Below are 42,474 nucleotides of genomic sequence, written 5' to 3'. Positions count from 1 at the left end.
GACGACCACTCCCCCCTCACCTGCGCCCGCCGCTATGCGGCGGGCGCAGGTGAGGGGGGAGTGGTCGTCGGAGTGGACCTGGAGGTTGTAGTGGACGCCGAGGTGGACCCGCTCGGCCTGGTGGGCGGCCATGCCGGGGGTTCGGTCGCGGCGGGTCGCCTCTCGGGCGGTCGCTACGTCGGCGCGGCAGCGCACGCCGACCCAGAACACGGTCAGTCCCTCCAGATGGCTGCGCAGCCGTGCTTGCGAGACGCTCGAATCCAGGAAGACGTCGTCAAGCACGATCTGGGTTCCGGAGCGGACCACGGCGACGAGACCGGCAAGCCACGCGGCCTCGAGCTGACGGAAGTCCTCGCCGAGCTCGACCTCTCCGTCCTCTGCGTAGGACACTCCGGCATCGTCCCGACCGTCGAGGTTCGGCGGAAGCGCGTCGATCAGATCGTCGATGGAGAAGCGGAGCCAGGGGTCGGGGAGGAGCGTCTGCAGGCAGCGGGCGATCGTGGTCTTGCCCGAGCTGGAGCCGCCATTGAGGACGATGAGATCGGGAACGATGAGGGAGTCCTTCCGTTCGTGAGCGTCTGGGAAGCAGAGGCGGCGGGAACGACGGAGCCGCCCGGACGTCGCGCAGGGCGACGGCCGGACGGCTCCGGGGTGGCGGCTAGCCGCGCTCGGCGCGCTGGCGGCGCAGCGCGGCGAGCAGGAGCCCGCCGATGCCGCCGGCGACCAGCAGGGCGCCGAGGCCCAGCGGCAGCCCGATGTCGGCTCCGGTCGAGGCCAGGGGCGGGCGTCCGCCGGGGTGCGGGGCGACCGGCGCCGGCGTGCTGCCCGGGGTTGGAGCGTTCGTCGGAGCGTTCGTCGGCGCGGTGGTGGGAGCGGTCGTCGGGGGGACGGTCGGCTCCGCGATCGGGGGGACGGGCGGCCCGGCGGTCGGAGTCGCGCTGGGCTCCGGAGTCGGCGTGGTCGGGTTCTTCTCGGCGTCGATCGCGGAGGTGTCCGCGGCGAACGAGGCGGTCACGAACGCGATGGCCTTGGACGTGATGCCCAGCGCCTCCTGATTGATGTTGTCGATGTCATCGGCGGCGGAGTGGTAGTTCGGGTCGTGCGTGATGCCGGCGGTACCGCCGAACAGCGCGACCTCCTCCTCCGTCTTGACGTCGTCGGCGCCGGTGAAGACTCCCGAGGACGGGATGCCCACCGAGATGAAGCCGTCGTAGTCGCTACGACCGTCGAAGGCGGTGTCGATCCAGGGCTGGTCGATCGAGTCGAAGTAGTCGGTGAATGCCTTCTCGGTCGCGATCGAGCCGGCCGGCACCTCCACGGGAGCCTCGTAGGTGGACTCATTCGCGTCGTACACGGAAATCACGTAGTTCGGCGAGGCGACCATGTCGAAGTTCATGTAGGTCGCGATCGTCGAGGCGTCCTCCTCCGACAGGGAGTCGACGTAGGTGTACGAGCCGACCAGGCCCACCTCCTCGGCGCCCCACCAGGCGAAGCGGACCGCGTTGGTGGTCTCGCCCGCGGCGGCCAGCTGCACGGCCGTCTCGAGCAGCGTCGCGGATCCGGAGCCGTTGTCGTTGATGCCGGGGCCGGCGGGCACGCTGTCGAGGTGCGCGCCGAGCATGACCACGTTGTCGTGGTCGCCACCCGGGGTCTCGGTGACGATGTTGAAGGTCGCCACCTCGGTGGTGGTCTGCTCGATCAGCACCGAGACGCTGGCGGGCAGGGCGGCCAGGAGCGCCTGGCCCTCGGCCTGGGTGAGTCCGACGCCGGGGACCGCGGCCTCGTCCTGTGCGCCGAAGGTGCCGTTGAGGGCATCGCTCGGGGCGTTGTCGTAGATCAGGATCGCCGAGGCGCCCGCGGCACCGGCGGCGATCGACTTCTCGAGGAAGCTGCAGGAGCCGCGACTGACAAGCGCGACCTTGCCGGTGGCGTCGAGTCCGGTCCAGGCATCGGCGCTGCAGCCCAGCGGATCGACGGGTGCGATCAGTTCGCCGGTCACGCCGCCCTCGGGTGTCGACGGAGTAAACTCCATCGGGGTGCCGACGGCGCCGGTGCCGGTGGTCAGCGTGAAGGCATCGATCGTCTGGGTCGAGGTGGTGAAGTCCTGGCGGGTCGTGGTGTAACCGGCGGATGCGAGGACCGCTTCGACGTACTCCCCGCTCAGCTCGTAGCCCGGAGTGCCGATCGCCCGGGTGCCGCCGTTGGCGTCCGCGATGGCCTGGAGCGCCTCCAGGTGGGTCATGATGCCGTCGACCGTCACGGTGTCGGCGAAGGCGACCGGCTCGACGGCGTTCGCCGCCGGGGCGAAGGCGAGACCGGCGACGAGGGCGCCCGCACCGATCATCGCGCTCGAGCCGATCAGTGAGCGGCGTCGACGGCCGCTCGGGGTGTTCGTGGTGGTTCGCGCCACTGGGGCTCCCTCTCCTCGAGAACGGGCCGCCGCGTCGGCGGTCCGGACGGGTTCCTCCCTGAAGACTGGGAGAAAATCGCGTCTTCTGCGAGGGTATTCACAGGAAGGAGATCCGCCCAGTCCCTCCCTGCCAGATTTCATCCGCTCGAAACACGGCGTCTGCGCTCACACCGTCGCCGGGCTCTCGGCCCACTCGCGGAGCATCGCGAGGGTCGCAGTGGGGTTGTCGCGCCAGGCGCCGCGCCCAGCCGCGGTCGCGGGCAGCGGCACGCACCGCGACCGCTCCGCCGAGCGAGTGGCCGACGACGAGGTCGAACGGCCCTCGCACGAGGGCGTCGTCGGCGTAGGCGTCACGTCGGTAGGAGCCGTGCCGCGGCGCTGCCCGCCGGCATCGTCTCTAGAGCCTCAATCGAACCGAGGGTCGCGGCCGGTGCGCTCGCCGGTCGCGAGTCCCGCGATCACCGCGAGATCCTCCTCGTCGAGAGTGAAGTCGAAGACGTCGAGGTTCTCGCGAATCCGCTCCGGAGTCACCGACTTCGGGATCACCACGACGCCGAGCTGCACGTGCCAGCGCAGGACCGCCTGCGCCGGCGAGACGCCGTGCTTCGCCGCCACGCGCGCGAGCGCGGGCTCGCCGAGCAGCCGCCCCCGGGCCAGAGGGGACCAGGATTCGGTGACGATGCCGTGGGCGGTGTCGAAGGCGCGCAGCTCCTCCTGCGGCAGCCTCGGGTGCAACTCCACCTGATTGATCGCGGGCACGACGCCGGTCTCCTCGAGCAGGCGCTGCACGTGCTCCTCGGCGAAGTTCGACACGCCGATCGAGCGGGCCCGCCCCTCGCTCTGCAGGCGCTCGAGCGCGCGGTAGGTGTCGACGTAGCGGTCTCGAGAGGGGATCGGCCAGTGCACGAGGTAGAGGTCGACGTAGTCGGTACCCAGCAGCTCGAGGCTGCGGTCGAAGGCGGCGAGAGTCTCGTCGAACCCGTGGTCATCGTTCCAGACCTTCGTGGTGACGAAGACCTGCTCGCGGGGGAGGCCGCTCGCCCGGATACCCGCGCCGACGCCGCGCTCGTTGCCGTAGAGCGTCGCGGTATCGACGTGGCGGTAGCCGGCCTCCAGGGCGAGGGCGACCGTGCGGGCCGCCTCCTCGTCGCCGATCTTGTAGACGCCGAGCCCGAGCTGAGGGATCGCGCGGCCGTCGTTGAGGGGGATCAGGGGGACGCTCATGCCCCCATGCTGACACGTGGGCTCACACGTTCCAGGCGAGCTCGCCGTGCGCTCCGACGCGCACACCGTCCTCGATCAGCGCCGCGAGACCGGCCACCCCGAAGAGGAGGCGCCGCTCGGCACGCGCCACGTCGCTCCGCTCGATGATGCCGCGCACGGCGAAGTGCACGTCGTGACCCGCCTGCAGACCCTCGACCCCGGCTCGGCCGCGACGTGCGCGCACCGGGCGGTGCCCGACGCCGAGACCGCGCCAGAGGGAGCCGGTCTCGAGGACGACGGCTGTCTCGGAGGCGAGCACACCGTGCTGCTCCCGGTGCGCGGTGAGTTGCCAGCCATAGCCGAGGTGGTGCAGACGCATCGAGTGCGGGCCGCGGAAGGCGTGCGCGGACTGCTCACGGCGGAAATAGACGGGACTGGGCCGGAACGAGCCCTGCCAGAGAGCGGCGGCGAGCTCGGTGCACCACTCAGGGCTCTCGGGGTCTGACCACGGGTCGAGCAGGTCGGTGCGGGCAGCGGAGCGACGGTGCTCGCGCACCAGTTCTTCCGCGTCCTCCCGCAGCCCCATGCCATCGTCCTCCCGAGCCGTGGGGCCCCACACTAGGGGGCCCACGGATGGCGGACAACGGGATGTCGCCCTACGAGGGGAGGGTGACGGGTTCCGTGTCGGGAAGGGGGCTGGCGTCACGTCCGCGCAGGTCCGGGTGGTAGCGGCGGCCGAGCAGCGGCACCAGGAAGCCGACCAGCGCGAACGCGGCGGCGACGAGGATCGCGGCGGTTGGACCGGCCTGGTCGATCTGCACCCCGGCGATGGCGGAGCCGAGCGCGGCCCCGATCAGCTGACCCGTGCCGACCCAGCCGTAGGCCTCCGCGGTGTCCGAGAAGCGCACGCTGGAGGCGGTGATCGCGAACAGGGCCGCGAGAGCGGGGGCGATGCCGATGCCGGCGAGGAAGAGGGTGACGCAGAGCCACCAGAAGTCGGTCGAGACGGCCGCCAGGCCCATGCCGACCGTGACGATCAGCATCCGCCGCGCCGTCGCCCACCGGCTGATCGGAATGTGGCCGAGGGCGAGTCCGCCGGCCAGGGAGCCCGCCGCGAACACCGCGAGCACGACGCCGGATTCGACTCCGCCCTCGCCGAAGACCGCGACGACGCCCGCCTCCACAGCCGAGCAGGCGCCGATCAGGAGGAAGCCGACGATCGTCGCCAGCAGCACCGGGGGCTTGGTCAGCACCACTCCGAGGCGGCGCTTGGAGCGCGGAATGCGCACGCGACCCACCTCGGGCGAGGCGATGAACCAGATGCCGCCGCCGATCAGGAACGCGGCGGCGGTCAGGATGCCCGCGACCGTCGACACCTGGATCGAGATGACGGTGGCCAACACCGGGCCGAGCACCCAGATGATCTCCTGGGCGGAGGCGTCGAGCGAGAAGAGCGGAGTGAGCTGCGAGCTGGTCACCATCTTGGGGTAGATGGTCCGCACGGCCGGCTGCACGGGTGGCATGCTGAGGCCCGCGATGAAGCCGATCACCACGAACTGCCACACCTCGAGCGGCAGCACGGCCATCGCGATGATCGCGCTCGCGCAGACCACGAGGGTGATCGTGAGCACGCGGCGCATCCCGAGCCGACCCATCAGGCGGCTGGTCAGCGGCCCCGCGATCGCCTGCCCGATCGACATCGAGCCGAGCACCAGGCCGGCGGCCGCATACGAGTGGTGCACCCGCTCCACGTGCAGGAGGAACGCGAGCGAGAGCATCCCGAACGGGAAGCGCGCGGTCAGCTGCGCGAGGATGATGCGCCCCACCCCGGGGGTCTTCACAAGATCGGTGTAGCTGCCCACCGGACGACCCTAGCGCCCCTCGAGGGAACCCCGGGCGGTCGAGGGAGCCTGCTTCAGGGGGCTCCCTCGACGGGTCGGGGTTCCCTCGGCGGAGGAGAGGGGGTCAGGGGGTCAGGACTTTGCGGATGCGTTGGAGAGAGGCGCTCTCGGCGGTGCCGAGCGACTGCGCGAAGAAACTCACCCGCAGCTCCTCCAGGAGCCAGCGGGCGCGCTCGATCCGCTCAGGGGCGTGCGCGGGCAGCGGTACGCCGCCGCCGGCGGAGCGGTAGAGCTCCTGCGCGGCCTGCACCTCGTTCAGCCAGATGCGGTCGCGGCCCACGTTCTCGGCGATCTTGCCGAAGCGCTCGGTGATCGCCGCGAGGTAGCGCGGGAGGTGCCGCAGCCGCTCCACTCCGGTCGCCGAGACGAAGCCGGGGTAGACCAGGCCCGAGAGCTGCTCGCGCGCGTCGGTGAGCGCAGGCAGGAGCGCCATGCTCGTCGAGGCCTTGAGCGCCTTCTCGACGCCGCGGGCGGTGGTCAGGATCGTAGTGACGGTCTTCACGGTCTCGAACATCGCATCCATCACGCTCGCCGAGACGCGGTCGCGCACGGCATCGAACTCGGCGCGCAGGAAGAGCATGCCGTCGGGCTTCATCCGCCAGAGCACCGCGTCGACGCAGGCGAGCAAGCAGTCGCTGAAGAGCGCTGTGGTGTTCTGGTACGGGCTCTGCGCGAGCACGAGCTTCTCGTTCGAGGTGAGGTGCTGCTGCACGTAGGCGACGGGGCTCGGCGTCGCGAGCAGGAGGAGGCGGCGGACGCCTCGAGGGTGCTCGCGCGCCTGGTCCTCGGCGGTGGCGAGCAGGCGGATGGACACCGAGTCGCCGTCGTCGATCAGGGCCGGGTAGGCGCGGATCGTGTTTCCGCCCTGCCGGGTGTCGGTGACGCGGGGCAGCTCCGGCATGTCCCACGTCTTCAGTCCCCGGCGCTCGAGCGCGTCGGGCACGCGGGCCTCGACGACGCGCGCGACCTCGTCGCGCACCCGGCCGCGCAGCCGTTCGGCCAGCGGGGCGAGCTCCTTGCCGGCGGCGATCGTGCGCCCCCGCTCGTCGGCGACCGCGAAGGTGACGCGCAGGTGCGAGGGGATCCGCTCGAGGTCGAAGTCCTCGGGCTGCACTACCACTCCGGCCTCGCGGCGGATCGCTCCGGCGAGGGTCGCGGCGAACGACTCCGTCGGCGGATTCGGCACGTCGTGCGGGAGGGCGGCGGTGAGCTTCCGCGCCCAGTCGTTCGCGGGCACAACATTCCGGCGCAGGTGCTTGGGCAGCGCCTTGATCATCGCGGTCACCAGCTCGGCGCGGAGCCCCGGCACCAGCCAGTCGAAGCCGAGCGGAGTGACGCGCGGCAGCAGCGCGAGCGGCACGTGCACCGTCACTCCGTCCTCCTCCGTCCCCGGCTCGAACCGGTACGAGAGCCGTAGGCGCTGGTCGGCCTGGCGCCACTGGGTCGGGAACGCGGTCTCATCGACCTGCTCCGCGTCCTCGGGCAGCAGAGTCTCCTGCGTCATCGTCAGCAGGTCGGGCTCGTCGTGCTGAGTAGTGCGCCACCAGGAGTCGAAGGAGCGCACGGAGGTGATGTCGCGCGGGAGGCGGCGGTCGTAGAAGTCGAAGACCGCCTCGTCGTCGACGAGCAGGTCGCGGCGGCGGGTGCGCTCCTCGAGGCGCTCGAGTTCGGCGCGCAGGGCCCGGTTCTTCTTGTCGAACGCGTGCCGTGACTCCCATTCGCCGTCGACGAGGGCGTGTCGGATGAACAGCTCCCGGGCGTAGGAGGCGTCGATTCGCGAGAACTGGACGCGGCGGCGCGCGATGATCGGCACTCCGTAGAGCGTGACCTTCTCGTAGGCGACGGCCGCGCCCTGCGACTTCTCCCAGTGCGGCTCGCTGAACTGCCGCTTCACCAGGTCACCGGCGATCGCCTCAGCCCAGGCCGGGTCGATCGCCGCGTTCGAGCGCGCGAAGAGGCGGCTCGTCTCGACCAGCTCGGCGCTCATCACCGCGTCGGGCAGCTTCTTGGCCAGGGCGCTCCCGGGGAAGATCGAGAACTTCGCGTTGCGGGCGCCGAGGTACTGCACGTTCTGGCGCTCGCGGTTCTTCGCCGCACGCTGCGCCTGCTGCGAAGTGGTGTCCTTGATGCCCAGGTGCGAGAGCAGGCCGGCCAACAGGCTCCGGTGGATCCCGTCGGGGTCGACCTTCGGCTCACCGAGCTCGAGCTTGAGCGGACGCGCGAGCTGGCGCAGCTGACGGAACACGTCCTGCCACTCGCGCACGCGCAGGTAGTTGAGGTACTCGGCCTTGCACAGGCGGCGGAAGGCGCTGGAGGAGAGCTCGTCCTGCTTCTCCTCAAGGTAGTTCCAGAGGTTCAGGAGGGTGAGGAAGTCGCTGGTCGGATCGACGAAGCGCGCGTGCTGCTGGTCGGCCTGCGCTCGGCGCTCGAGCGGGCGCTCGCGGACGTCCTGGATCGTGAGACCCGCGACGATCGCCATCACCTCGCGGCTGACGCCGTGCCGGCGCGACTCGATGACCATCCGCCCGAAGCGCGGATCGATCGGGAGCCGCGCGAGATCCCGCCCGATCCGCGTGAGCTGCGGCGCCGCCGCCTCGTCCCCCTTCCGCGAGATGCCACTTGGGTACGCCTTCTGCGGCGTGTCGCGTACCGAAGTGGCATCTCGCGGAAGGGAGGGGGAGGTGGGGGTGCGGAGGGCGCCGAGTTCCGTGAGCAGGTCGAGGCCGTCCTTGATACCGCGGGAGTCGGGAGGCGTGAGGAAGGGGAACGAGGCGATGTCGCCGAGGCCGAGCGAGATCATCTGCAGGATGACGGCGGCCAGGCCCGTGCGCAGGATCTCGGGGTCGGTGTACTCGGGGCGGCGGAGGTAGTCCTCCTCGGAGTAGAGGCGGATCGCGATGCCCGCGCTGGTGCGACCCGAGCGGCCCGAGCGCTGATTCGCCGACGCCTGCGAGACGGCCTCGATCGGTAGCCGCTGCACCTTCGATCGCGCGCTGTAACGGGAGATACGGGCCGTGCCGCCGTCGATCACGTAGCGGATCCCGGGGACCGTGAGGCTTGTCTCCGCCACGTTGGTCGCGAGGACGACGCGGCGCCGGACGCCAGGGGTGCGCCCCTTCTCGAAGACGCGGTGCTGATCGGCGGCGGAGAGCCGGCCGTAGAGGGGGAGCACCTCCGTGCCGGGCAGGTTCCGCCCGCGGATCGCGTCCTCGGCGTCGCGGATCTCGTTCTCGCCCGAGAGGAACACCAGCACGTCGCCCGGATCCTCGCGGGCCAGTTCGGCCAGGGCGTCAGTGATGCCGGTCATCAGGTCGCGGCTGCCGCTCGTCGCGTCCGGGACGTCGGTGTCGTCGTCCTCCTCCGGCTCCTCGGCGACCAGCGGCCGGTAGCGGACCTCGACCGGGTAGGTGCGGCCGGACACCTCGATGATCGGAGCCGGCTCGCCCGCGGCGTCGGCGAAGTGAGCCGCGAAGCTCTGCGGGTCGATCGTCGCGGAGGTGATGATCACCTTGAGGTCGGGTCGTTGCGGCAGCAGGCGGTGCAGGTAGCCCAGGAGGAAGTCGATGTTCAGGCTGCGCTCGTGCGCCTCATCGATGATGATCGTGTCGTACCGGCTGAGCATCCGGTCGTGGTTCATCTCATTGAGCAGGATGCCGTCCGTCATCAGCTTGATCCGGGTCGACGCGGACGCCTTATCGGTGAACCGGACCTGATAGCCGACCAGCCCGCCGACCTCGTCGTCGAGTTCCTCCGCGATACGCTCGGCGATGGTGCGGGCCGCGATGCGGCGCGGCTGGGTGTGCGCGATGCTCTCGCGCCCGAGCTCGAGGCAGATCTTGGGCAGCTGGGTCGTCTTGCCGGATCCGGTGGCTCCGGCGACGATGACCACCTGGTGGTCGCGGATTGCCGCGGCAATGTCCTCGCGCCGCGCCGACACGGGCAGTTCGGGCGGGTAGCGGATGCTGAGCACGTCTGACATGAGCCCTCCATCCTACGCCGCGTGCGACAATGCCCTGTCCCGCGAAACGTCGTGGGACGTCCTGCCCGGTCGGGCGCTTCGGCGCCGGTCGACCGCGGCGCACAATCCCGTGGAGCACCCGATGAATCCGCAGTCCCTGCTGGTCGTGCTGAACATCGTGCTGCTGCTGTTCGCGATTCAGGGAGTGGTGTCGAATCCGCGGCTCTCGAAGGTCGCGAAGGTCGCCTGGGTGGCGTTCATCGTGATCGCCCCGTTCGTCGGAAGCCTCGCCTACCTGGCCCTCGGCCGTCGCGGCGGGAGCGGCGGAGGCGGCGGAGGCGGCACCGTCGTCCGCGGCACGGAGCGGCCGACGGGCTGGTTCTTCGAGCGCTGAGCGACGAGAGCCCGCGGCGACCGTTGGTCCCGGCAAGCCCCTGACCTGTGGCATACCCCACGTCTAGCGTGGAACGCATGGCCGAACGTCTGCGCTCCAGTGTCAGCCCCTACCTCCGCTCGCACGCGGACAATCCGGTCGACTGGTTCCCCTGGGGCGAGGAGGCGTTCGCCGAGGCGGTCCGCCGAGACGTCCCGGTGCTGATCTCGATCGGTTACTCCACCTGCCACTGGTGCCATGTGATGGCGCGGGAGTCGTTCTCGGATCCGGTGCTCGCCGCGCGCCTGAACGCCGACGTCGTCGCGGTGAAGGTCGACCGGGAGGAGCATCCCGACGTCGACACCGCCTACCTGACTGCCGCGAGCGCCTTCACCCGCCAGCTGGGCTGGCCGCTGACCGTTTTCGCGACCCCCGCCGGCGAGACCTTCTTCGCCGGGACCTACTTCCCTCCGCGGGCCGTCGGCGGCGTGCCCGCCTTCTCCGATGTGCTCGAGGCGGTCTCGGAGGCGTGGCGGCTGCGGCGCGAGGAGGTGCAAGCGACAGCTGGCGGACTCGCCGCGGCACTGCGCGAGGCGACCGCGGCGTTGCCGAGCGACTCCGGCCTTCCAGACGACGCCGCGCTGGACGCCGCAGTGGATGCGCTCGCGGCGGAGGAGGACCTCGTGCACGGCGGCTTCGGCGGCGCCCCGAAGTTCCCGGTCGCCCCGGTGCTCGCCTTTTTGGCCTCGCGAGCCTCGGGAGCGGCGCTCGCCGAACGCACGCTGCTCGCGCTCGCCGCGTCGGCGCTCCGCGATCGCGACGGCGGCTTCTTCCGCTACGCGACTCGGGCCGACTGGAGCGACCCGCACTACGAGCGGATGCTCTACGACAATGCGCAGCTGCTCGACGTCGCGGCGGTTCTGCTCGGGCGATCCGACGCCCGGGTCGACGAGCTGACCACGATCGCGGAAGGGATCGCCGCCTTCCTCCTGAGCACCCTCGAGCGGCCGGGCGGCGGATTCGCGTCGGCCCAGGACTCGGAGAGCGTCGTCGACGGGCAGCGCTCGGAGGGCGGCTACTACCTGGCCGAGGAGCGCTCGCGGCTCGCGCCTCCGGCTCTCGACGAGAAGATCGTTACCGGCTGGAATGGCCTGGCGATCCGGGCGCTCGCCCGCGCCGGGCGGATGGTGGGGCGCGAGGAGTGGATCGAGGCGGCCCGCCGCGCCGCCCACGCCGTGGTGCAGCGGCACATGGCCGACAGGCGCGTCGTGGCTCGCGCGTCCCTCGACGGCACGGTCTCGGCCGCCCGCCCAGCGCTGGAGGACGTGGGGATGCTCGCCGGCGGTTTCCTCGAGCTCGCGCTCGCCGAGGGTCGGCCGCGCTTCGCGGTCGCCGCGCGCACCCTGATCGACGGCGCGCTCGACGCGGCCGAGGGCCCGCTGCCGTTTGCGCTCCCGGGCGGAGGCGACCCGGTGCTGACTGCGCGCGGTCTGCAGCTCGCGGCGGATCCCTCGGAGGGCGCTTACCCCTCCGGGCTCTCGGCGACCGCGGACGCGGCGCACGAGCTGTACCTTCTCACCGGGTTCCAGCGCTACCGGGAGGCGGCGGAGGCGGTGGTCGCCGCGATCGCGCCCGGTGCACTCCGGCAACCGATGGGTTTCGGTGCCGTACTCGCGCTGGCGTCGCGGCTCGCGCGTCCGGTGCGGCAGCTGGTGGTCGTCGGTCCCGGAGCCGCGGAGGCGGTACGCGGGGCGCGGTCGGCCGGTTTCGGGGTCCTCGTCGGCGTCTCGGACGAGGGCGCGCGGGAGTGGGCGCACGCGGGCTTCGGACTGTTCGAGGGGAGGACCTCCCGGGAGGACCTGCCGACCGCTTACTCCTGCGAGGCCTTCGTCTGCGCCCTGCCGACCACTCGGCTCCCGGAGGAGCTCATCACGCGGCCGTGACCACGAGCGGCGCCTCGGGATCGGCCGCCCACTCGTTGAGCGAGCCGTCGTAGACCACCGCCGTGTCGACCCCGAGCACCGCGAGCGCGAGAGCGTCGGCGGTGGCCGCGATCCCGCCCGCGCAGTAGAGAACGATCCGCTCGGCCTGGAGGCTCTCGCCGAAGAGCGACCGCAGCCGCTCCGGCGGCAGGAGAGTGTTGTCCGCGCGATTGACCAGGCGCCCGGCTGGGACGTTGCGCGAACCCGGCAGGTGCCCGAGGCGCGGGCGCCGCCCCTCCTCGCCGGTGAACTCCTTCGGCGGCAGTGCGCAGACCAGGGCCCCCGGTGCCTCGCCGCGGACGACGCGCTCGACGCCGGCCTTATCGATCCACAGCGGGCGCTCCTCACGGACCGTGATCCCGCCGCTCGCTGCGGGCTCGACATGCCCGGTCTCGATCGGGCGCTCCTCGCGACGCCAGGCCGAGAGGCCCCCGTCGAGCACCGCGACCGCATCGTGCCCGGCCGCGCGCAGCAGCCACCACAGGCGCGAGGCCCACTGGCCCACCGCGGAGTCGTAGACGACGACCACCGAGTCGTCGTCGATGCCGAGGGCTGCGGTGGCGGCCGCGAACCGCTCGGGGTCGAGGCGCGTGAAGGGGAGGGATGCCTCGGAGTCGGACAGCTGCGCGAGCACGTCGCCGAAGACGGCGCCGGGGACGTGCCCCTCGAGGAGGTACTGCTCATCGCCGCTGAGGTAGCCGAGGCGGCCGTCGAAGCCGGGCACGAGCAGGACGCTCGCATCGACCACGACGAGGTGCTCACGGCCGAGCTGGTCGGCGAGCCACTGGGTCGAAACGATCGGCCGGGCGAGATACGGGGCGGAGGAGGTGCTCACGCCGTCCACGCTAGGCGGCACCACCGACATGCGTGCCCCTGCGCGTCATGCGGGTTCATGTTCGCGCCGTCTCGCGTCGAGGTACCGCCGCCCGCGCGCCTCAGCACTCGATGACGTTCACCGCCAGACCGCCCTCGCTCGTCTCCTTGTATTTCGAGGACATGTCGATGCCGGTCTGACGCATTGTCTCGATCACGGCGTCGAGGGAGACGCGGTGATCGCCGTCGCCGTGCAGCGCAAGGCGGGCGGCGCTCACCGCGGTGGAGGAGGCGATCGCGTTCCGCTCGATGCAGGGGATCTGCACGAGTCCGCCGACCGGATCGCAGGTGAGGCCGAGGTGATGCTCCATCGCGATCTCGGCCGCGTTCTCGACCTGCCCAGGAGTGCCACCGAGCACCGCGCAGAGTGCCCCGGCGGCCATCGCACAGGCCGAGCCGACCTCGCCCTGGCAGCCCGCCTCCGCACCTGAGATCGACGCGTTCGTCTTGCAGAGCGAGCCGATCGCGGTGGCGGTGAGGAGGAAGCGGCGCAGGCCCGCGCGATCGGCGCCCGGCACAAACCGCAGGTAGTAGTGGGCGACGGCGGGGATGATCCCCGCGGCTCCGTTCGTCGGAGCCGTCACCACGCGCCCGCCCGCGGCGTTCTCCTCGTTCACCGCGAGCGCGAAGGCGTGCAGCCACTCCACCGAGGTCGCGCGGGCGCGGTCGAGCGGGTCCTCCTCGAAGGCCTCGAGCCGCTCGCGGAGGACCGATGCGCGGCGGCGCACCCCGAGGCCACCGGGCAGGACGCCGTCGGTCGCCAGGCCGTGCTCGACGCAGGCGGCCATCGCGTCCCAGATCGCGTCGAGGCGGGCGTCGACGTCGACCCCGGGGTGCAGTGCGCGCTCGTTCGCGGCGGCGATCTCGGCGATGCTCGAGCGGGTCCGGTCGCAGATCGCAAGCAGGTCGAGCCCCGAGACGAAGGGGTAGGGGTGCGGAGCCAGGGCCGCCAGCTCGGCGTGCTCGCCCGCTCGGCGGATGAAGCCACCGCCGATCGAGTAGTAGGTCTGCTCCCACACCGGCAGGGCGTCCTCGCCGACCCAGACGCTGAACGTCAGCGCGTTCGGGTGCTCCGGCAGTCGAGTGCGGGGCTCGAAGGCGACGTCGTCCCGCGTCATCGCGAGGCGCTGCTGGCCGGCCAGGAGGATCGCTCCTTCGGCGTCGAGGCGCTGCCAGGCACCGCGCACCAGCGCCGGATCGCACGTCTCGGGGTCCAAGCCGGCGAGCCCGGCGACCACGGCGTCCGGAGTGCCGTGGCCGATCCCCGTGGAACCGAGGGAGCCGTAGAGGGTGCAGACCACGCGGCTCACGCGGCCGAGGAGGCCGGCGTCACGGATCCGCTCAGCGAGGGCGAGGGCCGCGCGCATCGGCCCGACGGTGTGCGAGCTGGACGGGCCGATCCCCACGCTGAACAGGTCGAGGACGGAGACGTAGGCGCTCATCCACCGAGCGTACGCCCGTCCCGGGACGGCGGACGGGCGGGCACCCTCTCGGATGCCCGCCCTCCTCAGCGTGTCGCCGCGGTCACCACTCGCAGTGCACGTGGTTGTCGTGGTCGGGGTCGCCCGGGCCGAGCGTAAGTGTCGCACCCAGGGCGGCGCAGGCGTCCTGCACTGCCTGGTGGTCGGCGCCATTCAGCACGGTCACGCCGTTGATCCGGTCGATGTCGACCGCGTGGCCGGTGTAGTGGCGGGAGGTGCTGCTGTGATCCTCACCCGCGATCGAGGTGACGCGGAGGTCGAAGCCGTACTCCGTGTTCAGGCGGAGCAGCCCGTTCAGCATGGCCGGGTCCAGAGCCACCTCGGTGACTCCCGCATCACCGCCGGAGCTGGTCTTGGCCGGCTTCCCCTCGGCGGTGTCACGGATGTTGACGAGCGAGGTCGAGGCCGCGTCTGCGCCGGAGTCGGCGCCCAGCTCGTAGAGCTCGATGCCCGGATTGTCGAGGATGGCCTGCGCTGTGGCTGCGGAGTCGCCGCTGGGCGGGGGAGTGGTGCCCCCTCCGCCGCCGGTCCCGGCGATCAGAGCCTTCCAGGTGGCGGGTCCGACGATGCCGTCCGCCGTCAGACCGGCTCCGCTCTGGAAGCCGGTCACCGCAGAGTCGGTCCCGGCGCCGAAGACGCCGTCGACCGCGAGGGAGGCGCCGTTCGCGTTCAGCTGGGTCTGCACCGCGCTGACCGCGTCGCCGGTGGAGCCGCTGCGGACGGTGACGGTGAGCGCACCCCAGGTCGCCTCGCCGATCACACCGTCGGCGGCAAGGCCCTTGGCCGACTGGAAGGCGGTGACGGCCCCCGCCGTGCCGGAGCCGAAGGCCCCGTCTACGGCGAGCGACTGGCCGGAGCCACGGAGGAGGTACTGCGCCGTGGTCACGTCCTCACCGCTGGATCCGGAGGAGAGCACGGGCCAGTCGGCTGCCTGGGCACTGGTGGCCCCGCCGACGGTGACGCCGACGGCGAGCAGGACGGCGGTGATGACCGCGAGGATGCGGGAGCGGGCTGTCTGCGGCCGGGCGCTGCCCTCGGTCTCGATGGTGGTGGTCTCGGTGTCGGTGGTCATGATCCTCATCCCTCGCTCTCGACGGCCTCGCGGGCCAGGGTCTCCCACTGCGCGTAGGCGTCCGGCACGCCGGATTTCTGCACGGCCTGCGCCGCAACGGTGACCGACAGCGACTCCCAGCCGGGCACGTCGAGCAGGCCGGAGTTGCTGGTGGGGCTGTTCGCGGCTCCGTAGAAGGCGCGCGACGCGGAGACGGGGTCGATCAGCTCGGCGGCGGTGCCCCAGCCGGAGGAGGGACGCTGCTGGAACAGTCCGACGGAGTCGCGATCGCCGCCGGAGAGGTTGCGCAGGCGCGACTCCTGCATCGCCGTCGCGATCGCGATGACCCAGCCGTATTCGGGGACGCCAGCGGTCTTGCCCTCGGCGATGATCGTGCGCACGTTGGAGAGCTGCTCGTCGCTCAGGGTGGCGAACGTCTCGCCGGGCTGGCCCGGGTCGGGCGTCGAGCCGGAACCGGAGCCGACGAGCGACTGCCATGTCTGCGGGCCGACGACCCCGTCGACCGTGAGGCCGGCCGCGGATTGGAAGCCCTTCACCGCGGCCAGCGTCGCAGCTCCGAACTCGCCGTCGACGCTGAGCCCAGCGCCGGTCTTGTTCAGCTGCACCTGCAGAGCGGTGACGGTTTCGCCGGAGTCGCCGGAGGAGTCGGTCGTGATCAGCGCCGACCAGGTCTGCTGACCGACGATGCCATCGGCCGAGAGCCCCCGGGCACTCTGGAACGCGGTGACCGCGGCGGCGGTACCGGAGCCGAACACGCCGTCCGCGTCGACCGACTGGCCTGCGGCGTTCAGCAGGTGCTGGAGGGTACGGACGTTGGCGCTGTTCTCGCCCTGGGCGACGACGGGCCAGGCGGCGGCCGTGACGGACACCGCCGAGATCTGCGCGGGGGCTGCGACGGCGAGTGGCGCCGTGGCCAGCGACCCGAAGGCGAGAGCGCCACAGGCGACTCCGGCGACCAGGAGGCGGCCCCGGGGCCATCGCGGGCCGGGTGCGGTGGTGGGTGCGGTGGTGGATGCGGTGGTGGTGAACTGTCTCATCGTTTCGTGCACCTCTTCATGGCCGCGAGCGGCCGGACGTCGTTGTCGCGATCGGGGAGTGGGTCTCCCGTGTCCTTCAGGCCTACTCCTGCTCCGGCGCCGCCGGGCCCGCTTGGGATCCAGTGTCCAGAGAGCCTCCACGGAACGCGGAGGGGGATCCGTCGCGCGGGGGAGGCGGCCGGGTCCGAACCGAGCGACACTGCGCACAAGGGCGACACGCCCGGGTTGTCGGCGCGTCGCTCAGACGTGCTGGCTGGCGGAACTCCAGCCGAGGGCACCCGGACGACGACCGTTCCAGGGCCCTCGCCACTCGGGCCCCTCTGCAGGGGAGGCGACGCGCGACCCGCCCGCAGCGATCGACCGGGTGATGCCCGAGCGGCCGGCCTCGTGGAGATCCGCCACACCCTCCGCCAGCTCGTCACCGTGGAGGGCAACATCCCCGCCGCGAGATGCCACTTGTGCGGACGACACGCCGCGAAAGGCGCGCGTAAGTGGCATCTCGCGCAGGACCGGCTCAGCGCAGCGTCTTGCGCGCCGAGATCTGCCCGGTGTCGAAGCCGAGCAGGTGCAGTCCGCCGTGGAAGCGGGCGTGTTCGACCTTGATGCAGCGGTCCATCACGACGGTCAGGCCCTTCGACTCGCCGTACTCGGCCGCCTCCTGGTTCCAGATGCCCAGCTGTACCCAGACCGTGGGAGCGCCGACGGCCAGTACGTCGTCAATCACCGCCGGGATGTCGCTCGCCCTGCGGAACACGTCGACGATGTCGGGGACGACCGGGAGCTCGGCCAGGCTGCGGTAGACCGGCTGCCCGAGGATCTCGGTGGCGTTCGGGTTCACGAAGTACAGCTCGTAGTCGCTCGACTGCTGCAGGTAGGTCGCCACGAAGAAGGAGGAGCGGGCCGGGTTCGGTGAGGCGCCCACGATGGCCACGGTCTTCGCGCGGCGGAGGATGTCGAGGCGGGTGCGCGCGTCGGGGCCGATCCAGGTGCGCTGCGAATGCAGCATCGTCGCGAGAGGTGAATCGGGTGGGACGGAGCAGCTGAGCCCGTTGGACAGCTGGACGACGGTGTCGGTGGTGCTCATGCTCAGACCTCCACGGCCGGGGTGTGCAGGGTCGTGGTGGTGTCCTCCGGCAGCTCCGTCGGAGCATCGGGGGTGCCGTGCTTCTCGACGGCGCGGGTCAGCGCCTGGTCGAGGTCGTAGACGATGTCGTCCGCGTCCTCGATACCCACGGAGAGACGGACGAGGCCGGGGAGGACGCCCGCGTGCAGCAGCTGCTCCTCGGTGAGCTGCGCGTGCGTCGTCGAGGCGGGGTGAATGACCAGCGTCTTCGCGTCGCCGATGTTCGCGAGGTGGCTGGCGAGGTCGACCGACTCGATGAAGGTCTGGCCGACGGCGCGACCGCCCTTCACCACGAAGCTGAAGACCGAGCCCGGACCCTTCGGCAGGTACTTCTGCGCACGGCCGTAATGCGGGTGCGCGGGGAGGCCAGCCCAGTAGACGGCGTCGATCCGCGGGTCGGCGTCGAGCCACTCGGCGACGCGGCGCGTGTTGTCGACGTGCGCCTGGATCCGGTACGGCAGCGTCTCGACGCCCTGTGCGAGCAGAAACGCGGAGTGCGGGGCGAGCACCGGGCCGATGTCACGCAGTTGCTCGGCCCGGAGGCGCGTGAGGAAGCCGTACTCGCCGAAGTTGCCGTCCCAGGACAGGTCGCCGTAGGACGCGACCGGATCGTGCAGCAGCGGGAACTTCTCCCGGGAGTAGTGGAAGCGCCCCGATTCGACAACGACGCCGCCGAGCGTGGTGCCGTGTCCGCCGAGGAACTTGGTGGCCGAATGGATGACGATGTCGGCGCCCCACTCGATCGGTCGGACGAGGTAGGGCGTGGCGACCGTCGAGTCGATGATCAGCGGAATGCCGGCGGCGTGCGCGACCGCGGCGAGGCCCTCGATGTCGGCGATCTCCCCGGAGGGGTTGGCGATCGTCTCGGCATAGAGCACCTTCGTCTTCTCGGTGATCGCCGCCGCGTAGTCGGCCGGCTCGCTGGAGCGCACGAAGGTCGTGTCCACTCCGAAGCGCCGCAGCGTCACGTCGAGCTGGGTGATCGAGCCGCCGTAGAGGTTGGCGGAGGAGACGACGTGGTCGCCCGCGCCCACCAGCGCCGCGAAGGTGATGAACTGTGCCGAGAGTCCGGAGGCGGTCGCGACGGCGCCAAGGCCGCCCTCGAGGCTCGCGACCCGCTCCTCGAAGGAGGCGACGGTGGGGTTCGACAGGCGCGAGTAGACATTGCCGTACTTCTGCAGCGCGAAGCGTGCGGCCGCGTCGGCGGTGTCGTCGAAGACGAACGCGCTCGTCTGGTAGATCGGCAGGGCGCGGGCGCCCGTCACCGCGTCGGGGATGTTGCCCGCGTGGATCGCACGCGTCTTGAAGCCGTATTCGCGATCTGCCATGCGATCGACGCTAGCGGGAGGCGCCGACATCCCGCGCTCGTGCGCGACGCATCGCGTAATACAGCCGATCAGAGCGCCAGCTGCACCGCTGCCAGCCCCATCGCCGCGATCGCGGCCCAGGACACGAGCGCCACGACCAGCGCGCGCCACCCTGTCGTCACGAGCGCGCGCACCCGCACCGCACTGCCCAGGGCGAAGAGCGCGGCGGCGAGGAGCCAGGTCTGCGTCGTGTCCGCGGTGGCGAGCACCTCCTCCGGCAGCGGCAGGAGAGTCCTCAGCAGCACCGCCGCGAGGAACCCGATCACGAACAGCGGCAAAATTGCAGGTCGGGTCCCGCCCGGCTCGTTGCCGCGCCGGGTGACCGCCGCCGCCACGGCGACCATCGGAGCGAGCATCAGCACGCGCGTCAGCTTGACCACCACCGCCACGGCCAGCGCCGACGCTCCCGCCACCTGAGCGGTCGCCACCACCTGGCCGACGTCGTGCACCGACGCGCCGACCCAGTGCCCGAACTGCACGTCCGAGAGCCCCAGCGGCTGCGCCAGGGCGGGGAGCACCGCGATCGCGAGCGTGCCGCAGAGCGTGACCAGCGCGACCGGTGTCGCCTGCTCCTGCTGCTTCGCCCGAGTCGCCCCGGCCATCGCCCCGATCGCCGAAGCGCCGCAGATCGAGAACCCCGCAGCGAGGAGCAGCGGCTCCTGCCCGGGCAGCCGCAGCGCCCGCCCCAGCGCCCAGGTCAGGCCGAAGGTGGCGAGGACGATCCCGACGACGACCAGGATTGCGCCCCAGCCCAGCGCCGCAATGTCGATCAGCGAGAGCTTCAGCCCCAGCAGCACGATCCCGGTGCGCATCAGCGAGCGCGACGAAAACGCCAGGCCCGGCGCCAAGGCTCCGCCCAGCATCCGCCGCGCCGATGGCAGCTGAGCGACGAGGATCCCGAGCGCGACCGCCGCGGTCAGCATCGGCACCGCGGGAACGGCCGCGTGCAGCAGCGCCGCGAGCACGGCCGCGACCGCGCAGGCTGCTACTCCGGGACCCCGCCGCCGGATCAGACCCACGAGTGCAGCCACATATGAGCCTGCCAGAAGATGAAGGACGTCTGCGCGCCGGTCCAGAGCGGGAGGAAGTAGCCCGTCACGGCGGCCGCGGCCACCCCGAAGACCAGCACCACCAGGATCCCGCGAGTGCGCCTCGTCCGCTCATCGCCCGGCGACCCGATCACGATCCCCGCCGTCAGGGCCAGTGCCAGCATCATGTAGGGCTCGAAGACGACGCAGTAAAACTGGAACACCGTGCGGTCGAGGTAGAGCAGCCACGGCAGGTACCCCGCGACGATCCCCATCAGCACGAAGCCGGCGCGCCACTCCCGGTACCGGGCCAGGCGGTAGACGAGGTAGAGCAGCGCCAGCACGCCGACGTACCAGATGAGCGGATTAGCGACCGAGGTGATCGCCTCGGCGCACCGCACGGCGGTGCAGCCGTCGACCCCGGTGGCCTGATCGGCGAAATACATGCTGGTCGGCCGCAGCATCAGGAGCCACGTCAGCGGGTCCGCCTCGTAGGGGTGTGCGGCGCGCAGATTGATTGAGTAGTTGTACATCTGCGCGTGGTAGTGCCAGAGGCTCTGCGCCCAGTCCGGCACCCAGGCGAGCGCGCCGGTCCACGCGTTGCCGGGCGACTCCGTCGCCCACTGCCGCCCCCAGCCGCCGGAGGTGCGGAGCCACCCGGTCCACGTGCCGACGTAGGCGACGAGGGCGATCGGCACGACCAGGAGGAAGGTGACCGGCCCCTGTGTGAGGAGCGCGCCGCTGCCCCAGAACAGCACCCCCGCCCGGCGCCGGAGCAGAGCATCAGCGACTACCGCATAGACGCCGTACGCCGCAAGGAAGTAGGCGCCCGTCCACTTCACTCCCGCGGCCAGCCCGAAGAGCACGCCGGCGCTCAGAAGCCACGGCCGCCACCACAGCACCGGCCCCCAGCTCGACAGTGCTCCCGCAGCCACCTTGCGCGCGAGCTGTAGCTCCGCCCAGCGCCGGTCGAGCAGCACAGCCCCGACCCCGCAGAGCGCGACGAACATCAGGATCCCGTCCAGCAGCGAGACCCGCGACATCACGATCGCGTGGCCGTCGAGCGCGAGCATCAGCCCCGCGAAGGAGGAGAGGAACGTGGAGCGGAAGAGAAGGCGGCCGATCAGGATCACCAGCGCCACGGCGAGGATCCCGGCGACGGCGGTCGAGATACGCCAACCGACGCTGTCGTCGGCGCCGAACGCGCCCATGCCCAGCCCGATGATCCATTTACCTAGCGGCGGGTGCACGACGAAGGACGGTGCCCCTGTGAAGGCGTCGACGTCGCCCGCGGCGAAGCCGGGATCGGCGTTCGCGGGCCAGGCGCCCTCGAAGCCGAGGTTCCAGAGGGTCCAGGCGTCCTTCACGTAGAACGTCTCATCGAACACCAGCGAGCGCGGACGACCCAGGTTCCACAGCCGCAGGACGGCGGCCAGCGTGATGACGAGCAGCGGCAGGCCGAACTCGTAGAGCCGGCGCCGCCCGGGGGAGGCAACCAGGCGTCCGTGCAGATCGTCGAACCAGGAGCCGCGGGCCACCCCCGGGAGCGGGGTGCGGTCGCGGGGCTCGGCGGGCTCGACCGGCACCGTCTTCGTCGGTCCCGCCGCGTCCAGAAGCAGGTCGTCGAAGTCGCGCTGCGGTCGGTCCGTCACCCGGCCATGCTAGTCGGGGACCCCCGCACGGGTGGTGGCACAGTGCGACAAGCGGAGACGAACAGGCGACCTGGGAGACTGGCCGGATGATCATCCTCGCCGGCACTCCCATCGGAAACCTCGGCGATGCCTCGCGGCGTCTCGTGGAAGCGCTGTCCTCCGCCCGTCACATCGCCGCCGAGGACACCCGCGTGACGATCCAGCTGCTCCGGGCGCTCGGAGTCGAGAACCGGCCCGCCCTCTACGCGTTGCACGACCACAACGAGCGCGAGCGCGCGGCCGAGCTGGTCGAGCTCGCTCGCGCGGAGGATCTTCTCGTGCTCAGCGACGCGGGCATGCCCACGGTGTCGGACCCGGGCTACCACCTGGTCGAGGCGGCCGCGGCGGCGGGAGTCGCGGTGACCGCCCTGCCCGGACCCTCCGCGGTGCTGATGGCGCTCGCTGTCTCCGGACTCCCGACCGACCGCTTCAGCTTCGAGGGCTTCCTCCCGCGCCGGCACGGCGAGCGGGTTTCGACCTTCCGCGCGCTCGTCGACGAGCGGCGCACGATGGTCTTCTTCGAGTCGCCGCACCGTATCGGTGACGCGCTCGCCGACCTAGTCGAGGTGATGGGCTCGGATCGGCGCGTGGTCGTCTGCCGCGAGCTCACCAAGATGTTCGAGGAGGTCCGGCGCGGCACGGCGGCCGAGCTCGCCGAGTGGGCGGCCGGCGGGCTGCGCGGCGAGATCTGCCTGGTGGTCGAGGGCGCTCCCGTCCGCGAGGCGTCCCTCCAGGACGCGCTGGCCGACGTGCTGGCCCGCGTCGCGGCCGGATCGCGCCTCAAGGAGGCGTCGGCCGAGGTGGCCGAGATCACCGGACTCTCCCGCCGCGCCCTCTACGAGGCGGCGCTCGCCTCTCGCCGCGCCTGAGGTGAGCTCCTCCACAGGGGCGCTGGTAGCCCGTTGTCCACTGGCTCCGTCACACGGGAGGAGCCGCCCCGCGCGGTGAATAGGATGGTCGCCATGTCCGACGGCGCCTCCTTCTATCTCACGACCCCGATCTTCTACGTGAACGACGTCCCGCACATCGGGCACGCGTACACCGAGGTCGCTGCCGACGTGCTCACCCGCTGGCACCGCCAGGCGGGAGATGACACCTGGCTGCTGACCGGCACCGACGAGCACGGCCAGAAGATCCTCCGGACGGCCACCGCCAACGGGACCACTCCCCAGGAGTGGGCCGACCGACTCGTCAAGTCCGCGTGGCAGCCGCTGCTCGAGACCATCGACATCGCGAATGACGACTTCATCCGCACCACGGAGGCGCGGCACGAGGTCAACGTTCAGAAGTTCTTGCAGAAGCTCTACGACGCGGGCGCGATCTACACCGGCGAGTACGAGGGCTACTACTGCGTCGGCTGCGAAGAGTACAAGCAGCTGTCCGACCTCGAGGAGGGCACCGGCGAGTACACCGGGCAGTACGTCTGCAAGATCCACTCGAAGCCGGTCGAGCTGTTGAAGGAGAAGAACTACTTCTTCTCGATGAGCGAGTACACCGAGAAGCTGCTCGCGCTCTACGAGGAGCGGCCCGACTTCGTGCAGCCCGAGTCGGCGCGCAACGAGGTCGTGAGCTTCGTCCGCCAGGGCCTGGCCGACCTGTCGATCTCGCGCTCCAGCTTCGACTGGGGCGTCAAGGTCCCGTGGGACGACTCCCACGTCGTCTACGTGTGGTTCGACGCGCTACTCAACTACATCACCGCGGTCGGCTACGGCCAGGACGAGGCAGAGTTCCAGCGCCGGTGGCCGGCGACCCACATCGTCGGCAAGGACATCCTGCGCTTCCACGCGGTGATCTGGCCCGCCATGCTCATGGCCGCCGGACTCGAGGTGCCGAAGCAGGTCTTCGGTCACGGCTGGCTGCTCGTCGGCGGCGAGAAAATGTCGAAGTCGAAACTCACCGGGATCGCGCCAGAGCAGATCACCGACACCTTCGGCTCCGACGCGTTCCGCTACTACTTCCTGCGCGCCATCACCTTCGGTCAGGACGGCTCGTTCTCCTGGGAGGACCTGTCGGCGCGGTACCAGTCCGAGCTCGCGAACGGCTTCGGCAACCTCGCCTCGCGGGTCATCGCGATGCTGCACCGCTACTACGACGGCGTCCTACCCGAGCCCGGGGAGTTCACCAAGGCGGAGGAGCGCATCCAGCGCACCGTCGCCGACGCCGCCTCCTCCGCGGACCGCTCGATCGACGCTCTCGCGATCCACGACGCGATCACCGCCGTCTGGAGCATCGTCGAGGAGCTCAACGGGTACATCACCGAGCAGGAGCCGTGGGCGCTGGTCAAGCGCGAGGAGCGCGAGCGCCTCGGCACAGTGCTCTACACCGCGACGGAGGGGCTGCGCGCCCTGGCCGTGCTGCTCTCGCCGGTCGTGCCGCGCGCGACGACGGCGCTCTGGGAGGCGCTGGGCGTGACGGAGTCGCTGGGCGCCCTGACCGCTCAGCCGATCCGTGAGGCGGGCCGCTGGGGCGTCCTCCCGGTCGGCACCACCGTCGGCACCCTTGCGGCGCTCTTCCCGCGCATCGAGGCGCCGGCGTCCTGACGGGCGTTTGCACATTCGCCCGCTACACGGACGGGACACCACCAATGAGGGAGATTGTCGATCGTGTACATCACTCGGCTAAGGCTTAAGAATTGGCGTAATTTTCGCGCCGTGGACATCTCTCTGCGCGAGGTGGCATACATTATCGGACCAAACGCGTCCGGTAAGTCAAATCTCTTAGATTCGATTCGTTTCTTGAAAGATGTGGCAAAAGCGGACGGCGGCGGTGTCCAACGCGCACTATCCACGCGCGGAGGTGTTTCGCGGGTGAGATGCCTTCATGCTCGCAAAGATCCCGAGGTGATGATCGAGATCGAGGTGGCGGACGAGCTTGACCAGAACGCGCCGACCTGGGTGTACATACTAGGGCTTAAAAATGAGGGTAAGGGTGCTCATCGCAGCCTCGTTTCGTCTGAAGTAGTTAAGAAAGGTGGGGCGGAGATCCTCCGCCGGCCTGATGATCACGACAGGCGTGACCCTGCTCGCTTGACACAAACAAGCCTGGAGCAGATTCAAGCCAACGGCGAATTTCGGGAGCTCGCCGAATTTCTCGCAGACGTTTCTTTCGTTCATCTCGTACCACAGCTACTCAAGTACTCCGATCAAATCGGTGGAAATAAGATCGAAGACGACCCGTTCGGTCAAGGGTTTCTAGAAAAGGTCGCCCGCGAGACTGCTCGAACCCGCAATTCACGACTCAAGCGGATTGAGGGTGCGCTGAAAATCGCGGTTCCTCAATTCTCGGACCTTAGATTCAGTCAGGACACTGTGACGGGCAGGCCCCATCTCGAGGCGAGGTACGACCACTATCGACCGAACGCCGGCTGGCAACGGGAGGACTCGTTCTCAGATGGGACTCTTCGCCTCATTGCTCTGCTCTGGTCGTTGCAGGCCGGCGATTCCGTTCTGCTTATGGAAGAGCCGGAACTAAGTCTCAACGACTCGATCGTCCGTGAGATCCCCGTGCTCCTGAGTCGGGTGCGGTCGACGAAGCGCAAGCAGCGACAAATCTTTGTGACGACCCACAGCGAAGCTCTCCTCGCAAATGAAGGCATTGACTCTCGACATGTCGTGCTCCTCGAAGTTGAGAACGAAGGGACCACAGCGCGGCTTGCGAATGAAGCCGAGCAGGTGCAGCTTGATGCCGGCTTCTCCCCGGCCGAGGTCCTTCTTCCGAAAGCGAAAGCACCGCTAGTGGGAGTAGTCCCCCTCTGGGAGGATTAGTGGAGGCCATCTCGGCAATCGGTGGTGCGGAGGACAAGGCGGGCGAAGCTCTTCTTCGGCGCCTCGTTGACAGCTACGCCCCCAACTTGTCGTTGCAGAATGTGATCGTCACTAACGGATCTGGTGCTCTGAGAGCAAAAATCGGCAACTTTGCGAAGGTTTCGCAACGTGCGCCAGTTATCGTCTTCACCGACCTCGATAGGAAGGAGTGTGCTCCGTCGCTTGTTGGAGAGTGGCGCCAGGGTCTATCTTTCGATGCGCCCAACCTTTTAATCCGCGTCGCTGCGCAGGAGGCTGAGGCCTGGATGATCGCCGATACGGCTGGAATCGCGGCACTCTTGGGCCGCCCAAATCTAGTCGTGCCAGCTCAGGCTGATGATATCCAGGACCCGAAGGAGTGGTTGCTGAACGCTGCTGCACATGCCGGACGTTCCTTCAAGCAGCGATTCACGAGGGTCGAGCGAAACCGGCTGCGACAAGGGGTTGAATACAATTTGATCCTTGAAACGTTCGTTCTCAAGGTTTGGGACCCTGAATCGGCGCGCGAGCGGTCCGACAGCCTCGATCGGGCGGTGAGGGCGCTCGAGGTGCTGAATGCACGAATAATGGAGTGATCCGGCCGCTCGCGGCCCTCCCGGTAGCCTGGAGCGCATGACCGACAGCCAGCACGTCCGCTCCCGCGAGGCCTCCTCGGGCCGCGACCTGACGTATCCGCCGCTGCCCGAGGCTCTCGTCGTGCCCGTCTACGACAACCACACCCACCTCGAGATCGCCGACGGGCTCGAGCCGCTCGACCACCGCGAGCAGCTCGATCGCGCGTCCACTGTCGGCGTCCGCGGCGTCGTCCAGGTCGGCACTGACGTCGAGACCAGCCGCTGGTCGGCGGAGCAGGCGGCGAGCGAGCCGCGCATGCTGGCGGCCGTCGCGATCCACCCCAACGAGGCCCCCGAGCTGGAGCAGCGCGGTGAGCTCGACGCCGCGCTCGCCGTCATCGCCGAGCTGGCCGAGCAGCCGCGGGTGCGCGCGATCGGCGAGACCGGACTCGATTTCTTCCGCACAGGCGAGAGCGGTCGCGCCGCCCAGTTCCGCTCCTTCGAGGAGCACATCCGGATCGCCAAGGAGCACGACCTGGCGTTGCAGATCCACGACCGCGACGCGCATCGCGAGGTCATCGACACCCTCCGCCGCGTCGGTGCCCCCGAGCGCACCGTCTTCCACTGCTTCTCCGGCGACGCCGACATGGCGAGAATGTGCACCGACGAGGGCTGGTACCTCTCCTTCGCGGGGACCGTAACCTTCTCGAACGCCGCGCCGCTACGCGAGGCGCTCGTCGTGACTCCGCGGCACTTGATCCTCGTCGAGACCGACGCGCCCTACCTCACTCCCGTGCCCTTCCGCGGCCGCCCGAACGCGCCCTACCTCCTTCCGCATACCCTGCGCTCGATGGCCGCGACCCTCGAGACGGACGTCGGCCACCTGGCCGCGACGATCGCCTCGAACACTGAGGCCGTGTACGGCGAGTGGGGCGGCGAGGTCGGCTCCGGGCCGACGGAGCCGGTCGGCCCCCTCGCATGAGCGGCCGTCACGCAGCGGTGCCGACGGCCGCGAGCATCCCGCGTCTGCTGGGCCCGGCCGAGATCCGCGACCTCGCGGGCCTGCTCGATGTCATGCCGACCAAGAAGCTCGGCCAGAACTTCGTCCACGACGCGAACACCGTCCGCCGCATCGTCAAGCTGGCAGGTGTGCAGCCGGGGGAGACCGTCGTCGAGATCGGTCCGGGTCTGGGTTCGCTGACGCTCGGTCTGCTTGAGGCGGGCGCCCGGGTCGCAGCCGTCGAGATCGACGGTCGCCTCGCCGAGCAGCTGCCGCGCACGGTCGAGCTGATGATGCCGGGCGCCGACCTCGCGGTGGTGCACGCCGATGCGATGAAGGTGCTCGATCTGCCGGGCGACCCCGCGCGCCTCGTCGCCAACCTCCCGTACAACATCTCGGTGCCCGTGCTGCTGCACTTCCTCGAGAACTTCGCGAGCATCCGGTCCGGAGTCGTGATGGTCCAGTCCGAGGTCGGGCACCGGCTCGCGGCCGGGCCGGGATCGAAGGTCTACGGCGGCCCGAGTGTGAAGGCCGCGTGGTTCGGCTCCTGGTCGACCGGCGGCACGGTTTCGCGCCAGATCTTCTGGCCGGTGCCGAACGTCGACAGCGTGCTGGTCGCCTTCGAGCGCGGGGAGGAGCCGGGCGACGAGACCCTTCGCCGCGCGGTCTTCGCCGTAGTCGATGCCGCGTTCGCCCAGCGGAGGAAGATGCTCCGCCAGTCCCTCGCGACGCTCTTCGGCGACAGCGCCGCCGCGATCACCGCCCTCGAGTCGGCCGGTGTCCCGCAGACAGCGCGGGGCGAGGAGTTGGACGTCGCCGCCTTCGTCCGGCTGGGGCGGGAGCTCGATCCGACGCGAGTGCCGGTGCGCGGCGCGTCGCGGGCGGACGGGTCGCTGGCGGGGACCGACGGGGACGGCGTGGATGGCGACGGGGAGGCCTCCTCCGGCGCGGACGAGGGCGCCTCCGCCACCCTGTAGCGTGAGAGCATGGCCCATCGCGTGACGTCGAACCGGGTCCATGCGCGGGCCCCCGGCAAGATCAACGTGTTCCTCAAGGTCGGCGCTGTGCGCGACGACGGCTACCACGAGCTGGCGACCGCGTACCAGTCGCTTTCGCTCTATGAGGACGTTTTCGCGTCGGACGCGTCCGACTTCTCGGTCTCCTTCTCAGGCTCGATCGACACCTCCGCTCTCGCTGTGGACGGCTCCAACCTCGCCATCAAGGCGGCGCGTGCGTTGGCCAGGGCCACCGGGTACCGCGGTGGCGTGCACCTCGAGATCGAGAAGCACGTCCCGATCGCCGGCGGCATGGGGGGCGGGTCGGCCGACGCCGCCGCAACCCTCCTGGCATGCGACGCGCTCTGGGGCACGGCCTGCACGCGGGAGCAGCTGCTCGGCATCGCGGCGAGCCTGGGCGCTGACGTCCCCTTCTCCTTCACCGGCGGTACCGCGATCGGAGTCGGACGCGGAGACGAGCTGAGCCCCGCGCTGGCCAAGGGCCGCTTCGAGTGGGTGCTGGTGCTCTCGGACGAGGGCCTGTCGACCCCGGAGGTCTACAGCGAGCTCGACCGGCACCGCGAGCGCCATCTGCACGACTTCCGCCCCATCTCGGTGACTCCGACCATCGATCCCAACGTGCTGCAAGCACTCCGTGCCGGTGACGCCGCAATGCTCGCCGACGCGATGCACAACGACCTTCAGGCGCCGGCGCTGCACCTGCAGCCCGGGCTCGCCCGCATCCTCGAGCTCGGCGAGGGACGTGGCGCGCTCGGCGGCCTCGTCTCAGGCTCGGGCCCGACCGTGGCGTTCCTCGCGTCGGACGCCGACGCCGCCCTCGACCTGCAGCTGGAGCTGAGCTCCGCGCGCCTGAACGCTGTGCGGGTCTCGGGGCCCGTGCACGGAGCGCGCGTGCTCTCGTCCTAGGCGCGCCAGGGCCCGGCTCCGCTGTCCGATGTGCAGGACTCCGTCGGATGTGCAGGACTCCGTCCGATGTGCAGGGGATCCGACTCCTCCGGCGCCCGTTCCGCGGCAGGATCGGCGTCTGCGCACAGATCCCCTGCGAATCGCACCTCCCCCTGCGAATCGCACCTCCCCCTGCGAATCGCCCGCCCAGCCATGCGCCGCCGAACCCGACGCGCAGGCAGCCCGCAGAGAAGTCCCGCCCGCGTGGCTTAGAGTGCCGCTCATGTCGCGCCGACGTACCACCCTCTTCGCTATCCTCTCCGGGATCGTGGCCGCTGTCGTCTCCCTGGCGGTCGCGGAGGTCGTCGCAGTGTTCACCGGCGCGGGGGGCAGTCCGCTGATCGCGGTCGGCGGCTTCGTCATCGACATCGTTCCGCCCGGCGTGAAGGACACCGTTATCGCCCTCTTCGGAACCGGCGACAAACTCGTGCTCCTGGTCTCGATCGGCATCGCTATTGCAGTCCTGGCGGTCGGGGCGGGGCTGCTGGAGTATCGACTTCCGCCGTTCGGGCTGCTGCTGCTGGCCGTTGTCGCCGGCGCCGGTGCGTTCGCTGCGGTGAGCCGGGAGGGTTCGTCCGGCATCGATGCCGTGCCGAGCATCGTCGGCATGGTGGCCGGAGCCGGCGTGCTCCGCTCCGCCTCCGTCCGCCTCCGCGGCTGGCAGGAGGAGTCGGGGAGCGGGGCTCCCGGTCGGCGGTCGTTCCTGCGCCTGGTCGGCATCGCCGGAGTCACGGCGGTCGCGGCCGGCGTCGGCGCGCGCTTCCTCACTTCCGCTTCCGCCGCCGTCACCGCTGTGCGCGAGGCCGTGTCGCTACCCGCTCCCGCCTCCGCGGCTTCGGCCGTCCCCGCCGGTGCCGTGCTCGACCACATCACAGGCATCAGCCCGTACGTCACTCCCAACGCCTCGTTCTACCGGATCGACACCGCGCTCTCCGTGCCCTCGGTCGAGCCTGCCGACTGGTCGCTGAAGATCACCGGCATGGTCGAGGAGGAGATCGAGATCACCTGGGACGAGCTGCTCGCGCTGCCGCTCGAGGAGCACCTGGTCACCCTGTCCTGCGTGTCCAACGAGGTCGGCGGCGATCTGATCGGCACCGCCCTCTGGCTGGGCTACCCGATTCGGCAGCTCCTGGCCCGGGCGCGGCCGACCGCCGGCGCCGACATGGTGCTCTCGCGCAGCATCGACGGGTTCACCGCCTCCAGCCCGCTCGACGTGCTGCAGGACGAGAACCGCGCGAGCTTGCTGGCCGTGGGGATGAACGGCGAACCGCTGCCGGTCGAGCACGGCTTCCCTGTGCGCATGGTGGTCCCCGGCCTCTACGGGTACGTATCGGCGACGAAGTGGGTCGTCGAGCTCACGGTGACCACCTTCGCGGAGGACCTCGCCTACTGGTCGACCCGCGGCTGGACCGAGCGCGGCCCGATCAAAATCGAGTCGCGGATCGATGTTCCGCGGAAGGGACAGCTGGTCGAGGAGGGCATGGTCGCCGTAGCGGGAGTCGCGTGGGCACCGCACACCGGGATCGCGAAGGTCGAGGTGCAGATCGATGGCGGCGCGTGGCAGGAGGCGCGGCTCGCCGAGCAAGTGACGGCCGACACATGGATTCAGTGGGTGCTGGAGTGGGACGCGACGGCCGGCGACCACGTCGTCACGGTGCGCGCGACCGATGCCGACGGCACGGTGCAGACTACAGTCGAGCGCCCGCCCGCGCCCGACGGCGCGACGGGCCTGCACCGCCGCTCGGTCGCGGTGTCGAAGCCGGCCCCCGAACCCGACCCCGCGGACTGAGACCCGTCACCTCCGCGGGTGCCACCCCTCTGCGGCGCGCCCACTGTGCCCGGCCGCACGGGTGGCACCGCCTAGGCTGGATCCCTATGGCACATCTGCTGGGCGCCGAGGCGCTGCGACTCGAGTACCCCACGCGCGTGATCTTCGACGACGTCTCCCTGGGGATCGAGGAGGGCGACCGCATCGGGATCGTCGGCCGCAACGGCGACGGCAAGTCGACTCTCCTGCGCCTGCTCGCGCAGCGCATCGAGCCGGACCGCGGCCGCGTCACGCACCGCCGCGGCGTCACGCTCGGGATGCTCGACCAGGCCGACACGGTCGATGAGGAGCTCACCGTCGCCCAGGCCGTCGTCGGTGGGTTGCAGGAGCACGAGTGGGCGGGCGACGCGCGTACCCGCGACGTGATCGCCGGTCTGCTCCGCGACGTCCCCTGGGACGGCGTCGTCGGTTCCCTCTCGGGTGGCCAGCGTCGCCGCGTCGCCCTGGCGAAGCTGCTCGTCGGTGAGTGGGATGTCGTCTTCCTCGATGAGCCCACCAACCACCTCGACGTCGAGGGCATCGCCTGGCTCGCCGAGCACCTCAAACGTCGCTGGGCGGTGTCGTCGGGCGGGCTGGCGGTCGTCACTCACGACCGGTGGTTCCTCGACGAGATCTGCACCGCCACCTGGGAGGTGCACGATCGGATCGTCGAGCCCTTCGAGGGCGGCTACGCGGCCTACATTCTGCAGCGCGTCGAGCGCGACCGGATGGCCTCGACGATGGAGGCCAAGCGCCAGAACCTGATGAAGAAGGAGCTGGCCTGGCTTCGCCGCGGTGCTCCCGCGCGCACCGCGAAGCCCAAGTTCCGGATCGACGCCGCGAACCAGCTGATCGAGGACGAGCCTCCCGTGCGCGACTCGGTCTCGCTCTCGCAGCTCGCCGTCTCGCGGCTGGGCAAAGACGTCGTCGACCTGCTCGACGTCACGGTCCGCTACGGCGAGCGCACCGTCCTCAACCGCATCGAGTGGCGGATCGCGCCGGGCGAGCGCACCGGCGTCCTGGGCGTCAACGGAGCCGGGAAGTCCACCCTCCTGGGCCTCGTTGCGGGCAGCGTGGAGCCGACGAGCGGCCGAGTGAAGCGCGGCACCACCGTGCGCGTCGCGATCCTCGATCAGCAGCTGCGCGAGCTGACGGAGGTGCAGCACCAGCCCGTCCGCGAGATCATCGCGGAGCAGCGCACCAGCTACTCCATCGGCGGCAAGGAGATGACGCCGGGCCAGCTGCTCGAGCGGCTCGGCTTCTCGAGCGCGCAACTCTCGACGCCGGTGAAGGACCTCTCGGGCGGGCAGCGGCGGCGGCTCCAACTCCTGCTCATCCTGCTCAGCGAGCCGAACGTGCTGATCCTCGACGAGCCGACCAACGACCTCGACACCGACATGCTCGCCGCCATCGAGGACCTGCTCGACTCCTGGCCGGGCACGCTGCTCGTCGTCTCGCACGACCGGTACCTGCTCGAGCGCGTCACCGATCAGCAGTACGCCGTGATGGATGGCGCGTTCCGGCACCTGCCCGGCGGGGTCGAGCAGTACCTCGACCTGCGCCGTGCGCTCCAGAAGGGGGCGCCCGCGTCCTCCGGCTCCTCCGGCTCCGCCACGCCCGCGCCGAGCGGCCTGGCGGGAGCCGAACGCCGCACCGCCGAGAAGGAGGTGGCGGCCATCGACCGGCGCCTGCACAAGCTGACCCAGCTGACGGCGACGGTGCACGAGACGATGGCGACTCACGACCAGGACGACTACGACGGCATCCTGGCATTGAACGCGACCCTCCGCGCCTACGAGGACGAGACGGCCGAACTCGAGCTGCGCTGGCTGGAGCTCTCGGAGCAGCTGGAGGGCTGAGCCCGGGCCGCCCGTCCGCTCGAAGACTCAGAAGTCGCGGTACTCGCGGCGGATGACCGCGGAGTTCTTGGCGGGGGAGTTCAGCCGAAGTCGAGCGAGAGCTTGCGGAGCAGCTGCGCCAGCCGCTCCTGCTGTGCGTGGGTGAGTGCGCCGAGCAGCTCCTGCTCCGCGTCGACCAGGCGGGTGATCGCCGCATCGACGCGGGCGAGCCCGGACGGCGTCATCTGCACCAGCACGCCCCGCCCGTCGTTCGGGTCGTCGAGGCGCTCGACCAGGTCACGCTCGACCAGCCGGTCGATGCGGTTGGTCATGGTGCCGCTGGTGACCATCGTCGCCTGGAGGAGCTGCTTCGGGCTCATCCGGTAGGGGGCGCCGGCACGGCGCAGCGCCGAGAGCACGTCGAACTCCCACGTCTCCAACTCCGAGCGGCCGAAGGCGATGCCGCGCGCGCGCTCGAGCTGCTTGGCCAGTCGGCGCATCCGCGAGAAGACCTGGAGCGGCGTGAAGTCGAGGTCGGGCCGCTCCCGCACCCACGCATCGACGATCCCGTCGACCTCGTCATTCGCACTCACGCGTCCATTCTGGTGGTTGAGCTGCTCGGGGGACGCCGGGGAGGGCGAGGCGGGCGCCCTGAGGCGGAGCCCGGGCCTCGGGGATGGCAGGATGGACGGCGCGCGTGAGCGCGGTCCGCCATGGTGTAACGGCAGCACGGCAGCCTTTGGAGCTGTCCGGTCCAGGTTCGAATCCTGGTGGCGGAGCGGCGTGTGCAGGACTTCGTTCGGCTGGTCGTCATCCACGGCTCGACGACTGTCGCGCGCGCTGACGTGGTCGTTGGGATTTTCACAACGGACGCGTACCATGCACGCATGACTGAACAGATCGGACAGCGAGTTGCTGACCTGCTCCCGAGCGGTAGTACTCAGCGAAGCATCGCAGCGGACGTCGGAATGACTCCCGACGCCTTTTCGCGTGCGCTCCGAGGCGAGCGCGGCTTTGCCGCAATCGAACTCGCGAAGATTGCAGATCTCCTTGACGCTGACCTGCACTTCATCATCACCGGGTCGCCCGACCCGAATCGGGTGGTTGCGGCCGCGCGCCACGCGTTCGATCAAGAGACGCGGCGTCATCACGTACCGGGCAAGGATGTCGATCTCCCGCACCTCGATAGGGTCCTTCTCGCCTATGAACAGGTTCAGGGCGGGCTCGCTGCGTCCGACGTCCCCGAGACGCTTGAGTCGGCGCGAGTCGCGCTCGGAGACGACTTCATCCGTCCCTTTGCCGACCGTTTAGATTCCCTGGGCATCGACATCGTGCGCCTGAGTGAACTGACTTCCGCATACTCTTTTCGCTTCGGCGGTCGAGCAATCATCGCGCTCGAGGCGACTGGGAACTGGTTTCGGGAGAACTGGTCGCTGGCTCACGAGCTCGGGCATCTTGTTCACCAGGAGGAGTCTTTCCGGCAAGGTCGTTCGGCAGAGGTGGTTTCCAGCGAGCCGGAGGCTAATGCATTCGCCGCCGAAATTCTTCTTCCCGCAACATGGATTCAGAGCATCGATTGGACAGTGGTGACGGAGGCAGACATAGCGGAGCATGTCTGGAACCGAGGCGTTTCCGTCGAAGCTCTCAAGAACCGAATCGTTGCTTTGCGCCTCCCGATGAATGACTATCTGGAGACGTGGTCGCCCCAGCCCACGCAGCGGCTCTTGCGGCGCCACTGGAAGACCTCCGAGCCTGGAGACCACATCACGGCACGAATGGATGCAGCTTCGACGCGAAGATTCCCCCTTGCTCTTCAACATGCTCACATCGCGCAGATCGCGCAGGGGACTGTTCGAAAGGACACGCTCGCTTGGATGCTCGGGGTGGACCCGGTCGATCTGGAGGTCGACGAGCCGACCTATGGGGGCGAACTCTCGTCCGACGCTCTCGCTGACCTCCTCGGTCTCGGCGCGTGAGGGGCGCCTGCGCGTGACGGTTTGGCTTTTCCCGGACAACACGGTTCTGATCAACTTCGCCTACCTTCATCGAATGGACCTCCTTCGTCGACTGCTTGGCCATCCCGCCTGGTGTGCAACCGTCGCTCACGAATGCCGGCTGTCCTCATCCGAGCCGGATCTCGAGGATGTGAAGGACGCGCCAGATATCTTTGGCGAACCGCTATTCCCCGAAAACCCCGGGGAGCACATCTTAACGACCGTCTACCGAAAGCAACTGTCGCGACCCGGCGACGCTCCTACGAAGAATCTCGGCGAGGCTGAGACTCTTGCCATCATCCACAGTCGGAATATAAAGGCCGTCTTTTTCACGGATGACGCCGGCCCGGCTGCTCTCCTCGCAGGAGGGCCAAGCGGCATGCAGGTTCAAACCGCGACTACTTGGGGGCTGCTGCAGGCAGCATGTCGCGCGCATTTTGTAGACGGCGACACGCTGTGGTCCTACGTCTCAGTACTTCGCTCCAAAAACAGGCATCTTCCGCCGGGGCGAGCCGGATTTGATCGTGACGAATTCACTGCCTGGCTGGAGAGTTGAGGCGACTCGTCGGACGCTCCCAAGGGGAAGCGTCGTCGGGATTGAGCTACGGTTTCGAGACGACCGGGATCCCTTTGGCTGCGGCGGGTCTGAGGGGGTCGCCAGACCGGCGAGGCGCCGCAACCGGGACGGCTCGCTGTCGATTCCGGTAGCGTGATCGGCGGCGCGCAGCCAGTCCGAGGCCCCGGGGCATGTCCGGGAACCTGTCGGCTGTCCGTTTAAGACGAGTCGCCGATCCGATCGCCGACAGAGTTCTGAGGGTTGCGGAGGATCTTAAGCGGTCAGCCGGAGCTCTTATGGAGGAGAACGAATCATGGCAGACAGCACGCTCGCCGTCGTGATCCTGGCGGCAGGCCAGGGCACCCGCATGAAGTCCCGCACCCCGAAGGTCTTGCACCGACTCGCCGGGCGGCCGCTGCTCGGGCACGTGCTCGACACCGCCGCCTCGCTCGACGCGGCGCATGTGGTGACCGTGGTGCGCCACGAGCGCGACCGGGTCGCCGAAGCAGTCCTCGAGCACACGCCCGCCGCGCTGGTGGTGGATCAGGATGCGACGCCCGGCACCGGCCGTGCGGTCGAGCAGGGGCTCGCAGCGCTCCCGGAGTCCTTCGCCGGCACGGTCGTCGTGCTCAGCGCCGACGTCCCGCTGCTCGACGCGTTGACGCTGCGCCGCCTCGTCGACGAGCACCTGGCCGCCGCGAACGCGCTGACGATGCTCTCCTGCGTGCTCGAGGACCCGACCGGCTTCGGTCGGATCGTCCGCGGCGGCGACGGAGCCTTCGCCTCGATTGTGGAGCAGAAGGACGCGAGCGTCGACGAGCTGGCCCTCACCGAGATCAACGCGGGCGTCTACGCCTTCGAGGCCGCCGCGCTCCGCTCGGTGATCAGCGCGATCGGTACGGAGAACGCGCAGGGCGAGAAGTACCTCACCGACGCCGCCGCCGCGCTCAAGGCCGCCGGCCGCTCGATCGAGACCGTCCCGGTGCAGGACCGTTGGCTCGTGGCGGGCATCAACGACCGAGCCCAGCTCGCGGACGCGGCGCTAGAGCTGAACGCGCGCATCGTGCGCCGCTGGCAGCTCGAGGGCGTCACGATCCAGGACCCGGCGACGACCTGGATCGACGTGGACGCGGTGCTCGCTCCCGACGTCGAGATCCTTCCCGGCACCCAGATCAAGGGCCCGACGGTGATTGCGACCGGCGCGGTCATCGGCCCGGACACGACACTCGACTCCTGCGAAGTGGGGGAGGACGCGGTCGTCAAGCGTTCCGACGCGACGCTCGCCGTGATCGGCGCGCAGGCCCAGGTCGGCCCGTTCTCGTTCCTGCGGCCCGGCACCGTGCTCGGCGCCCGCGGCAAGATCGGCACCTACGTCGAGACCAAGAACGCCACGATCGGCGAGGGATCGAAGGTCCCGCATCTCTCCTACGTCGGCGACGCCGTGATCGGAGAGGAGTCGAACATCGGCGCCGGCTCGATCTTCGCGAACTACGACGGGGTGACGAAGGCGTCCTCGGTGGTCGGTTCGCATGTGCGGGCGGGGTCGCACAACGTCTTCGTCGCCCCCGTTAGAATCGGTGACGGAGCGTACACGGGCGCCGGAACGGTCATCCGCAAGGACATCCCCGCCGGAGCCCTCGGGATCACCGTCGCTCCGCAGCGCAACATGCCCGGGTGGGTGCAGACCCACCGTCCGGGAACCGCAGCGGCTGAGGCCGCCGAGGCGGCCCTGGCGTCGGACCTCCTCGGATCCGACCAGGCGAGCACCCCAGGAAGCGGAGCACAGTGAGCGGCATCACCGCCAGCAACAAGAAAAGCCTGGTCCTCGTCTCGGGGAGGGCGCATCCGGCACTGGCGGAGGCGGTCGCCGCCGAACTCGGGACCGAGCTCGTCACGACCGAGGGGCGCACCTTTGCCAACGGCGAGCTCTATGTCCGCTACGGCGAGTCGGTGCGTGGAGGCGACGTGTTCGTCCTCCAGTCGCACACCTCCCCGATCAACGAGTGGCTGATGGAGCAGCTGATCATGGTCGACGCTCTCAAGCGTGCCTCCGCCAAGCGGATCACCGTGGTCGCCCCGTTCTACCCCTACGCGCGCCAGGACAAGAAGGGCCGCGGCCGCGAGCCGATCTCGGCCCGCCTCGTCGCCGACCTGTTCAAGGCAGCGGGGGCCGACCGGATCATGTCGGTCGACCTGCACGCCGCGCAGATCCAGGGCTTCTTCGATGGCCCGGTCGACCACCTCTTCGCGATGCCCGTGCTGCTCGAGCACTTCCGCGAAAAGCTCGACCCCTCGACCCTCACCATCGTCTCGCCGGATATGGGTCGCGTCCGGGTTGCCGACATCTGGAGCGACAAGCTCGGTGTCCCGCTCGCGATCATCCATAAGCGCCGTGACCCGAAGGTCGCCAACCAGGTCTCGGTGCACGAGATCGTCGGAGAAGTGCGGGGCCGCGTCTGCCTGCTCGTCGACGACCTCATCGACACCGGGCGCACCATCGCGAAGGCGGCGGAGGCCCTGAAGAAGGCGGGCGCAATCGGCGTCGTCGTCGCGGCGACCCACGCCGTCTTCTCGGACCCGGCGGTCGAGCTGCTGAGCTCCGGGTTCATCGACTCGGTCGTCGTCACCGACACGCTGCCGCTGCCCGAGGAGAAGAAGTGGGACCGTCTGACGGTCCTGCCGATCGCGCCGCTGCTCGCCCGCGCCATCCACGAGGTCTTCGACGACGGGTCCGTCACGTCGATGTTCGACGGCGACGCCTGACGCCTCCTGCCGGTCGGGTGGCCGCGGAGTGACACCACCGGGGACCGTTCCGGCTGGCCGATCCCCGGACGGGCGCACGCCCTCGGGTGAGCCCGTGCCCCTCCGCTTCCCGCCGACCCTCGCGCGCGCTTTCGGGCATCGCCACCACAGCCCTCACCGCCCTGCTCGCACTGCTCGGGCTCGGTTGGCAGGACGCCTCCGCGCTGGTGCGGCTGGGCGAGGCGGGAGAGACCTCGCCCGCGTCGCCGTCCGTGACTGTCGGACGGGTTTGCCCGTGGCGGCCCGCCCGGACAGGAGGCGCCGTAGGAAGAAGGCGCCCCAGCACGCAAGATCCGTGGATCCGACGGGCAGGGGCGCCTTCTCTGTGCGCCGCGCGGTCAGTGCGTGGAGGGGTCCTGCTCGACCTCGGTGCGATCGCCCGACCACAGCGTGTGGAAGGTGCCCTCCTTGTCGACCCGCTGGTAGGTGTGCGCGCCGAAGAAGTCGCGCTGACCCTGCACGAGAGCGGCCGGGAGCCGCTTCGAGGCGAGCGAGTCGTAGTAGGACAGCGCGGCGCCGAAGCCGGGGATCGGCACGCCCGAGAGGGCAGCGGTCGAGACGATCCGGCGCCAGGCGGCCTCGCCGTTCGCGACGGCCTCGGCGAAGTAGGGATCCTCGAGGAGGGTCGTGATGCCGGCGTTCTCGTCGTAGGCGTCCACGATCCGGTTGAGGAACTGCGCGCGGATGATGCAGCCTGCGCGCCAGATCTTGGCGACCGCGCCCTTATCGATGTCCCAGCCGTACTTCTGGGCCCCCGCGATGATCGCGTCGAAGCCCTGCGAGTAGGCCACGACCTTGGAGGCGTAGAGCGCGGCACGCACGTCGTCCTCGAAGCCGTCGTACTTCTCGACCGGGGTCGGGCGCGACGTGATGCGGGCCTGGACGGCCTCGCGCTGCTCCGGGTGCGAGGAGACGGCGCGGGCGAAGACGGCCTCGGCGATGCCGCCGACGGGGACGCCGAGGTCGAGCGCGTTCTGCACGGTCCAGACGCCAGTGCCCTTGGAGCCGGCCTGGTCGAGGACGATGTCGAGGAAGGGCTTCCCGGTGTCGGCGTCGACCTGGCGAAGCACCTCGGCGGTGATCTCGATGAGGTACGACTCGAGGTCGCCCCTGTTCCAGGCGTCGAAGACGTCGGCGATGGCGGCGGGCTCGTGACCGCCGACGGTGCGCAGCAGGTCGTACGCCTCGGCAATGAGCTGCATGTCCGCGTACTCGATGCCGTTGTGGATCATCTTGACGAAGTGGCCGGCGCCGTCCGTGCCGATGTGCGTGACGCACGGCTCGCCCTCGGCGACCGCGGCGATCGAGGAGAGGATCGGGCCGAGCGTCCGGTACGACTCCACCGAGCCGCCGGGCATGATCGACGGGCCCTTCAGCGCGCCCTCCTCGCCGCCCGAGATGCCGGTGCCGACGAAGTGGATGCCGCTCTCGCGCACGGCCTTCTCGCGGCGGATGGTGTCCGTGAAGAGCGCGTTGCCGCCGTCGACGATGATGTCGCCGGGCTCGAAGACCCGGGTCAGCTGCTCGATCACGGCGTCGGTGCCGCGGCCGGCCTGCACCATGATGATCGCGGTGCGCGGAGTGGCGAGCGAGGCGGCGAAGTCCTCGATGGTCTCGGAGGCGACGAAGCCCGCCTCCGGGTGCTCGGTGATGAGGGTCTCGGTGCGGCCGTAGGAGCGGTTGAAGACCGCGACGGTGTTGCCCTCGCGGCTGGCGAGGTTGCGCGCGAGGTTCGAGCCCATCACCGCCAGACCGACGACTCCGATGTTGGCTGTGGCGGTGGGCTTCTCAGACACGGTTCTCCTCGACGTTCGCGTTCAGGGTCGTTCCCAGGCTAGCTCCGGGGGCCCGCCGGGAAACGGGGTCGGAGCCGTCCCTCGTCTGCACATCGGTCGTCACGCGCGCGCACGCTCTTGCGCGCCCGCGGGATTCCGGGGACGGCGTTCGAGGATTCGGACCGGTCAAGCTCCGTGCCCCCTCGGCACGCGCTCGCTCGGGATCGGCGGGGGCGGGGGAGTGCCGTCGCCGAACGGACGCCCGCCCAACTCCTCGCGGCCGGAGGGGACCAGCCAGCCGGACAGGTCAGGCCCCTTGGGCACGACGCCGGTCGGATTGATGTCGCGCTGCACCTCGTAGTAGTGCGATTTGATGTGCACGAAGTCGATCGTGTCGCCGAAGCCCGGAGTCGCGAACAGGTCGCGGGCGTACCCCCAGAGCGCAGGCATCGCCGAGAGGAGGTTCCGGTTCGCCTTGAAGTGGCTGTAGTAGACGGCGTCGAAGCGGGCGAGGGTCGTGAAAAGGCGGACGTCGGCCTCCGTGATCGTGTCCCCGACGAGGTAGCGCCGGGTGCTCAGCCGCTCCTCCAGCCAGTCGAGGCGCGCCCAGAGGCGGTCGTAGGCCCGCTCGTAGGAGCGTTGCGAACCCGCGAAGCCGCACTTGTAGACGCCGTTGTTGACGTCGTGGAAAACCAGCTCCGCGACCTCATCGATCTCGTCACGGTGCTCCGCCGGATAGAGATCGGGGGCGCCGTCGCGGTGGAACGCCGTCCACTCGGTCGAGAAATCGAGCGTCATCACCGGGTAGTCGTTCGTGACGACCTGGCCGCTCGGGATGTCCACGAGGGCCGGCACGGTGATCCCGCGCGGGTAGTCGGGGAAGCGGGCGAAGAAGGCGTCCTGCAGCCGCGGGATGCCCAGCACGGGGTCCACACCACCCGGATCGAGGTCGAAGGTCCAGCTGCGCTTGTCGTGCGTCGGCCCGCAGATGCCCATCGAGAGAGCGTCCTCGAGTCCGAGCAGACGGCGCACGATCATGGCGCGGTTCGCCCACGGGCAGGCCCGGGAGACGACGAGGCGGTAGCGCCCCGCCTCCACCGGATACCCGTCACGGCCGTCGGCGGTAATCCGGGTCGGGATGTAGTTCGTGTCGCGGTGGAAGCCGTTCTTCTCGACATAGGAGCCGAAGTCGTCGCTCGTCATACCCGCACGCTAGCCAGTCCGCCTGAACTTCAGGTCTCGAGCCCGGCGAGGGCCCCCGTGCTGGCGGGCAGGCGCCGTGCCGGGTAGGATCGGCAGCTGAACTTCGGCGAGGGATGCACGCGCATCCGTGATCGACGCGGTGGAAGCAGGCGAGGCCCCCACGGGGCGCCACGGACTTCTCCTCACGCTGACCTGCGTTCGAGTCGACAAACCGTCCGTGGCCGCAGGTCACGACCCGATCCGGTGGCGCTGGGCGCCGCCCAAGGAGAACATCATGGCTGAACTGACCAACAAGGTCGTCGTCGAGGTCCGCACCTCGTTCGGCAAGGGCGCCGCCCGGAAGATCCGCGCGCAGGACAAGATCCCCGCGGTCCTCTACGGCCACGGCACCGAGCCCCAGCACCTCACCCTCCCGGGTCACCAGGTGCTCCTGCTCACCCGCAAGGCGAACGCGATCCTCGAACTCGACATCGAGGGCGCCGCGCAGACCACGCTGGTGAAGGACATCCAGCGCGACCCGGTGCGCCAGATCATCGAGCACATCGACCTCGTCGTCATCAACAAGGGCGAGAAGGTCGAGGTCGACATCCCCGTGCACATCGAGGGCGACGCCGCCCCCGGCACCCTCGTCTCGATCGAGTCGAACACCCTCTCGCTCGAGGTCGACGCCACGCGCATCCCGCAGAGCGTCGTCGTCTCCGTCGAGGGCCTCGAGGCCGGCACGCAGATCACCGCCGCCGACGTCACGCTCCCCGAGGGCGCGACGCTGGTCACCGATGCCGAGATCCTCATCGTCAACGTCACCGCCGAGGTCGAGCAGGACCTGGGTGAAGACGACGAGACTCCGGCCTCGGGCGACGTCGTCGCCGAGAACGCGGAGTAGTCCGCACTATCCCGGGAACGGGCCCGCTCGCAGCCGCGGCGGGCCCGTTCCGCGTCCGGCGGGGGATGCCTCCGCCCGAGAAAGAGGAACGACATGGGTGACACCTGGCTGGTCGTCGGACTGGGCAACCCGGGCGCGCAGTACGCACGCAACCGGCACAATGTCGGCCAGATGGTGCTCGATGAGCTCGCGACGCGGATCGGCGGGTCGTTCCGCCGGCACAACCGCGCGAATGCCGTCGTCGCCGAAGGCTTTCTCCGCCCCGGGGGACCGAAGCTCGTGCTCGGTAAGCCCAACAGTTTCATGAACCTTTCGGGCGGGCCGACGGCGCAGCTGCTCGACTTCTTCTCGATCGACTCGTCGAACCTGATCGTCGTGCACGACGAGCTCGACATCCCGTTCGACACCCTGCGGCTGAAGCAGGGCGGCGGACACGGGGGGCACAACGGTATCCGCGACATCCTCGCCGCGACCGGGGGAGCCGAGTTCTTGCGCGTGCGGGTCGGCATCGGCCGCCCGCCGGGCCGCCAGCAGGCCGCCGACTTCGTGCTTCGGGACTTCGCCGCACCCGAGCGCGAGGCTCTCCCGATCCTGGTGTCCGACGCCGCGGACGCCGTCGAACTCATCGCCACCTCCGGCCTCACGGCCGCCCAGCTCAAATACCACACCCTCTCCTGACCCACCCGCGCCCACCCCACCACTGAGGGAACCCTGAACCGCCAAGGCAACCCGCCGTTCCGGGCTCCCTCCACGGTTCAGGGTCCCCTCAGTGGTGGGGTGTGCGCCGGAGGGGCAGGAG

34 protein-coding genes and 1 tRNA gene are annotated in these 42,474 nt (G+C 70.0%); 18 read left to right on the top strand and 17 right to left on the bottom strand.

Annotation, left to right across the window (positions count from 1 at the left end; genetic code table 11):
* The 6 genes from C5D07_RS13950 to hrpA form a co-directional block, all read right to left on the bottom strand.
* Positions 1-537, bottom strand: a 537-nt coding sequence (locus C5D07_RS13950) for a chloramphenicol phosphotransferase CPT family protein (protein ID WP_282956661.1), incomplete at its 3' end; no start/stop codon positions are given.
* Between the two features lie 121 nt (positions 538-658).
* On the bottom strand, positions 659-2,410 hold the full coding sequence (locus tag C5D07_RS13940; protein WP_249028240.1) for a M28 family peptidase: 1,752 nt from the start codon (positions 2,408-2,410) through the stop codon (positions 659-661).
* Positions 2,411-2,815: 405 nt separating this feature from the next.
* Entirely contained in the window at positions 2,816-3,634 is an 819-nt protein-coding gene (locus tag C5D07_RS13935) for an aldo/keto reductase (protein ID WP_068254812.1), read from the bottom strand.
* Positions 3,635-3,656: 22 nt separating this feature from the next.
* A complete protein-coding gene (locus C5D07_RS13930) occupies positions 3,657-4,199 on the bottom strand; it encodes a hypothetical protein (RefSeq protein WP_068254807.1) in 543 nt (180 codons plus the stop codon).
* Positions 4,200-4,269: 70 nt separating this feature from the next.
* Positions 4,270-5,475 carry an MFS transporter gene (locus tag C5D07_RS13925; protein WP_068254804.1) on the bottom strand — a complete coding sequence of 402 codons (1,206 nt, stop codon included), beginning with the start codon at positions 5,473-5,475 and terminating at the stop codon, positions 4,270-4,272.
* 103 nt (positions 5,476-5,578) lie between these two features.
* The gene (hrpA, locus tag C5D07_RS13920; RefSeq protein WP_104259582.1) at positions 5,579-9,493 is read right to left on the bottom strand and encodes an ATP-dependent RNA helicase HrpA; all 3,915 of its coding nucleotides are present in this window, start codon (positions 9,491-9,493) and stop codon (positions 5,579-5,581) included.
* A 121-nt stretch (positions 9,494-9,614) separates the two neighbouring features.
* Between hrpA and C5D07_RS15835 the strand changes: the two genes are divergently transcribed.
* Both C5D07_RS15835 and C5D07_RS13910 read left to right on the top strand, forming a co-directional pair.
* Positions 9,615-9,866, top strand: a complete 252-nt coding sequence (locus tag C5D07_RS15835) for a PLDc N-terminal domain-containing protein (protein ID WP_068251902.1) — start codon at positions 9,615-9,617, stop codon at positions 9,864-9,866.
* 77 nt (positions 9,867-9,943) lie between these two features.
* The gene (locus C5D07_RS13910; protein ID WP_104259581.1) at positions 9,944-11,788 is read left to right on the top strand and encodes a thioredoxin domain-containing protein; all 1,845 of its coding nucleotides are present in this window, start codon (positions 9,944-9,946) and stop codon (positions 11,786-11,788) included.
* On the opposite strand, the gene C5D07_RS13905 is transcribed toward C5D07_RS13910, so the two are convergent.
* The 8 genes from C5D07_RS13905 to C5D07_RS13870 all read right to left on the bottom strand — a co-directional run bounded on the left by C5D07_RS13905 (position 11,775) and on the right by C5D07_RS13870 (position 21,460).
* A complete protein-coding gene (locus C5D07_RS13905; protein WP_167542342.1) occupies positions 11,775-12,662 on the bottom strand; it encodes a sulfurtransferase in 888 nt (295 codons plus the stop codon). The genes C5D07_RS13910 and C5D07_RS13905 overlap by 14 nt on opposite strands.
* A 100-nt stretch (positions 12,663-12,762) precedes the next feature.
* The gene (locus C5D07_RS13900) at positions 12,763-14,142 is read right to left on the bottom strand and encodes an L-serine ammonia-lyase (RefSeq protein ID WP_068251911.1); all 1,380 of its coding nucleotides are present in this window, start codon (positions 14,140-14,142) and stop codon (positions 12,763-12,765) included.
* Positions 14,143-14,224: 82 nt separating this feature from the next.
* Positions 14,225-15,253: a peptidoglycan-binding protein gene (locus tag C5D07_RS13895; protein ID WP_104259580.1), complete on the bottom strand. Its 1,029-nt coding sequence runs from the start codon at positions 15,251-15,253 to the stop codon at positions 14,225-14,227.
* Between the two features lie 5 nt (positions 15,254-15,258).
* On the bottom strand, positions 15,259-16,290 hold the full coding sequence (locus tag C5D07_RS13890; RefSeq protein WP_104259579.1) for a peptidoglycan-binding domain-containing protein: 1,032 nt from the start codon (positions 16,288-16,290) through the stop codon (positions 15,259-15,261).
* Positions 16,291-16,804: 514 nt separating this feature from the next.
* On the bottom strand, positions 16,805-17,374 hold the full coding sequence (locus C5D07_RS13885; protein WP_068251914.1) for a CoA-binding protein: 570 nt from the start codon (positions 17,372-17,374) through the stop codon (positions 16,805-16,807).
* A 2-nt stretch (positions 17,375-17,376) separates the two neighbouring features.
* On the bottom strand, positions 17,377-18,741 hold the full coding sequence (locus C5D07_RS13880) for an O-acetylhomoserine aminocarboxypropyltransferase/cysteine synthase family protein (protein ID WP_084416154.1): 1,365 nt from the start codon (positions 18,739-18,741) through the stop codon (positions 17,377-17,379).
* A gap of 68 nt (positions 18,742-18,809) precedes the next feature.
* Complete coding sequence (locus C5D07_RS13875) at positions 18,810-19,811, bottom strand: YeiH family protein (RefSeq protein WP_104259578.1); 1,002 nt, start codon at positions 19,809-19,811, stop codon at positions 18,810-18,812.
* A complete protein-coding gene (locus tag C5D07_RS13870; RefSeq protein ID WP_237358231.1) occupies positions 19,790-21,460 on the bottom strand; it encodes a dolichyl-phosphate-mannose--protein mannosyltransferase in 1,671 nt (556 codons plus the stop codon). Before C5D07_RS13870 ends, C5D07_RS13875 begins: the two co-directional genes overlap by 22 nt.
* Before the next feature lie 86 nt (positions 21,461-21,546).
* Here C5D07_RS13870 and rsmI point away from each other — a divergent pair, with 86 nt between their 5' ends.
* The 9 genes from rsmI to C5D07_RS13830 all read left to right on the top strand — a co-directional run bounded on the left by rsmI (position 21,547) and on the right by C5D07_RS13830 (position 32,483).
* A complete protein-coding gene (gene rsmI, locus C5D07_RS13865; protein ID WP_068251919.1) occupies positions 21,547-22,368 on the top strand; it encodes a 16S rRNA (cytidine(1402)-2'-O)-methyltransferase in 822 nt (273 codons plus the stop codon).
* Positions 22,369-22,461: 93 nt separating this feature from the next.
* Entirely contained in the window at positions 22,462-24,039 is a 1,578-nt protein-coding gene (gene metG, locus C5D07_RS13860; protein ID WP_104259588.1) for a methionine--tRNA ligase, read from the top strand.
* Positions 24,040-24,102: 63 nt separating this feature from the next.
* On the top strand, positions 24,103-25,263 hold the full coding sequence (locus C5D07_RS13855; RefSeq protein WP_104259587.1) for an AAA family ATPase: 1,161 nt from the start codon (positions 24,103-24,105) through the stop codon (positions 25,261-25,263).
* Positions 25,263-25,877 (top strand): DUF4276 family protein, encoded by a 615-nt coding sequence (locus tag C5D07_RS15485; protein ID WP_170063556.1) that lies wholly within the window; start codon positions 25,263-25,265, stop codon positions 25,875-25,877. The genes C5D07_RS13855 and C5D07_RS15485 overlap by 1 nt, the downstream gene beginning before the upstream one ends.
* Before the next feature lie 37 nt (positions 25,878-25,914).
* Positions 25,915-26,838 carry a TatD family hydrolase gene (locus tag C5D07_RS13850; RefSeq protein WP_068251920.1) on the top strand — a complete coding sequence of 308 codons (924 nt, stop codon included), beginning with the start codon at positions 25,915-25,917 and terminating at the stop codon, positions 26,836-26,838.
* Positions 26,835-27,833 (top strand): 16S rRNA (adenine(1518)-N(6)/adenine(1519)-N(6))-dimethyltransferase RsmA, encoded by a 999-nt coding sequence (gene rsmA, locus C5D07_RS13845; RefSeq protein ID WP_084415811.1) that lies wholly within the window; start codon positions 26,835-26,837, stop codon positions 27,831-27,833. Before C5D07_RS13850 ends, rsmA begins: the two co-directional genes overlap by 4 nt.
* A gap of 9 nt (positions 27,834-27,842) precedes the next feature.
* Complete coding sequence (locus C5D07_RS13840; protein WP_068251921.1) at positions 27,843-28,778, top strand: 4-(cytidine 5'-diphospho)-2-C-methyl-D-erythritol kinase; 936 nt, start codon at positions 27,843-27,845, stop codon at positions 28,776-28,778.
* 262 nt (positions 28,779-29,040) lie between these two features.
* Positions 29,041-30,606, top strand: coding sequence for a molybdopterin-dependent oxidoreductase (locus C5D07_RS13835; RefSeq protein WP_068251922.1), 1,566 nt, complete (start codon positions 29,041-29,043; stop codon positions 30,604-30,606).
* Between the two features lie 86 nt (positions 30,607-30,692).
* A complete protein-coding gene (locus C5D07_RS13830; RefSeq protein ID WP_104259577.1) occupies positions 30,693-32,483 on the top strand; it encodes an ABC-F family ATP-binding cassette domain-containing protein in 1,791 nt (596 codons plus the stop codon).
* Between the two features lie 80 nt (positions 32,484-32,563).
* Here C5D07_RS13830 and C5D07_RS13825 read toward each other — a convergent pair whose 3' ends face one another.
* The gene (locus C5D07_RS13825; RefSeq protein ID WP_068251926.1) at positions 32,564-33,055 is read right to left on the bottom strand and encodes a MarR family winged helix-turn-helix transcriptional regulator; all 492 of its coding nucleotides are present in this window, start codon (positions 33,053-33,055) and stop codon (positions 32,564-32,566) included.
* A 114-nt stretch (positions 33,056-33,169) separates the two neighbouring features.
* On the opposite strand from C5D07_RS13825, the gene C5D07_RS13820 reads away from it, so the two are divergent.
* The 5 genes from C5D07_RS13820 to C5D07_RS13800 all read left to right on the top strand — a co-directional run bounded on the left by C5D07_RS13820 (position 33,170) and on the right by C5D07_RS13800 (position 37,775).
* Positions 33,170-33,241, top strand: a tRNA-Gln gene (locus C5D07_RS13820).
* Between the two features lie 108 nt (positions 33,242-33,349).
* A complete protein-coding gene (locus C5D07_RS13815; RefSeq protein WP_211286384.1) occupies positions 33,350-34,438 on the top strand; it encodes an XRE family transcriptional regulator in 1,089 nt (362 codons plus the stop codon).
* 13 nt (positions 34,439-34,451) lie between these two features.
* On the top strand, positions 34,452-35,012 hold the full coding sequence (locus C5D07_RS13810) for a hypothetical protein (RefSeq protein WP_104259584.1): 561 nt from the start codon (positions 34,452-34,454) through the stop codon (positions 35,010-35,012).
* Between the two features lie 313 nt (positions 35,013-35,325).
* Complete coding sequence (glmU, locus tag C5D07_RS13805) at positions 35,326-36,801, top strand: bifunctional UDP-N-acetylglucosamine diphosphorylase/glucosamine-1-phosphate N-acetyltransferase GlmU (RefSeq protein ID WP_104259576.1); 1,476 nt, start codon at positions 35,326-35,328, stop codon at positions 36,799-36,801.
* Positions 36,798-37,775, top strand: coding sequence for a ribose-phosphate diphosphokinase (locus tag C5D07_RS13800; RefSeq protein ID WP_068251935.1), 978 nt, complete (start codon positions 36,798-36,800; stop codon positions 37,773-37,775). The genes glmU and C5D07_RS13800 overlap by 4 nt, the downstream gene beginning before the upstream one ends.
* 377 nt (positions 37,776-38,152) lie before the next feature.
* Here the strand turns inward: C5D07_RS13800 and gndA are convergent, their stop codons facing one another.
* Together gndA and C5D07_RS13790 are read right to left on the bottom strand one after the other, a co-directional pair.
* On the bottom strand, positions 38,153-39,556 hold the full coding sequence (gndA, locus tag C5D07_RS13795) for an NADP-dependent phosphogluconate dehydrogenase (RefSeq protein ID WP_068256998.1): 1,404 nt from the start codon (positions 39,554-39,556) through the stop codon (positions 38,153-38,155).
* 219 nt (positions 39,557-39,775) lie between these two features.
* A complete protein-coding gene (locus tag C5D07_RS13790; protein ID WP_104259575.1) occupies positions 39,776-40,792 on the bottom strand; it encodes a glutathione S-transferase family protein in 1,017 nt (338 codons plus the stop codon).
* Between the two features lie 274 nt (positions 40,793-41,066).
* Here C5D07_RS13790 and C5D07_RS13785 point away from each other — a divergent pair, with 274 nt between their 5' ends.
* A complete protein-coding gene (locus C5D07_RS13785) occupies positions 41,067-41,675 on the top strand; it encodes a 50S ribosomal protein L25/general stress protein Ctc (RefSeq protein ID WP_104259583.1) in 609 nt (202 codons plus the stop codon).
* A 93-nt stretch (positions 41,676-41,768) separates the two neighbouring features.
* Entirely contained in the window at positions 41,769-42,353 is a 585-nt protein-coding gene (pth, locus tag C5D07_RS13780) for an aminoacyl-tRNA hydrolase (protein ID WP_068251940.1), read from the top strand.
* Positions 42,354-42,474: the final 121 nt, after the last annotated feature.

This window comes from Rathayibacter tritici (assembly GCF_002932875.1).
In the GTDB taxonomy this organism is placed as follows: Bacteria; Actinomycetota; Actinomycetes; order Actinomycetales; family Microbacteriaceae; genus Rathayibacter; species Rathayibacter tritici.
This window is presented reverse-complemented; position numbering and strand designations above follow the sequence as displayed.

Coding starts and splice junctions, on each gene's coding strand:
- pth (WP_068251940.1), top strand. CDS start 41,769: ATGGGTGACACCTGGCTGGTCGTCGGACTGGGCAACCCGGGCGCGCAG.
- C5D07_RS13880 (WP_084416154.1), bottom strand. CDS start 18,741: ATGGCAGATCGCGAATACGGCTTCAAGACGCGTGCGATCCACGCGGGC.
- glmU (WP_104259576.1), top strand. CDS start 35,326: ATGGCAGACAGCACGCTCGCCGTCGTGATCCTGGCGGCAGGCCAGGGC.
- C5D07_RS13850 (WP_068251920.1), top strand. CDS start 25,915: ATGACCGACAGCCAGCACGTCCGCTCCCGCGAGGCCTCCTCGGGCCGC.
- C5D07_RS13890 (WP_104259579.1), bottom strand. CDS start 16,290: ATGAGACAGTTCACCACCACCGCATCCACCACCGCACCCACCACCGCA.
- C5D07_RS13930 (WP_068254807.1), bottom strand. CDS start 4,199: ATGGGGCTGCGGGAGGACGCGGAAGAACTGGTGCGCGAGCACCGTCGC.
- C5D07_RS13910 (WP_104259581.1), top strand. CDS start 9,944: ATGGCCGAACGTCTGCGCTCCAGTGTCAGCCCCTACCTCCGCTCGCAC.
- C5D07_RS13840 (WP_068251921.1), top strand. CDS start 27,843: ATGGCCCATCGCGTGACGTCGAACCGGGTCCATGCGCGGGCCCCCGGC.
- metG (WP_104259588.1), top strand. CDS start 22,462: ATGTCCGACGGCGCCTCCTTCTATCTCACGACCCCGATCTTCTACGTG.
- C5D07_RS13935 (WP_068254812.1), bottom strand. CDS start 3,634: ATGAGCGTCCCCCTGATCCCCCTCAACGACGGCCGCGCGATCCCTCAG.
- rsmI (WP_068251919.1), top strand. CDS start 21,547: ATGATCATCCTCGCCGGCACTCCCATCGGAAACCTCGGCGATGCCTCG.
- C5D07_RS13815 (WP_211286384.1), top strand. CDS start 33,350: ATGACTGAACAGATCGGACAGCGAGTTGCTGACCTGCTCCCGAGCGGT.
- C5D07_RS13895 (WP_104259580.1), bottom strand. CDS start 15,253: ATGACCACCGACACCGAGACCACCACCATCGAGACCGAGGGCAGCGCC.
- C5D07_RS13790 (WP_104259575.1), bottom strand. CDS start 40,792: ATGACGAGCGACGACTTCGGCTCCTATGTCGAGAAGAACGGCTTCCAC.
- C5D07_RS13830 (WP_104259577.1), top strand. CDS start 30,693: ATGGCACATCTGCTGGGCGCCGAGGCGCTGCGACTCGAGTACCCCACG.
- C5D07_RS13900 (WP_068251911.1), bottom strand. CDS start 14,142: ATGAGCGCCTACGTCTCCGTCCTCGACCTGTTCAGCGTGGGGATCGGC.
- C5D07_RS13785 (WP_104259583.1), top strand. CDS start 41,067: ATGGCTGAACTGACCAACAAGGTCGTCGTCGAGGTCCGCACCTCGTTC.
- C5D07_RS13885 (WP_068251914.1), bottom strand. CDS start 17,374: ATGAGCACCACCGACACCGTCGTCCAGCTGTCCAACGGGCTCAGCTGC.
- C5D07_RS15835 (WP_068251902.1), top strand. CDS start 9,615: ATGAATCCGCAGTCCCTGCTGGTCGTGCTGAACATCGTGCTGCTGCTG.
- hrpA (WP_104259582.1), bottom strand. CDS start 9,493: ATGTCAGACGTGCTCAGCATCCGCTACCCGCCCGAACTGCCCGTGTCG.
- rsmA (WP_084415811.1), top strand. CDS start 26,835: ATGAGCGGCCGTCACGCAGCGGTGCCGACGGCCGCGAGCATCCCGCGT.
- gndA (WP_068256998.1), bottom strand. CDS start 39,556: ATGGGCTCGAACCTCGCGCGCAACCTCGCCAGCCGCGAGGGCAACACC.
- C5D07_RS13835 (WP_068251922.1), top strand. CDS start 29,041: ATGTCGCGCCGACGTACCACCCTCTTCGCTATCCTCTCCGGGATCGTG.